58 protein-coding genes (2 of these 58 cut by a window edge) are annotated in these 57,671 nt (G+C 31.3%); 36 read left to right on the top strand and 22 right to left on the bottom strand.

What is annotated here, in order from left to right; genetic code table 11:
* From D1817_04250 to D1817_04265, 4 genes are all read left to right on the top strand, one after another.
* Nucleotides 1-1,139 carry the end of an ABC transporter permease gene (locus D1817_04250; protein AXT19103.1) on the top strand. 1,243 nt of this gene lie to the left of the window's left edge, so only the last 1,139 of its 2,382 coding nucleotides appear in the window; the start codon falls outside the window, past its left edge; it ends in the stop codon at nt 1,137-1,139.
* Between the two features lie 24 nt (nt 1,140-1,163).
* The gene (locus D1817_04255; protein AXT19104.1) at nt 1,164-1,838 is read left to right on the top strand and encodes an ABC transporter ATP-binding protein; all 675 of its coding nucleotides are present in this window, start codon (nt 1,164-1,166) and stop codon (nt 1,836-1,838) included.
* A 52-nt stretch (nt 1,839-1,890) separates the two neighbouring features.
* Nucleotides 1,891-3,273, top strand: coding sequence for a TolC family protein (locus D1817_04260; GenBank protein ID AXT19105.1), 1,383 nt, complete (start codon nt 1,891-1,893; stop codon nt 3,271-3,273).
* A 101-nt stretch (nt 3,274-3,374) separates the two neighbouring features.
* A complete protein-coding gene (locus D1817_04265; protein ID AXT19106.1) occupies nt 3,375-3,854 on the top strand; it encodes a CAP domain-containing protein in 480 nt (159 codons plus the stop codon).
* Nucleotides 3,855-3,908: 54 nt separating this feature from the next.
* Here D1817_04265 and D1817_04270 read toward each other — a convergent pair whose 3' ends face one another.
* Together D1817_04270 and D1817_04275 are read right to left on the bottom strand one after the other, a co-directional pair.
* Complete coding sequence (locus tag D1817_04270; GenBank protein ID AXT19107.1) at nt 3,909-4,439, bottom strand: NADPH-dependent oxidoreductase; 531 nt, start codon at nt 4,437-4,439, stop codon at nt 3,909-3,911.
* Nucleotides 4,440-4,441: 2 nt separating this feature from the next.
* On the bottom strand, nt 4,442-4,861 hold the full coding sequence (locus tag D1817_04275; GenBank protein AXT19108.1) for a MarR family transcriptional regulator: 420 nt from the start codon (nt 4,859-4,861) through the stop codon (nt 4,442-4,444).
* A 210-nt stretch (nt 4,862-5,071) separates the two neighbouring features.
* Here D1817_04275 and D1817_04280 point away from each other — a divergent pair, with 210 nt between their 5' ends.
* From D1817_04280 to D1817_04300, 5 genes are all read left to right on the top strand, one after another.
* Nucleotides 5,072-6,217, top strand: coding sequence for a zeaxanthin epoxidase (locus D1817_04280; protein ID AXT19109.1), 1,146 nt, complete (start codon nt 5,072-5,074; stop codon nt 6,215-6,217).
* A 118-nt stretch (nt 6,218-6,335) separates the two neighbouring features.
* Entirely contained in the window at nt 6,336-6,689 is a 354-nt protein-coding gene (locus D1817_04285; protein AXT19110.1) for a hypothetical protein, read from the top strand.
* Nucleotides 6,690-6,731: 42 nt separating this feature from the next.
* Nucleotides 6,732-7,205 (top strand): hypothetical protein, encoded by a 474-nt coding sequence (locus D1817_04290; GenBank protein ID AXT19111.1) that lies wholly within the window; start codon nt 6,732-6,734, stop codon nt 7,203-7,205.
* Nucleotides 7,206-7,409: 204 nt separating this feature from the next.
* On the top strand, nt 7,410-7,763 hold the full coding sequence (locus D1817_04295) for a hypothetical protein (GenBank protein ID AXT21227.1): 354 nt from the start codon (nt 7,410-7,412) through the stop codon (nt 7,761-7,763).
* A 27-nt stretch (nt 7,764-7,790) separates the two neighbouring features.
* On the top strand, nt 7,791-8,255 hold the full coding sequence (locus D1817_04300; protein ID AXT19112.1) for a hypothetical protein: 465 nt from the start codon (nt 7,791-7,793) through the stop codon (nt 8,253-8,255).
* Between the two features lie 367 nt (nt 8,256-8,622).
* On the opposite strand, the gene D1817_04305 is transcribed toward D1817_04300, so the two are convergent.
* Entirely contained in the window at nt 8,623-9,507 is an 885-nt protein-coding gene (locus D1817_04305; GenBank protein ID AXT19113.1) for a LysR family transcriptional regulator, read from the bottom strand.
* Nucleotides 9,508-9,595: 88 nt separating this feature from the next.
* Between D1817_04305 and hutH the strand changes: the two genes are divergently transcribed.
* From hutH to hutG, 4 genes are read left to right on the top strand one after another with little or no spacing between them, the layout of a single operon-like run.
* The gene (gene hutH, locus D1817_04310) at nt 9,596-11,086 is read left to right on the top strand and encodes a histidine ammonia-lyase (GenBank protein ID AXT19114.1); all 1,491 of its coding nucleotides are present in this window, start codon (nt 9,596-9,598) and stop codon (nt 11,084-11,086) included.
* A gap of 13 nt (nt 11,087-11,099) precedes the next feature.
* Entirely contained in the window at nt 11,100-13,097 is a 1,998-nt protein-coding gene (locus D1817_04315) for a urocanate hydratase (GenBank protein ID AXT19115.1), read from the top strand.
* On the top strand, nt 13,097-14,335 hold the full coding sequence (locus tag D1817_04320) for an imidazolonepropionase (GenBank protein AXT19116.1): 1,239 nt from the start codon (nt 13,097-13,099) through the stop codon (nt 14,333-14,335). Before D1817_04315 ends, D1817_04320 begins: the two co-directional genes overlap by 1 nt.
* Before the next feature lie 11 nt (nt 14,336-14,346).
* Nucleotides 14,347-15,351 carry a formimidoylglutamase gene (gene hutG / locus D1817_04325; protein ID AXT19117.1) on the top strand — a complete coding sequence of 335 codons (1,005 nt, stop codon included), beginning with the start codon at nt 14,347-14,349 and terminating at the stop codon, nt 15,349-15,351.
* Nucleotides 15,352-15,632: 281 nt separating this feature from the next.
* Here hutG and D1817_04330 read toward each other — a convergent pair whose 3' ends face one another.
* From D1817_04330 to D1817_04390, 13 genes are all read right to left on the bottom strand, one after another.
* On the bottom strand, nt 15,633-16,286 hold the full coding sequence (locus D1817_04330) for a two pore domain potassium channel family protein (protein ID AXT19118.1): 654 nt from the start codon (nt 16,284-16,286) through the stop codon (nt 15,633-15,635).
* A gap of 25 nt (nt 16,287-16,311) precedes the next feature.
* Nucleotides 16,312-17,493 carry an NADP-dependent malic enzyme gene (locus tag D1817_04335; GenBank protein ID AXT19119.1) on the bottom strand — a complete coding sequence of 394 codons (1,182 nt, stop codon included), beginning with the start codon at nt 17,491-17,493 and terminating at the stop codon, nt 16,312-16,314.
* Nucleotides 17,494-17,524: 31 nt separating this feature from the next.
* Nucleotides 17,525-18,322: a hypothetical protein gene (locus tag D1817_04340; protein ID AXT19120.1), complete on the bottom strand. Its 798-nt coding sequence runs from the start codon at nt 18,320-18,322 to the stop codon at nt 17,525-17,527.
* Between the two features lie 10 nt (nt 18,323-18,332).
* Nucleotides 18,333-19,364, bottom strand: a complete 1,032-nt coding sequence (locus D1817_04345; GenBank protein AXT19121.1) for a (2Fe-2S)-binding protein — start codon at nt 19,362-19,364, stop codon at nt 18,333-18,335.
* On the bottom strand, nt 19,355-19,777 hold the full coding sequence (locus tag D1817_04350) for a hypothetical protein (protein ID AXT19122.1): 423 nt from the start codon (nt 19,775-19,777) through the stop codon (nt 19,355-19,357). Before D1817_04350 ends, D1817_04345 begins: the two co-directional genes overlap by 10 nt.
* A 2-nt stretch (nt 19,778-19,779) precedes the next feature.
* On the bottom strand, nt 19,780-19,998 hold the full coding sequence (locus tag D1817_04355) for a hypothetical protein (protein AXT19123.1): 219 nt from the start codon (nt 19,996-19,998) through the stop codon (nt 19,780-19,782).
* Nucleotides 19,999-21,948, bottom strand: coding sequence for a thiamine pyrophosphate-binding protein (locus tag D1817_04360; protein ID AXT19124.1), 1,950 nt, complete (start codon nt 21,946-21,948; stop codon nt 19,999-20,001).
* A gap of 7 nt (nt 21,949-21,955) precedes the next feature.
* Entirely contained in the window at nt 21,956-22,342 is a 387-nt protein-coding gene (locus tag D1817_04365; GenBank protein ID AXT19125.1) for a hypothetical protein, read from the bottom strand.
* A 3-nt stretch (nt 22,343-22,345) separates the two neighbouring features.
* Nucleotides 22,346-23,575: a sodium:proton antiporter gene (locus tag D1817_04370; GenBank protein ID AXT19126.1), complete on the bottom strand. Its 1,230-nt coding sequence runs from the start codon at nt 23,573-23,575 to the stop codon at nt 22,346-22,348.
* Complete coding sequence (locus tag D1817_04375; protein ID AXT19127.1) at nt 23,575-24,330, bottom strand: hypothetical protein; 756 nt, start codon at nt 24,328-24,330, stop codon at nt 23,575-23,577. The genes D1817_04370 and D1817_04375 overlap by 1 nt, the downstream gene beginning before the upstream one ends.
* Nucleotides 24,331-24,434: 104 nt before the next feature.
* A complete protein-coding gene (locus tag D1817_04380; GenBank protein AXT19128.1) occupies nt 24,435-26,042 on the bottom strand; it encodes a glutamate synthase in 1,608 nt (535 codons plus the stop codon).
* A gap of 76 nt (nt 26,043-26,118) precedes the next feature.
* Nucleotides 26,119-26,781 (bottom strand): Crp/Fnr family transcriptional regulator, encoded by a 663-nt coding sequence (locus tag D1817_04385; GenBank protein AXT19129.1) that lies wholly within the window; start codon nt 26,779-26,781, stop codon nt 26,119-26,121.
* 107 nt (nt 26,782-26,888) lie between these two features.
* Nucleotides 26,889-27,737 carry a hypothetical protein gene (locus tag D1817_04390; protein AXT19130.1) on the bottom strand — a complete coding sequence of 283 codons (849 nt, stop codon included), beginning with the start codon at nt 27,735-27,737 and terminating at the stop codon, nt 26,889-26,891.
* Between the two features lie 405 nt (nt 27,738-28,142).
* Here D1817_04390 and D1817_04395 point away from each other — a divergent pair, with 405 nt between their 5' ends.
* The 4 genes from D1817_04395 (at nt 28,143) to D1817_04410 (ending at nt 34,019) form a co-directional block, all read left to right on the top strand.
* Entirely contained in the window at nt 28,143-29,021 is an 879-nt protein-coding gene (locus tag D1817_04395) for a GTPase Era (GenBank protein AXT19131.1), read from the top strand.
* A gap of 112 nt (nt 29,022-29,133) precedes the next feature.
* On the top strand, nt 29,134-30,441 hold the full coding sequence (locus D1817_04400) for a ribosome biogenesis GTPase Der (protein AXT19132.1): 1,308 nt from the start codon (nt 29,134-29,136) through the stop codon (nt 30,439-30,441).
* Nucleotides 30,442-30,519: 78 nt separating this feature from the next.
* Nucleotides 30,520-33,078 (top strand): hypothetical protein, encoded by a 2,559-nt coding sequence (locus tag D1817_04405; GenBank protein AXT19133.1) that lies wholly within the window; start codon nt 30,520-30,522, stop codon nt 33,076-33,078.
* Nucleotides 33,079-33,083: 5 nt separating this feature from the next.
* A complete protein-coding gene (locus D1817_04410; protein ID AXT19134.1) occupies nt 33,084-34,019 on the top strand; it encodes a hypothetical protein in 936 nt (311 codons plus the stop codon).
* A 26-nt stretch (nt 34,020-34,045) separates the two neighbouring features.
* On the opposite strand, the gene D1817_04415 is transcribed toward D1817_04410, so the two are convergent.
* The 5 genes from D1817_04415 to D1817_04435 are packed head-to-tail and all read right to left on the bottom strand — an operon-like array spanning nt 34,046 to nt 37,221.
* On the bottom strand, nt 34,046-34,873 hold the full coding sequence (locus D1817_04415; protein ID AXT19135.1) for a TPM domain-containing protein: 828 nt from the start codon (nt 34,871-34,873) through the stop codon (nt 34,046-34,048).
* 3 nt (nt 34,874-34,876) lie between these two features.
* Nucleotides 34,877-35,317 (bottom strand): TPM domain-containing protein, encoded by a 441-nt coding sequence (locus D1817_04420; protein ID AXT19136.1) that lies wholly within the window; start codon nt 35,315-35,317, stop codon nt 34,877-34,879.
* Nucleotides 35,318-35,321: 4 nt separating this feature from the next.
* Nucleotides 35,322-35,909: a LemA family protein gene (locus D1817_04425; protein ID AXT19137.1), complete on the bottom strand. Its 588-nt coding sequence runs from the start codon at nt 35,907-35,909 to the stop codon at nt 35,322-35,324.
* An 11-nt stretch (nt 35,910-35,920) separates the two neighbouring features.
* Nucleotides 35,921-36,250 carry a MerR family transcriptional regulator gene (locus D1817_04430; protein AXT19138.1) on the bottom strand — a complete coding sequence of 110 codons (330 nt, stop codon included), beginning with the start codon at nt 36,248-36,250 and terminating at the stop codon, nt 35,921-35,923.
* On the bottom strand, nt 36,250-37,221 hold the full coding sequence (locus tag D1817_04435; protein ID AXT19139.1) for a M23 family peptidase: 972 nt from the start codon (nt 37,219-37,221) through the stop codon (nt 36,250-36,252). The genes D1817_04430 and D1817_04435 overlap by 1 nt, the downstream gene beginning before the upstream one ends.
* Nucleotides 37,222-37,428: 207 nt before the next feature.
* On the opposite strand from D1817_04435, the gene D1817_04440 reads away from it, so the two are divergent.
* Both D1817_04440 and D1817_04445 read left to right on the top strand, forming a co-directional pair.
* Nucleotides 37,429-40,059, top strand: coding sequence for an alanine--tRNA ligase (locus tag D1817_04440; GenBank protein ID AXT19140.1), 2,631 nt, complete (start codon nt 37,429-37,431; stop codon nt 40,057-40,059).
* Between the two features lie 43 nt (nt 40,060-40,102).
* On the top strand, nt 40,103-41,053 hold the full coding sequence (locus tag D1817_04445; GenBank protein AXT19141.1) for a GSCFA domain-containing protein: 951 nt from the start codon (nt 40,103-40,105) through the stop codon (nt 41,051-41,053).
* 242 nt (nt 41,054-41,295) lie between these two features.
* Here D1817_04445 and D1817_04450 read toward each other — a convergent pair whose 3' ends face one another.
* The gene (locus D1817_04450; GenBank protein AXT19142.1) at nt 41,296-43,041 is read right to left on the bottom strand and encodes an aromatic amino acid hydroxylase; all 1,746 of its coding nucleotides are present in this window, start codon (nt 43,039-43,041) and stop codon (nt 41,296-41,298) included.
* Between the two features lie 78 nt (nt 43,042-43,119).
* On the opposite strand from D1817_04450, the gene D1817_04455 reads away from it, so the two are divergent.
* From D1817_04455 to D1817_04535, 17 genes are all read left to right on the top strand, one after another.
* Nucleotides 43,120-43,689 carry a TetR/AcrR family transcriptional regulator gene (locus tag D1817_04455; GenBank protein AXT19143.1) on the top strand — a complete coding sequence of 190 codons (570 nt, stop codon included), beginning with the start codon at nt 43,120-43,122 and terminating at the stop codon, nt 43,687-43,689.
* A 68-nt stretch (nt 43,690-43,757) separates the two neighbouring features.
* A complete protein-coding gene (gene paaK / locus D1817_04460) occupies nt 43,758-44,828 on the top strand; it encodes a phenylacetate-CoA oxygenase/reductase subunit PaaK (GenBank protein ID AXT19144.1) in 1,071 nt (356 codons plus the stop codon).
* Nucleotides 44,829-44,861: 33 nt separating this feature from the next.
* Nucleotides 44,862-45,818, top strand: a complete 957-nt coding sequence (locus tag D1817_04465) for a 1,2-phenylacetyl-CoA epoxidase subunit A (protein AXT19145.1) — start codon at nt 44,862-44,864, stop codon at nt 45,816-45,818.
* A gap of 13 nt (nt 45,819-45,831) precedes the next feature.
* Nucleotides 45,832-46,116, top strand: a complete 285-nt coding sequence (locus D1817_04470) for a 1,2-phenylacetyl-CoA epoxidase subunit B (protein AXT19146.1) — start codon at nt 45,832-45,834, stop codon at nt 46,114-46,116.
* Between the two features lie 57 nt (nt 46,117-46,173).
* The gene (gene paaI, locus D1817_04475) at nt 46,174-46,929 is read left to right on the top strand and encodes a phenylacetate-CoA oxygenase subunit PaaI (GenBank protein ID AXT19147.1); all 756 of its coding nucleotides are present in this window, start codon (nt 46,174-46,176) and stop codon (nt 46,927-46,929) included.
* 49 nt (nt 46,930-46,978) lie between these two features.
* Nucleotides 46,979-47,479, top strand: coding sequence for a phenylacetate-CoA oxygenase subunit PaaJ (gene paaJ / locus D1817_04480; protein ID AXT19148.1), 501 nt, complete (start codon nt 46,979-46,981; stop codon nt 47,477-47,479).
* Between the two features lie 94 nt (nt 47,480-47,573).
* The gene (locus D1817_04485; GenBank protein ID AXT19149.1) at nt 47,574-48,359 is read left to right on the top strand and encodes a 2-(1,2-epoxy-1,2-dihydrophenyl)acetyl-CoA isomerase; all 786 of its coding nucleotides are present in this window, start codon (nt 47,574-47,576) and stop codon (nt 48,357-48,359) included.
* Nucleotide 48,360: 1 nt separating this feature from the next.
* Nucleotides 48,361-49,296 carry a threonine/serine dehydratase gene (locus tag D1817_04490; GenBank protein AXT19150.1) on the top strand — a complete coding sequence of 312 codons (936 nt, stop codon included), beginning with the start codon at nt 48,361-48,363 and terminating at the stop codon, nt 49,294-49,296.
* 52 nt (nt 49,297-49,348) lie between these two features.
* Complete coding sequence (locus tag D1817_04495; GenBank protein AXT19151.1) at nt 49,349-50,503, top strand: 3-hydroxybutyryl-CoA dehydrogenase; 1,155 nt, start codon at nt 49,349-49,351, stop codon at nt 50,501-50,503.
* Nucleotides 50,503-50,910, top strand: coding sequence for a hotdog fold thioesterase (locus D1817_04500; GenBank protein AXT19152.1), 408 nt, complete (start codon nt 50,503-50,505; stop codon nt 50,908-50,910). Before D1817_04495 ends, D1817_04500 begins: the two co-directional genes overlap by 1 nt.
* Nucleotides 50,898-51,461 (top strand): hypothetical protein, encoded by a 564-nt coding sequence (locus D1817_04505; protein AXT19153.1) that lies wholly within the window; start codon nt 50,898-50,900, stop codon nt 51,459-51,461. Before D1817_04500 ends, D1817_04505 begins: the two co-directional genes overlap by 13 nt.
* 9 nt (nt 51,462-51,470) lie before the next feature.
* Nucleotides 51,471-52,679 (top strand): acetyl-CoA C-acyltransferase, encoded by a 1,209-nt coding sequence (locus tag D1817_04510; protein AXT19154.1) that lies wholly within the window; start codon nt 51,471-51,473, stop codon nt 52,677-52,679.
* A gap of 1 nt (nt 52,680) precedes the next feature.
* Complete coding sequence (locus tag D1817_04515; GenBank protein AXT19155.1) at nt 52,681-53,283, top strand: short chain dehydrogenase; 603 nt, start codon at nt 52,681-52,683, stop codon at nt 53,281-53,283.
* 17 nt (nt 53,284-53,300) lie between these two features.
* Nucleotides 53,301-55,802 (top strand): phenylacetic acid degradation bifunctional protein PaaZ, encoded by a 2,502-nt coding sequence (gene paaZ / locus D1817_04520; protein ID AXT19156.1) that lies wholly within the window; start codon nt 53,301-53,303, stop codon nt 55,800-55,802.
* A gap of 11 nt (nt 55,803-55,813) precedes the next feature.
* Nucleotides 55,814-56,287: a hypothetical protein gene (locus tag D1817_04525; GenBank protein AXT19157.1), complete on the top strand. Its 474-nt coding sequence runs from the start codon at nt 55,814-55,816 to the stop codon at nt 56,285-56,287.
* Between the two features lie 3 nt (nt 56,288-56,290).
* On the top strand, nt 56,291-57,043 hold the full coding sequence (locus tag D1817_04530) for an enoyl-CoA hydratase/isomerase family protein (GenBank protein AXT19158.1): 753 nt from the start codon (nt 56,291-56,293) through the stop codon (nt 57,041-57,043).
* Between the two features lie 80 nt (nt 57,044-57,123).
* On the top strand, nt 57,124-57,671 hold the 5' portion of the coding sequence (locus D1817_04535) for a transferase hexapeptide repeat family protein (protein AXT19159.1). 49 nt of this gene lie beyond the right edge of the window; 548 of the gene's 597 nt are visible here — the first part of the coding sequence; its start codon is at nt 57,124-57,126; the stop codon falls past the right edge of the window.

Below are 57,671 nucleotides of genomic sequence, written 5' to 3' on the forward strand. Positions count from 1 at the left end.
AAAGCGCTGTCGCCATAAGAAAAACACTTATCGTTACTCAATTTGTTATATCAGGTGTACTTATTATAGCAACTTTAACAGTTATGAGTCAAATCAATCATGCTAAAAATAGACCTATCGGATTTAATAAAGATTTACTGGTTAGTATGCCTATTAATACGAGTAAAGTACGTCAAAGCTTTGATCTTATTAAAAGGGAATTTGAAGAATCACCATATATAGATCAAGTTACTGCCTCTGATGTTAGAATAACTAGTACAACTACAACAAATGGTGGTTTTGAATGGAGGGGTAAAGACCCTAAACTTGAAGAAGAATTTTATACTATACGTGCTACTGATGGTTTTGGTAAGATGGTAGAATGGGAAATTATACAAGGTAGAGATTTCTCAGCTCAATTTGCTAGTGACTCCTTAGCATTCATAGTCAATGAAGCTGCTGTAAAATATATGGGTTTTAAAAATCCTATAGGTGAATATGTAAAATGGGGAAAAAATAGAAATTATGAGATCATAGGTGTTGTAAAAGATATGGTAGGATTATCACCTTTTGACCCTATAGTACCTACACTATACATATTGCATCAAGGGGATTTCTTAAATTATTTTAACATTAAAATAGCTTCTGGAGATAATGCTATACAAGGCGCCCTTGCTAAAATGGAATCGGTATTTCAAAAACATAACCCAGAGAATTTGTTCTCATACAGATTCATGGATGATGATTACCAACGAAATTTTGATGCCGAAAAACGTGTTGCAAAACTTATTGGCTTATTTGCATTGGTTGCCATTTTTATAAGTTGTTTGGGTGTTTTAGGCTTATCTACTTATATGGCGATACAACGAAAAAAAGAAATCGGCATTCGAAAAGTATTAGGTGCTTCTGTACAAGCGATATGGCAATTATTATCTAAACAATTTATGGTATTGGTATTGATTTCTTTGATTATTGCTATCCCAATAGGTTATTATATTTCAACTTTATGGTTAGAAGAATATAGCTACCGTATTAGTGTAAATTTTGGCATTATAGCATCATCAGGAGTTATTATATTAGGTATTGCATTGCTTACGGTAAGTGTTCAAATCATTAAAGCAGCTGTAGTAAATCCTGTAAAAAGCTTAAGAACAGAATAGATATAATTTAATAAAAACATATAAATGCAAAACACATTATTAAAATTAAGTCAAGCATCAAGAACTGTTAATTCAGGAAGTAATAAAGTAACATTGCTTAATGAAATTAACTTGGATATAAAAGAAGGCGAATTTATATCACTGATGGGGCCTTCTGGGTCAGGGAAATCTACCTTGTTAAATTGTATAGGGATGTTAGATAATTTTACTGGAGGAGGATATGTTTTTTTGGGTGACCCGGTACATAGTATGAAAGAAAAAAATAGATCCAAACTCTATAAAGAATATATTGGTTTTGTGTTTCAGGCATATCACCTTATTGATGAGTTAACCGTTTATGAGAACATTGAAACACCTCTTTTATATAAGAAAATAAAATCTTCAGAACGAAAAGGAATGGTAGCCGATATGTTAGATCGTTTTAACATTGTCGGAAAAAAGGATTTATTTCCATCACAATTAAGTGGAGGTCAACAACAATTGGTAGGTATCGCACGAGCATTGATTGGAAATCCGAAATTAATTTTAGCAGACGAACCTACAGGAAACCTTAACTCTAAGCAGAGTGTTGAAATTATGGAGTTGTTCTCTCAATTAAATCAGGAAGGAGTAACAATTATTCAGGCTACACACTCGGAGCGTAATGCAGCTTATGGTTCTAGAATTATACACTTACTTGATGGAAAGATAACCTCTTAATAACTAATAAATCATGATACGTACATATATAATATGCATCATCATTAGCTTGATGACCTGGAAAGGGCTTACCCAAAATCAACTAAAAGAAACCTATTCATTAGCAGAATGTATTACAATAGCTTTAGAAAATAATTTAGATATAAAATCAGCAACTATAAGTGCTAATTCTGCAAAAGTGAACCATCAGCAATCTAAAACAGATTTATTGCCTAGTGTAAATGGTAACTTTAATTTAGGAGTCAATACTGGCCGGAGTATAGATCCTTTTACTAATGACTTTATCAACCAAGAATTAACTTTTTCTAATGCTGGGTTAAATATTGATGCTACTGTTTTTAATGGATTTCGATTAATTAATAGGACTAAACAAAATCGTTTAAACCGAAAAGCATCCGAAATAGAAGTAGAAGCCGTCAAACAGGATATCACTTTAAGAGTAACACTAGCATATTTACAAGTGTTAAATAGCGAAGCTGTTTTTCAACTATCAAAAACACGTTTAGAAGCTACCCGGCAGCAACTTAATATTAGAGAAAGTTTTTATAAAAATGAATCAGGAAACCCAGCAGATTATACAGATATACAAGGCCAGATTGCAAATGATGAAACCAGTGTTGTTATCGCAGAAAATAATTGGAATAATGCAAAGTTAAACCTTATTCAGTTGTTGAATTTAGATGATAAGATTGCTATAGAAACAAAAGATTTTATTTTAGATTTTAAAACATACAACTTGTCTGCTGACGAGGTCTATCAAGATGCATTGCAAAATTGGTTAGCTTTTAAAGCAGGTGAGCTACGTGTTGAAGCCGTAAAAAAAGGAGTGAGTATTGCTAAAGCACAGTTTGTTCCAGAAATTTCTGTTTTTGCAGGAGTGAATACCAATTTTTCTAGTGCTGCTCAAACTTTTACATCTACAGGAACAAATATTATAGAAACGGGGGATTTTGTAACCGTAAATGGAGAAAACTTATTGGTAATGAGTGAACAAACTAATTTTGAATCTCAAAATATCGGATTCCGCGACCAATTGGATAATAATTTGAATACAGTAGTAGGGCTTTCAGTAAGAATACCACTTTTTAATGGGTTAAGAGCAAGAAATAATGTAAGACTAGAAAAAAATAGAGTTAAAGAATCTACCATAACTTTAGAGCGTAACTATTTGGATATTAAAAATACTATTGCTCAAGTCCATTTTGATATGATGACAGCTTACCAGCGTTGCGAAAGTTTACAAAAACAAGTAGAAGCTTATAAAGAATCATATCGAGTTAATGAAATAAGGTTTAATAACGGAATCTCTAATTTTTTAAATTATATCACTAGTAAAAATAATTTTGAAAACGCTAAAGTAAATCTAATCAACGCCCAATACGAGTATGTTTTGCAGATAAAAATTTTAGAGTATTATCGTGGTAACTTTAGTTAAACAAAGCTTTTGTTACAGGTTTTTTTATTTCTGAAAATAAATAGTTTCATCTTTTTTAATACTAAAATTGACTTTTTTAAGTTATTAAGAAAAACTTTTTTATGAACAAAAAAATAACCTACTTAATAATCCCATTATTATTATTCATGGCTTCATGTTCGGATGATGAAACTTTCAATTTAGATGATGATGATACTATCTCCATAAGCTCACAATCTATCACTGAAGAAATTTTAGAATTAGTAAACGAACACCGTCAAACTATAGGAATGTCTAGTTTGTCTAGAAATACGGTTGCTGATAGTTTAGCAATTGTACATACTAATTATATGATCTCCGAAAGGAAAATTAGTCATGATAATTTTGATGAAAGATTTGAACAAATGCAATTAAAATTGAATGCGAGAAGCGCTGGTGAAAATGTGGCCTTTGGTTACCCAACTGCAGAAACGGTAATGACAGGCTGGCTTAATAGTACAGGACATAGAGCTAATATCGAAGGTGATTTTACACACATAGGAATTGCAGCAATAAAAAATAGTCAAGGCACATACTATTATACCCAATTGTTTTATCGTTAATTGATTATTATAAAGTTTTCTCTATTGAGATATAAAACTCAATGCACTCTATTTTTAAATTGCTTCTTGTAGCATTTTAATTTTTTGAGCTAAGTCAATATTTAGCTCTTTGTTAACTATTCCTTTTTCTGAGAAATTTTTATGAAAAGAAGGTAAAGAGAAATCGGCTATAATATTTGCTCCTAAATGAGGGAATGATGCTTTTGCTGTTTGAAGTACTGTTGCTCCACCTCTAGCTCCGGGTGAAGTTGCCATTAACAGCATCGGTTTGCCTTTCCATACTTTTTGATTAATTCTAGACATCCAATCAAAAGCATTTTTAAATGCTGTAGAATAAGAACCATTATGTTCTGCTAAAGATATTACTAAACCATCTGCAGATTCTATTAGATTATTTAATCGTGTAGCATTTTCAGGAATTCCATTTTCATTTTCAGCATCAATTCCGTATAATGATAAGTGAAAATCATTTAAATCTGCAACAATAACTTCTGACTTTTTAAGCTGATTAGCTACATATATAGCTAATACTTTATTAATAGAGTTTTTACTATTACTTCCACCAATGGCTACTATTTTTTTCATTTTCAATGTTCTTTTAATTTTTTAATTAATCGTTTTAAAGTCTCTGTTTCTTCTGAATTAAGATTATTCATCATTGGTTTATGAAAATTGTGAACTTTCTTATCCAATTTTTTTAATAATTCAATACCATCTTGAGTAATTATGATATCCATTTTTCTTCTATCTTCATGAGAGAGAGTTCGTTTTACAAGTCTTTTTGTTTCTAGTTTATCAACAATACGAGTTACGTTACTAGAACGTTGTACCATATTTTCTAAAATTGTATTTACAGAAATAGGCTTTCCTTTTGCCCCGCGTAGTATTCTTAATACATTGTATTGAGGCTCGTAAATTCCAAATTCCTTTAATTCTTTAGAGATCGAATCTGTAATCCAATGCCCTGTTCTTATAATTTCAAAAATAGCTTGAAAATAATTATTCATAACAAGTACATTATTTGTATATACAAATATATTTATAAAACTCAAATCTTACAAACTAGATTAATATATTATTTTAAAAACTACTTTAAGTGTGTTTTTTGAGATTTGAAAAATAAAAAATACAATTTTAAGAGACCTTTTTATATGAACTTATATTTATAATGCCATTATATTGCATTATAAACAAACAACAATTAATTAAAAAATAAATTGTATACAATAATTGGAGCAGGAATTGGAGGATTGACCACCGCATTAGCATTTGAGAAATTGGGAATAGAGTATCAATTGTTTGAAAGAGAACCTGAGTTGTTTGATATAGGAGCAGGAATATTATTATCCCCAAATGCATTGCAAGTATTTGAATGGCTCGGAATATTAGACGATGTAAAGAGTAGCGGAAACTATATAGATCGAATTACGTTAAGTAAACCTAATTTATCACCTTTATTCGATAATTCTCAAGATGATGTAAAAACAAAATTTGGATATTATTCTATTGCAATACATAGAGCGAAACTTCAAAAATTATTAATAAAAAATGTCCCTGAGCAAAAAATTCATTTGAATAAATCATTTGAGAGATTCGTAATAAATAGAGATAAAGTAAAAACGATATTTCAAGATGAGACAGAATATGAATCCAATTTTTTAATTGGAGCAGATGGAATTAACTCAAGAGTAAGAAAACAGCTTTTCCCTAAAAGTAAAATAAGATATTCGGGACAAACCTGTTGGAGAGGAATTTCTAATCTCCGTTTAGATAATGCTTACAAACATAGAGGGATGGAAATATGGGGAAACCAAATAAGGTTTGGTTTTACTCAAATAGCTGTTGGTAGAACATATTGGTTTGCAGTTTCATTAAGTAAACCAAATCAAAAAGATAGTAGTAATATTAAAAACGAATTGCTTAAAAGCTATAGAAGTTTTCATCCATTAGTTAATAAACTAATTTCTTCAACAGATAACAACGATATAATTAGAAACGACATAAATGATTTAATTCTATTAAATAAATGGAGTGAGAACAACATTTGTTTAATAGGAGATGCTGCTCATGCTACAACACCAAATATGGGTCAAGGAGGAGCTCAAGCTATTGAAGATGCATATTATTTATCTAATCTTATTAATGAGAACTTAAACCAAAATGTATTTCAGTTATTTCAGAATAAAAGAATGAAAAAAGTAAGCTCGATAGTGAAAAGGTCATGGTTAATAGGAAAGATAGCACACCTCAAATACGCTCAGAACATACGAAATTATTTCTTTAAAAATATTCCACAAAGTAGTATAAAGAAGAAAATAATCGAAGTATTTGACATAGATAAATTTCCAAAATCATCATCTTAACTACTAAAATAGTACAATATTTTGCGTGTTTTTTGTATCAAATAAGGAGTTATTCTCATTGATCTTTGCGGTGTAATTACAAAACAAAATTTGTTTAATCACTAAAAAGATAATAAAGATGAATATCAAAGACCAAGCAACAAAAATGGATGCTATCGTATCACAAGGCGCAATAGTAGATGCCGTAAAGCAATTTTTTGCAGAAGACGCTAACACATCAGACTATGGTGGCGGTGGAACCATAGGGAAACAAGCCATGATCGAAAAGATGGAAGGCTTTGCAGGTGCAATAGCAGCAGTAAATGGCATTACCCACCATCACACTATTGTAGATGGAAATGTATCCGCTTCAGAATTCACATTTGACTTTAACATGAAAGATGACAGTAAGATCTACTGGCATGAGATCATTCGAAGAGTATGGAATGAAAACGGAGAAGTAATACAAGAAGAATACTTTAACGCAGAGTAATAAAACAACAACAAGAAAAATAAATAAGTAAATAAAAAAGAGATGAAGAATTTAATAAAAACAACAATTTTAGGGCTAGCTTTAGTAGTAAGCACAACCGTATTTGCACAAGACAAGAAAGCAAATAATATAGACAATAGTAATATCGCATTACAAGGCTATAGCCCAGTATCGTATTTAGATTTAGGAATAGCACAAAAAGGAAAACAACAATTTAAATCAGAATACAAGAAGATATCATACTACTTTACATCGGTAGATCAGAAGAAAGCATTTGATAAGAACCCGGCAAGATATGTACCACAGTATGGAGGATTCTGTGCATTTGGAACGTATGCAGGAGCGAAGTTCAGACCAGACCCAAATAAATTTATCGTAAAAGATGGTAAATACTTTTTATATCTATACACCTTAGAGTTAGATGCACAACAATTATGGTTAGCAGAGAAGAATCATAACAAGTTGGTATCGGTAGCAGACAAGAACTGGGAGAAGTTGAGTAAGACGTACAATTAAAATCGACATTTCCGTTCGTTGATTTATAAGAGTTATTGAATACACTTTCAATAATTCTTTTTTTATGGTTAAAGCTAATGAGTGAGGCAAAATAAAAAGTACAACTTTTTGCGCTTTTTTTATAGTAACCAAAATGATGTCTAATAAGACCTTTGTACAAACAAAAAAACAGAAATCATGTTTGATATTTTTAAAAAGAAAAAAATAGATATAAGAAAGCAAGCTACTCAAATAGATAATATAGTAGCTAAGGGAGATATAGTAAGTGCCGTACAGTTGTTTTTTGCCGATGATGCAAACACATTAGATTATGGAGGAACTGTTACTACCAATAAAGCACAAATGGTAGAAAAAATGGAAGGCTTTGCAGGAGCAATAGCTAAAGTAAACGGAATTACACATCATCATACCATTGTTGAAGGTAATGTATCTGTTTCAGAGTTTACGTTTGATTTTAAAATGAAAGATAATAGTTCCATTTATTGGCATGAAACTATTCGTCGCATTTGGAATAATAAAGGGGAAGTAATACAAGAAGGATATTTTAACGCAGAATAATAATTAGAAATTTAATATATAATAACAATGAGAAATTTAATTAAAACAACAATTTTAATCGTAGCATTTTCAATAAGTGCAGTAATGTTTGCTCAAGATAAAAAAGCAAATAATATAGATGATAGCAAAATAGGATTACATGGATATAGTCCAGTGTCTTATCTTGATTTAGAGTTGGCACAGAGGGGGTCTAAACAATACAAATCAGTTCATAATGAAATTGCATATTATTTTACTTCAGCTGAGCAAAAAGCAAAGTTTGATCAAAATCCAAGTAAATATATGCCACAATATGGAGGGTTTTGTGCTTTTGGAATTTATGCAGGTGCAAAATTTAGAGTTGACCCTACAAAATTTGTAGTAAGTAAAGGAAAATACTACTTATTCTTGAATGATGTAGAAGTAGATGCAAAACAACTTTGGATAGGGGAAAAAGAATCTAAGTTAGTGAAAAAAGCTAATGAAAATTGGAAAGGATTAAAAACTAAATAATAAAAAGACAATTCAGATTGGTTTTTTTAGTAGTTAGTGATGATAACTCGGGTATGTCTGGTTAATTATATCGATATACCTGAGTTTTTCATTTTTAAAATGAAAAATATTAAGTGTTGATAAGCTTCCTAAAATAGTTAAAACAAAAAAATAAAAGAAGTAATATTTAATTCAATAAGTAAAAACATATGAAAGCAAGATTAGTAAATCAAAAAAATATGGAATCAATTGGAGAGCTTAAATTAATGTTTCTACCTCGTGAAAATGAATGGATCGAGTTTAATAAAAACATATATTCTGTTTATAAAATAATTCATACAGAGAATGAATTGAAAATAAGAGTTGTTGATGCAAGATAAGCTCTTTTTTATTTAACAATATGTTCTAAAAAAAGATTCAAAACAGGATTTCTATTGGTTTTATTCCAAACGACAGATAATGTTGTTTGGTGAGGTGTTTTGTTTAACTCAATAAACTTAATACCTTCTTGATGTTCTGACATCAAAGATTTTGGAACTATTGAAATACCAAATCCATTTTCTACTAATTTATAAATTGAACTGGCGTGAATTGTTTTATGTGTTACTAATGGAGAAAAGCCGCCGTCATCAAAAATTTGCATTATTTTTTCAAAATAAGAAGTACTGTATTTAGGATCAAACAAAATAAACGATTCGTTTTTAAGCTGAGTAATATCCTTAAAATTGTTCTTGTTTATTGAATGATCTTCAGGAAGTACTAAACAAAAAGATTCTTTTAAAATAGGACGTATTGCAATACTTCTAGGCACTCTTTCTAACCTAACAAAACCTACATCCAAGTTGTTAGAAAGTAATTCGTCAATTTGTTTCTGGTTTCCCATTTCATTTAAATTTAAGATAATATTAGAAGATTTAGTTCTAAACTTTAATAACAAATCGGGAATTATATTCTGCATTGCAGAGCCTACATACCCCATTTTTAAACTTCCATTGTCACCCTTATGTATAGATTTAGCATGATTTAAGGTGTGTTGTATATTTTTTAAATTTAAAGTTAATTCATTCTTTAAATAAATGCCAGCATTGGTGAGTTGCACTTTTCGATTATGCCTCTCAAACAATATAATTCCTAAATCATCTTCCATTTGTTTAATTTGTCTACTTAGCCCAGGTTGTGATATGTATAGACGTTCGGCAGCTTTTCTAAAATGTAAATCTTCAGCAACTGCTAAAAAATATTTGAAATGTCTAAATTCTATTTGATAACTCATAGTTATTATTTATTGAATTAAATAGTATTGTTGAGCATCAAAAATATAAATAACTTTGAAAGAAATCAACTTTAAGAAATAATACACGATGTTTAAATACGGAATAGATAACTTAACAATTGATAAAGTCATTAAAATATCTCAAAACAAGTTAAAAGCAACTTTAACAGAAGAAGCTATTTCTAAAGTAAATGATTGTAGACAAAAAGTTGAAACAATTGCTAATTCAAACAAAGCAGTTTATGGTATAAATACTGGTTTTGGCCCTTTGTGTGATGTACAAATATCACCAGAAGAAACAAGTGTATTGCAAGAGAACTTATTAATTACACATGCTGTAGGTGTTGGAAGCCCGATAGATAAAGAGCTGTCCAAAATTATGATGATCTGCAAAGTACATGCTTTATGTCGGGGGTTTTCAGGGATTCGTTTACAAGTCATTGAACGTATTTTATATTGTATCGAAAATGAATTATTACCTGTAGTTCCAGAGCAAGGTTCAGTAGGAGCTTCAGGAGACTTAGCACCGTTGTCACATTTATTTTTACCACTATTAGGAGAAGGCGAGTTTTGGATTGATAATAAAATTGTTTCAGCTACAGAAGTATTGAAAAAACACCAATTGGAAGCAATTCAATTACAAGCAAAAGAAGGTTTAGCTCTAATAAATGGTACACAATTTATTCTTGCACATGCTATTCTAGGGCTTAAAAAAATGGAATACCTGTTAGATTTAGCAGATGTTGCTGGTGCGATGAGTTTAGAAGGCTATCAAGGAAGTGAATCACCTTTTAAAGAAGCTTTACATACTATTAGACCTTTTAAGGGGAATTTAAAAGTAGCAGAACGTATGCGCATGCTTTTTAAAGATTCTCAAAATATAGCATCTCATGAAAATTGTGAGCGCGTACAAGACCCATACTCTATGCGTTGTATTCCACAAGTACACGGAGCATCTAGAAATGCATACTACCATTTGAGAAAACTAACAGAAATCGAAATGAATTCGGTAACAGATAATCCAATTGTACTAAGTAAAACAGAAGCGATTTCCGGAGGTAACTTTCACGGACAACCTCTTGCGATGGCATTAGATTATGCATCTGTTGCAGCTTCAGAATTAGGAAATATATCTGATAGACGCTGTTATTTATTGTTAGAAGGGAAATATGGCTTACCACGGTTACTTACAGAAAGTGGTGGATTAAATTCGGGGTATATGATTCCACAATATACTACGGCAGCTTTAGTCACAGAAAACAAATCTCTATGCTTTCCGCCTTCAGTAGATAGTATTCCAACCTCATTAGGTCAAGAAGATCATGTCTCTATGGGTAGTATTTCTGGGCGTCAATTCAATCAGATTTTAGAAAATATAGAAAAGATATTAGCGATAGAATTAATGTATGGAGCTCAAGCTTTAGAGTTTAGAAGACCAAATAAATTTTCAATTATTATAGAAGAGAATTTTAAACGTATTCGGACTAAAGTGAAAAAACTAGAAAACGATAGAGTTCTTAAACATGATATTGACGCAATGATTAATCTGGTTAAACAAGAAGCATTTATTGTAAATTAGAAGTAATTAAATTATGAAATTTCAAGACAAAATATTGCAAGGAATTCCAAAAGAATTACCATCAAAATATAGTTATCCTGAGGGTGTAAATCGTGCACCTAAAAGAAAAGATATATTATCTGTAGAAGAAAAGCAATTGGCTATTCGAAATGCGCTTCGTTATTTTCCTCAAGAATGGCATAAAACCTTAGCAAAAGAATTTGCTGAAGAATTAAAAGATTTTGGACGTATATACATGTATCGCTTTAAACCGAGTTATAAAATATACGCACGATCAATATCTGAATACCCGGCAAGATCAAAACAAGCAGCTGCAATTATGTTAATGATTCAAAATAATTTGAATCCAGAAGTTGCACAGCATCCAGAAGAACTAATCACCTATGGAGGTAATGGGGCTGTCTTTCAAAATTGGGCACAATATCTCATGACCATGCAATATTTGGCAATAATGACAGACGAACAAACATTGCATATGTATTCGGGACACCCAATGGGATTATTTCCGTCTTCAAAAGAAGCTCCCAGAGTTGTTGTAACTAATGGAATGATGATTCCTAATTATTCACAACCTGATGACTGGGAAAAATTTAACGCCTTAGGGGTAACACAATATGGACAGATGACAGCAGGTTCTTTTATGTATATTGGACCACAAGGTATTGTTCACGGTACCACAATTACAATAATGAATGCGTTTCGTAAAATATTAAAACCAAATGAAACCCCTAAAGGAAAAATATTTCTAACCGCTGGTTTAGGAGGGATGAGTGGAGCGCAACCTAAAGCAGGAAATATTGCTAGTTGTATTACTGTTTGTGCAGAAGTTAACTCTAAAGCTGCAACAAAACGTTATGAACAGGGTTGGGTAGATGTATTAATTGATAATTTAGATGATTTAATAATTCGAGTTAAACAAGCTCAGGATATAGAAGAAGTTGTTTCAATTGCATTTATTGGTAATGTTGTAGAAGTATGGGAACGTTTTTATGAAGAAGAAATATTTATTCACTTAGGCTCAGATCAAACCTCATTACATATTCCGTGGACAGGAGGATATTATCCTGTAGATACTTCATACGATGAAGCTAATCGATTAATTCGTGAAGCTCCTGAACAATTTAAAGAAAAAGTGCAAGCATCATTACGGCGTCACGCAACTGCTATAAATAAACATACAGCAAGAGGAACTTACTTTTTTGATTATGGTAATGCATTTTTGTTAGAAGCATCACGAGCTGGAGCTGAAGTAATGGCAGAAAATAATATCGATTTTAAATATTCATCCTATGTACAAGATATTTTAGGGCCGATGTGTTTTGATTATGGCTTTGGGCCTTTTCGTTGGGTTTGTACATCTGGAAAACCTGAAGATTTGGACAGAACAGATGAGATAGCGATGGCTGTATTACAAAAGATAATGGAAACTGCCCCAGATGAAATTAAACAACAAATGCAAGATAATATTACTTGGATTAAAGATGCTAAAAAGAATAAGATGGTTGTTGGGTCTCAAGCACGAATTTTATATGCTGATGCAGAAGGACGTGCTAAAATAGCTCAAGCATTTAATGATGAGATTGAAAAAAATAATATAAGCCCTGTAGTTTTAGGTAGAGATCATCATGATGTAAGTGGAACAGATTCACCATATAGAGAAACCTCAAATATATATGATGGAAGTAAATTTACTGCAGATATGGCTATCCATAATGTAATTGGTGATAGTTTTAGAGGTGCCACTTGGGTGTCGATCCATAATGGTGGTGGTGTTGGTTGGGGAGAAGTAGTTAATGGTGGTTTTGGAATGTTATTGGATGGAACGAAAGCAGCAGAAATACGTTTAAAAAAAATGTTATTTTATGATGTTAATAATGGAATTGCTAGGCGAAATTGGGCGAGAAATAAAGAAGCTATATTTGCTATAAAGCGAGAAATGGAACGTACACCAAATTTAAAAGTAACGATTCCTAATACGGTAAATGATGATTTATTAAAAAAATTATTTTGATGACTACGCTTTTTAAAAATATAAAAGAACTCATTCAAGTACGAACAGAACCAATTTTATTTGTTGCTGGTACACAAATGAAAAATTTGCCTACCATTAAAAACGCGTATTTATTGATAGATAATGGCCGTATTTCAGGTTTTGGAAATATGGAGGATTGCCCAACTATTAAAGTTGATAAATGTATAGATGCTACAGGGCAAATGATATTACCATCTTGGTGTGATTCTCATACTCATATTGTATATGCTGGAAACCGCGAAGGTGAATTTGTAGATAGAATTAATGGCTTGACTTATGAAGATATTGCGAAAAAAGGAGGTGGAATATTAAACTCAGCAAAAAAACTTCAAGATACCTCAGAAGATGAATTATACCAGCAAAGTAAATTAAGATTAGAAGAAGTTATACAATTAGGAACTGGAGCTATTGAAATTAAATCCGGATATGGGTTAACACTAGAGGCAGAACTAAAAATGCTTCGTGTAATAAAACGTTTGAGTGATAATTATCCTGTAAATATTAAAGCTACATTTTTAGGGGCACATGCGCTTCCAGTTCAATATAAAAATAATAAACAAGAGTATTTAAGAATATTGATTGATGAGATAATGCCTATAATTGCTAGAGAGAATTTAGCAGACTATCTAGATGTTTTTTGTGAAACAGGATATTTTTCTGTGAAGAATACAGAATTAATTTTAAGGGCAGGACAACAATATGGATTAAAATCTAAAATTCACGTTAATCAATTTACAGCTATTGGAGGTGTGCAAATAGGAGTTAAATATAATGCATTATCTGTTGATCACTTAGAAGTAATGAGAGATGAAGATATCCAAGTATTAAAAAACTCACAAACAATGCCAGTAGCACTCCCTGGATGCTCTTATTTTTTAGGAATTCCTTATACCCCGGCGAGAAAAATTATAGATTCGGATTTACCATTGGCTTTAGCTTCTGATTATAATCCAGGATCTACACCATCAGGCAACATGAATTTTGTAGTAGCTACTGCGTGTATTAAAATGAAAATGACTCCTGAAGAAGCAATTAACGCAGCTACTATTAATGGAGCTTATGCAATGGGTTTAGAAAAAGAAGTAGGATCGATTACTGTTGGTAAATTTGCTAATCTAATAATAACAAAACCTATAAATTCGTATGGGTTTATACCTTATGCATTTGGAACATCTCAAGTAGATAAAGTATATTTAAAAGGAAAAGAAATTCGGTAATTATAAATGATTTGAAAAACAATAAACTACAACAATTAAACGTAGAATACATTCCAGGACAAAAAACAAACTGGACGGGGAGATCATCTAACCCAAAATTAGATAATCAATATTGGTATCAATCTATTGTATTAAAAGATATTAATAACTTGAAAATTGATGATAGTATTGATATAGCTATAATAGGTTACGTTTGTGATGAAGGTGTTAGAAGAAATTTAGGAAGAGTAGGTGCAAAAGATGGAGCAAAAATACTTAGAGAGAGACTGGCAAAACTTCCTATTCATTATGAGGCAAAACTTATTGCAGATGTTGGAGATGTAGTTTGTGTAGAAGATGATATGGAAGCTTGCCAAAAAGGATTAGCAAACGGAATTACTAATTTACTTGAAAATAATATTTTTCCGATAGCCATAGGAGGTGGGCACGATATTGCTTATGGGCATTTTATGGGAATCCAAGAATTTGTAAAAAACATATCAAATAAAAAAATCGGAATTATAAACTTTGATGCACATTTTGATTTGCGAACTGTAGACAAGCAAAGTAATTCTGGAACTCCATTTAATCAAATTATTCAGAAATTAAAAGATGTAGATGAAACTTTAGAGTATTTTGTTGTTGGGATACAACAACAATCTAATACCAAAGAACTTTTTGATATAGCCCAACGAGAGAATGTAGATTACACTTTTAATGACGATTGCCAATCTATTTCAGATATTGAAGTTTTAAAAAATAAATTGACTTCATTTGTTTCAAAAGTTGATTATATTTATTTAACTATCGATATGGATTGTTTTTCTTCTGCATTTGCACCAGGTGTAAGTGCGCCATCTCCATTGGGATTAACACCTCAGGTTGTATTTGAAATACTAAACTTTTTACTTCAAACTAAAAAAATAATATCTTGTGATATAGCAGAATTAAATCCAGTAGTAGATTTTAATAATCACACTTCTAATTTAGTAGCAAGATTGGTAGATTTTATAGTAATGAATTATCCTGAAAAATAATTTATTTCTAAAATTAATTTGTTAAAATCATCGATAATTAAAACCTTGTTAGTTTAATTGTCGTAAGTAGAGAAAGAAAAATATAGAATAGTACTATGTTGACAATTTTGATACTTGCAATTTTTATTACCCTATCACTTATAGCACTTTTAATAGCAAACATTAATAGAGTAAAAGAAGCACGAATATATGGTGTGAAATTAGAAAAAAAGAACTTCTATTATTCACTAATTGCTAAAGTTTTTATTAAAGATTTACCTAATTAAAGATAAGTTTTAGTTTTAAGATTTTACATTAATGTATTTTCCAACAAAAACAGCAATGACAATAGCAAGATAAAATTGCCCTATAATATTCATTACTAAAGTAATAGCTTGAGCTTGAGGAGTGAGTGGTGTAATATCACCATATCCTACTGTTGTAACACTAATAAAGCTAAAATAATAAAAGATATACCCGGAATAATCTCCTCTAAAATGAAAAGACCCAGGGTCTATAAAAGCAATACCTTCAAAAAGAATTCCGCCAATAATGCCTAAATAAATAAAACCTAATATAGGGCCTAGTATAAATTGTAAGTTTATCTCCTTTATTTTTTTTAACTGCTGTAATAGCAAAATACAGAAGTATAAGAATAAAAGAAATGAAGAAGAAAGACGCAACGTTTTTATGATATTTGTGTTAGGATTTGAAAACTCTAACCAAATAAAAATTAAGGCAATAACTCCTAATATATAGGTTCTTAATCGAGTTTTTGCGTTAGATGCTATTAATGAACTTGCAAGAATTACTAGGGTATAATTTACAACTACCACTTGAGCAGGATACATACCAGAAAGACTAGTATGAATAGGGGTCAATAGAAAATTAAATACACTAATTAATGCAATTAAATATTTATAAGTACTTAATGTTTCTATTAACTTTTTTTTCATACACTTACTTTATAATATTAAAAACTTAACTTTCATTGTAGGCATTAATAACAGCTTGAGCTACTTTAGCAGCTATTTCATTATTTAAACTTTCAGGAATAATGCGCTCTCTGCTAGGTTGTGTTACACAATCTGCAATTGCAAAAGCTGCGGCAATTTTCATTCTTGGCGTAATACGTTTTGCTCTACAATCCAAAGCACCTCTAAAAATTCCTGGAAAAGCTAATACATTATTCACTTGATTAGGATAATCGCTTCTCCCAGTTGCAATAATTGCAGCACCACCTTCTAAAGCTTCTTCAGGAGTGATTTCTGGATCGGGATTTGCTAAAGCAAAAACTACAGGATCTTTAGCCATTGTTTTTATATCTGCAGCGGTTAAAATATTAGCTACGCTTACACCTATAAATACATCTGCATCTTTAATAGCATCTTTTAAAGTGCCTTCAATATTTTGAGGGTTAGAATAATTTAGTAGTTCTGTTTTTACAGGATTTAAATTTGCTCTGTTTTTATGAATGATACCTTTGCTGTCACAAACTAATATTTGTTTTACAGGAATACAAACATTAGGATCGATACTGATACAACGTAATAATCTAGAGATAGCAATTCCAGCAGCACCAGCACCATTAATTACAATTTTTAAATCAGATATATCTTTGCCCAATACTTTACAACTATTTAAAATACCAGCTAGAGCAACAATAGCAGTACCATGTTGGTCATCATGAAATACAGGGATGCCAATATCCTGTAATGCTGTTTCTATTTCAAAACTACGTGGAGCAGAAATATCTTCAAGGTTTACACCCCCAAAAACTGGAGCTATCCGTTTTACAGTTTCAATAATTTCTGAAGAAACGGTTGTATTTAAGCAAATAGGAAATGCATCAACATTAGCAAATTTTTTAAATAACATTGCTTTACCTTCCATAACAGGGATTGCTGCTTCTGGCCCAATATTACCTAAGCCTAATACTGCAGTACCGTCAGATACTACTGCAATAGTATTACCTTTAATTGTTAAATCGTAAGCTTTTTCAATATTCTCGGATATTTCTAAACAAGGTGCAGCAACTCCTGGAGAGTATACTCTTGAAAGATCATCTGAAGTATTTACATCTATTTTTGAAATTACTTCAATTTTTCCTTTATGCTCTGCATGAAGCTTCAGAGACTCTTTATAAAAGTCGTGTTTAGACATTCGTTATTTTTTTTATTATAAAAAATAGTAATTAATATATTTTTGAAGGCTGATTTAAATCTTGAATAGAATTAACATCAATTTGTAATTGATACCAATCTTCTACTCTAACAACTTTTCCATTAATTAAAGAAGGTTTTCCTATATAAGGAAGAATATCTTTATGAATTGGATTTCCTTTTTTATCAGTAATTAAATAATATTCAGAAATATTATTTTCATCATTAGTTGCTAAAACTGGGGGAATACCACCAGCAATACAAAGTGCAGCACAACTTCTGTGAATTTTCCCTTTCCCAGGTTTCATCACTCCAAAATAACATTTAGGATCGATGACCTCTCCCTTAAATTCCATATTATTAGCTACTTGTTCTACTTTTGGTAATCTATTAGGATTCGTTTTTTCAACTAATGAAATTTTTTCATCATTGGTAATCTGCAATAATGTTTTCCCATTGTAGTAGATAAGATTTCCTTCTATACTTAAGATGCTTCCAGATAGCTTAGGAGTTTTACTTCTTATTTTTTCTAGAAAAGGATTAGCGCTCGATTTACCAAAACCTAAAAGTAAAATATTTTTATAAGTATTTTCAGCTGTTTTAACTTTAAGCATTGGATAAGGCATTTCATGATATACCCCAGTAATTTTAGTACTTGTAGTTAACTCAAAAGTGCTATTTTTAAATGTGTTTTGTGTTAATGCAAAAATAGAAGCTATAGCAATCAATCCTAATAAACTAAAAACGACAAATAGCCTTGTTGTTTTCTTTGTTTTAGTAGACGTATTATCGAGATAGCCTACATAAAAATCATCTTCTTCATTTTTCATAAATTATATATTAAATAATTACAGGGTTAACTTCAGTTCCTTCAGCCATTGCTTCTGGATGTACATATATTTTATTGTTCTCAGTTTTTAAATTATAAGTAGCAATTTTTTCAGTAAAAGGAGGAGGAGATTGCCCATTATGAGGAAGGTATTGATAACCATGCCAAGGACAAGTTACACATCCATCGATCACTTTCCCTTCTCCTAATGGTCCACCTTGATGCTTACATACATTTGAAATTGCAGATAATTTATTATCATATTTAAAAACTGCTATTCGCTCGTTATTAACTATAAATATTTTTGCTCTATCTTCTGGAATTTCATCAATATCACAAACATATTCCCATCCATCTACAATATCTTCAGTCTTAGTTTTATCGGTTTTAGATTCTATTAAACTAGTTCTTATATGCAATCCTGCGATAATTATAAAACCTAAGCTTAACATAGAGATTGACCATAATGAAGGCTGTTGTTGTAAAGCTCCTAAAAACACATGTAAAATAACTAAGGTGTACGCTAAATATACCATCATATGTAAACGCTTCCACAATTTAGGCGATAGGTTCTTTAACCAAAAATCATGACTGGTAGATGCCATAATAAATAAGATGATTAATGCAAAAAAACCTAATACTTGAAATGGAAAATTGGTAAGCGAACCATAATCCATATTAGATGTAAATAAAGCATAGATTGGATTTACGTTTCCAAGAGAATGAAATTGGAAAATAGAAAACCCACCATGGATTAATGCAGCGAGAAACATACTTACTCCTAGATGTCTACGATTGTATAATAATGGTGAAAATCTAGAATTTAATCTAACCAAAGGACCAATTACTAATATTACGTGTAATAAAGCGATGGCTAACGTTCCAAATGCTCTTATAATTAATGTCTCAATACTAGTCTCAGGATTAGTAATTAAAGTAATGCCTATAAAGCATAATAGATAGATAAGCATCCCTAAAATAATCCATTTATCATAGATTTTTTTATTTCGGTTCCAAAGAACGGTTTGATAATTTACTCCCATTGTAATTTTAGATTAGAAATATCAATTTTTTTTATATCATCATAAATACGTAATCCCTTTATTGATCTATCAATATCAAAAGTGTAAATGCCTTTCTTATCTATAACTCCCAAGTAAATTTCTTTTCCAGAATCTGATGAAGTGCCATACACAATAGATGAAGCACTTTTTAAAGGTTTTTTAACCACAATGTTTAACATATTTAAAGATGTGTTTTTCCCTTGAACACTTATATGAAAACTATCATTATCTAAAATTGTATTTTGTACATTGTTTTTAGAAACAATTTTTAAATCACTATCTGTAAATAATGGTTCTTTGATACTTTTTATAGAAAAAACAATTAATACAGGTATAGCAATAATTAATATTATCCATATAATTTTATGTACTTTTCTTAAATCTGAAGTCATAATTATGTTTTTAGTTTACGAATTCGAATTATCTTGATAAGAAGAACAGGCCATAAACCAATAGCTCCTGGAGTTAAAAGTAAACGTACAGTCCATTTGCTTTCTGCTATTAATTCGTCTAACAAAAAAGAACCTTTTACAAAAAAATAAATGCCGAATAAAACTCCAATTCCAAAATATAAGCCTAAAAGTGTTACTACAATTTGAATAACTGTTTCCATTTATATAAGATTTACATCTGTAATTATTTCTAACAATGCAGGTCCGTTATGTGCTTTTAATTGCTCCATTGCCGGAATCAATTCATCAAGCTTTTCAACACGTATCCCTAAAGCACCACAATTTTCTGCAAAAGCAGCAAAACTTGGATTTTTAAGAGATGTTTGCCAAACATCAACTTCTGCTGCACGTTGTTCTTTAGAAATTTTTCCTAATTCAGAATTATTAAGAACAATATGTTTAATATTCATATTATACTTTACTAAAGTCGTAATTTCTGCTAAATACTGCCCTAAACCTCCATCTCCAGAAACAGACCATATAGGACGCTCATGACCTTGAGCTGCCCATGCTCCAATAGCTGCAGGTAAGGCAAAACCTATAGAGCCCAAATATCCAGACATTAAAACAGATTGATTTTTTGGCTCAAAATACCTTCCAAACGAATACGTGTTATTTCCAACATCTACCGCTATTACAGCATTTTCAGGAGTGATTTTATTCATAGCATCAAATACTGCAATAGAACTTAAAGCATTACCACAATCTTTTAATCTGCTTTCTTTTTCTTCTTTCCAGTAACTCCATCGTTCGACAATTTCATCACGTTGATTTATAGCATTTGTTTTTCCTTGTGTTTGTTCTTTAATAAGTTTAAGCGTTTCCGAAATTTCACCCCAAAGTGCTACATCTACTTTGTGAAACTTACTTAATGCCATTGCATCAAAATCAACTTGAATTATAGGTTTCTTTGGTGTAATCCCTGTATGGTTAGAGAAAGATGCTCCAAATACAAGTAATACATCAGATTCGTTCATAAACCAAGACGCTATTGGTGTTCCGCTTCGCCCTAAAACACCGCAACCTAAAGGATGATTATCAGGAATAAGCCCTTTTCCTTTAAAAGTTGTAATTACTGGGCAATTAAGACTTTCAGCATAAGCAATAATAGATTCCATTTGAAAACGTGCTCCATGCCCAACAATAATTACAGGCCTTTTTGCCTCTTTAAGCAAAGCAACTGCCTTTTCAGTCATCTCTTTGGGAGGTGTAATATTAAATGGAGTAATTCTATTTTCTGGTGTTTGTGGTTTTTCGTGTTCAGGCTTTTTTGTGAAGGCGACTTCGTCCGGAAACGTTAAATGAGTAACATCTCTTTTTATAAGTGCATTTTTAATAGCTAAAGACATTAGCTCACTATGATTTGAATTTAAATGCACGGCGTGATTAAATTCTGCAACACTTTCAAAAGCTTTGACTAAATCAACTTCTTGAAAAGCACCAGTACCAACTACTTGTGTATTTATTTGACCAGATAGCGCCAAAAGTGGTACGCGATCTACTTTTGCATCCCACATTCCTGTAAACATATTCGTAGCACCTGGGCCTGCAATACCAAAACAAGCAGCAGGTTTCCCTGTAAGTTTTGCATATCCAGAAGCAGCAAAAGCAGCAGCGCCTTCATGTCTGATTCCAAAATATTTAAGTTTCCCTTGTTTTTCTTGTCTGCGCATTGCATCAGCGACACCAAGGTTTGAGTGCCCTACCATTCCAAAAACAGTATTCACGCCCCAATTTACCATCGTCTCTACCATAACATCAGAAATAGTTTCTTCATGAGGTACTTCTTCTTCAATACCAACAAAAACTGACCCCTCTTCTTCTTTTACAGGGAATGTATCGATACCATCATCATATCCACCTGGTGGTAAACCAGTACAAGGGTCGAAATCCCAACCGTGCCAAGGGCAGCGTAATAATCCATTTTCTATAGATCCTTCTCCTAAAGGCCCTCCTTGATGCGGACATTTATTATCTAATGCAGAAAATTTACCTTTATAATGTGTTAAGCAAATCCCCTTATGATCTGCTGTTACTGTTTTTACTCTACCTTCAGGTAATTCACTTTTGTTTAATAATACTTTGTGCCAAACTAGTTTTTTAGTACTCATATGTTATTTAGTATGTTGATTCGTTAAATTGATCTTGCCTTATTTTTACGGCTCTTACAGAATATTTAATAAGGTAAGATATAGAAATAAATGTAGATAAGACTCCTACAAGCATTAATGCAATGCCAATGTTTTGTGAAATATCATAGAAATTCTGAATTCCAAAAAGTATGCCTGCTGCAACTAGAGTTGCAGCACCTACATATAAACCTACCAAACCTTTATTTAATAGATGTAATTGCTTTAATTTTCTAGTTGTTATAGAGTCATTACATTTTTTAAGTTGTATCCGTTCTGCAATTTCATTACTTAACGCAATTAAAAGATTAGATGTAGATAAGATTAACAGACCAATTCCTGGTAAAATTGTAATGGGAACATACCAATTTTCCATAATTTAATTTAATAATTTTTTTATAACTTTTTCTACACTTAAACCCTGTGCTATAATTGAAAATACAACTATTACATAAGTAGCATATAAAATAATATCTTTTATATCTCCTTCAGGTAATGTTAATGCTAATGCAATTGAAATACCTCCCCTTAACCCAGCCCAGGTTAATATAATCCGCTCTTTATTGTTTGCTTTATGTGATTTTTTAAGTAAAAAATTAGATAAAAGAATTGCGATGTACCTTGAAAAAAGCACAATGAAAATTGAAATTATCCCTAATATTAGATGATTAAAATTAAAATCAAGTGCAATAATTTCTATTCCTATAAGAACAAAAAGCACAGCATTAAAAATTTCATCCAAGACTTTCCAAAAGATATTCATATGAGTTTTAAGATCATCTGGAATTTCTTTTGAATGAAGACTGTGGCCAATAATAAGCCCCGCAACAACCATGGCTATAGCACCAGAAACACCAATAAAATCAGATAGCCAATAACCACCTAATACAATGGCTAAAGAAATATGAACAGCTATTATTGGTTGATCAATTATTCCTCGTATACAACGTTTTCCTATAAACCCTAAAACAAACCCCATTAGCAATCCTCCGCCTGCTTCTAAAGCAAACTCTTTTGCTATATGAGTAATTTCGAATTCGTGGGCCATTGTTGCTAAAGAGAATAGAGATAAAAATACGACAATACCTACACCGTCATTAAACAATGATTCTCCTACAATTTTTATTTCCATATGTTTTGGGGCACCAGCTTTTTTTAATAAAGCTAGTACTGCTACAGGGTCTGTTGGTGAAATTAAAGAACCAAAAACTAAACAATACAAATAATCTATAGGTAAACCTATAGCATTTGTAGTATAAAAGAATATGCTGCCAATTAAAAATGTGGATACAAGTACACCAAAAGTAGCATAGATAATTACAGAGCCTTTTTCTTTAAGCAAACCATGTAAATTAACATGAATAGATCCTGCAAAAAGAAGGATGCCTAATAAAAAATCGAATAAAATAGTTTTAAAATCTATTTGTCTAACCGTGTGTGTGAGTTCTGTAAAATAGCTTTCATCAATAAAATAAACCGAGGCAAATAGTAATGATGCTGCAATAGATAGAATCATTATGCCAATAGTTTCAGGAAGCTTTAAAAATTTATAATTGAGATAACTTAACAGCCCCGCAAGTGCGGTAATACCTATAAATATGTCGAACATTATAATGATGGTTTTGTGTAATTATTAATTGCATTTTCGTAAAAGTTAATAGCTATTTCTTTATTGATTCCAGTAATTGGTAGTGCAATACCTTTCCATTCGTTATTATAATAACGACCGTATTTAATTTCCTTTGTGTTAGATAACTCTATATTATCATGACCTTTATAACCACTAACATATAAATAAAAATCATTTATCATATTGTCAGGGATAGCCATGCCAACACCGATACCAATACCATTAGAATCAACAAAGAAAGAGCCAGTATCAAAATGATGAGGCCAAATTCTAATATCTGTTATAAGATTATAGTTTTTTAAGGTAAATTCTATCGCTTGCTGAGCAAGAGTTCTGTAACTAATTAAAACATCCAGCTCATTACGGTTTTTTAATTCAAATACGTAATCATCAGTTATTGCTTTGTATGGCAAATCATAATGCAACTTATATGCATATGGGATTGTAATTCCATGTTCTTCACTAGTTTTACTAATCCATTCTACAATATTTTTATGAGTTTTTTTGTGTAACGAAAAATGATTAGTCACAGTATTATTTACTAACCATTCTAAAGAAAAAGAATTATAGTTTAGCGATAAAACATCTCCAGTACTGTTTAATGGATGTGTTTGCAGAGAAGCTAAATTACTTACCCACCCCAAATTAGTATGACTGTCGTCATCTCTCTTTTCTATAAAACTAATTCCAGCAGTAGCTAGATATTGAGCTGCTAAATGCATTTGTATTTTCATTAGTTGAGTAAGTTTTAGTTTCTTTTTAACAATACTTCTTTTTTAATTCAAATTTCTATTAGGTTTATTTAATAAAAATAAGACTAGCAATTTAAGTTTACGATCTAAATACCTGCATAATTTATTCCTGTTAATTTATGCATATCTGTATTAAAAGTTGATAAGTCATTATGATTAAATTTTGAAATATCATCATATCCACAAGCTCTTGCTACAACTTTTATGAGGTTATTTGTAGCGTCAAAATAATTGTGTAATTGCTTTGCGGATTCGTTAATAATAATACGACTACGTAATGATTCTTTTTGTGTAGCTATACCAACAGGGCAATTATTAGATCCGCATGCCCGCATACCTAAACAACCAATAGCTTGCAAAGCAGAATTAGAAACAGCAATAGCATCAGCACCAAGCATCATAGCTTTGGCAAAATCTTCTGCAACGCGTAAACCTCCTGTAATTACTAAAGTAACATCTGTAGCGCCAACTTTATCCATATATTTTCTTGCTCTTGCCAAAGCCGGAATTGTTGGTACATTAATATGATCTCTTAAAATGGTTGGAGCAGAACCTGTTCCGCCACCACGGCCATCAAGGATAATATAATCGACACCAACATCTAAGGCAAATTGAATATCTTTTTCAATATGACTCGCTGCTATTTTAAAACCAATAGGTATTCCTCCTGTACGTTCTCTTACTTTATCTGCAAAGTCCTTAAAATCTTGAACAGTATGAAAATTTGGGTTTGCTGCTGGAGAAATAGCTGTTTCACCTTCTTTAAGCCCACGAACTTGAGCAATTTCTGCACTTACTTTTGATCCTGGTAAATGACCTCCAGTTCCAGTTTTAGCACCTTGACCAGCTTTAAAATGAAACGCTTGTACATTATCAAGTTTATCCCATGTAAATCCAAATTGCGCAGAAGCTAGTTCGTAAAAATATTTTGAATTGTTAGATTGTTCTTCAGGAAGCATACCACCTTCACCAGAACAAATTCCTGTTCCTGCTAGCTCAGCACCTTTTGATAAAGCAATTTTTGCTTCACGAGATAAGGCTCCAAAACTCATGTCACTTACAAAAAGTGGAATATCTAACTCTAATGGCTTCTTAGCATTAGGACCAATGATCACTTTAGTAACAACATCTTCTTCATCTAATAAGGGTCTTGAAGCTAATTGTGCTGGTAAAAACTGAATATCATTCCAATTTGGAAGTGTATTTCTGTCGACCCCCATAGATGCTGAAAACCCATGATGACCAATGTTTTTTAATCCATTTTGAGCTAACTCTTTTATATAATTAGTATAGGGTTCAGTATCTTCAGGATGAGTATCGGCATAAGCACCTAAATATTGATCACGATTAAATGGCTGTGGATGGTTTTCTAAATAGGCATCAATTTCAAATTCATCTACAAAAAGATCATTTCCTTCTATTTTAGTAGAAAACTTATGGAGTACTTCTTTATTATTATATTCTGAAACTCCAGAATCTACACGATAATCCCAACCGTGAACACCACAAATAAGATTATGTCCATCTATATACCCATCAGACATTAAAGCTCCTCTGTGAAGGCATCTCCCATATAAAACAGAAATATCCTCATCAAATTTTACAACAACAAGATCAAGTCCGTTAACTAGAGCATGTACAGGCTTTTTGTTTTCTAATTCTGAGATTTTTACAATGGCTATTGGTTTTTTCATAATGGATATTTCTGATTTTTAAAGTTTTTATATGTTGTTTTGCACTATTAGAATTGTGTTCTATCTAATAGTGTTTTTAATTTTTAGTTGCTATAATATGCTTTACATCATATTTAATTAGTTCGTTTTTACGCATGGTACTTAACACGTTACTTACTGTCTGCCTTGAAGTATTTGTGAGATTTGCGATATCCTTATGAGTTAATAAATTTTTTGCGACTAATACTCCATTTTCATTTTCTTCACCAAACTCGTTTAGATAATCGATTATAAATTCTTTAATGCGTGTATTACTATCTTTATATAATAAATCGTGAAGCCTTCGTTCTAATTTTTTTATTCGTGTTCCATAGATTTTGAGAACACCATTTTTTAAAGATTTATGTTTTTCCATAATCCGTTCCATACGATCAGACTCTATAAAACAAACAATACAATCTTCTAAAGCAATGGCTTGCTCTTGAGCAGCAGCTTCTTTATCATAAAGTGAGAGTTCTCCAAAAATATGTCCTTTTTTTACAATATATTTTACATTTTGGCTTACAGTATCAACAATTTTAACAGAACCTTTTTTAAGAAAGAAAATGCTTTTTTCATCTTTATTGAGCAGGTGTATTGTTTTACCTTTTTCAATATTATCCATTTCTAAAATTTCGCACATACGCATCATAGTTAACCTTCCTAATTTATTAAAAAGATTGAAACCTTCTAAAAACCAATACTTCGTGAATGTGTTCAAAATATAAATTGTATTAAAGGGTTACTCAAAAATATAGAATTCGGATGATAAAAAATATTGAAAAAAAGCCAATACTTACTCTACACGACAATATGATGTATATAAACCTATATTTTTAAACGAATTCCAGTTTTTAAAAACAAACTAGATTCGTTATTTATAGTAAAAAGATTATCTCTATTATTTGTCCTTAATCTTATATTATTAGTAAATGTATATGCAGCTTGCGCAAAAAATTCAAGATGATTTATGATATGATACTCATACTGAAGCCCACCTAAAATAGTAGAAACATTAAGTATTCTTGCTATATCGTTTTGTCCGTCAATAGAAATGCCGTTTTGCAAATTTGCCGTAAACCCATCTAATTCTGTCGAGAGTTTAAATCGATGTTTTGAAGATAAATGGTATTGTAAATTGGTTTTTGGAATCCCTAAATTATAAGACCACTTTTTATGAAACTTTTTGTAATAACTTATAAATGGTAAAGGGAAAAAGTAACCTCTATTTTGTGAGTAAGTAACTCCTAAAATTAATCGATCTTTTTTATCGTTTTCAAATTCACGTTCTCTTATAAATACAACATCAGCAGAAATCACTAGATCTTCAAAAGACAAATTATTAGCGGTTAAATTTGTACTAAAACCTGGTTTAACTCTAACACCAAGTCTCCAATTATTTTTTAAAGGTTTTGTATAGCCTAAAGTAAGATCTAATGATTGAAAATCGTTAATTAATTCTTTGTCAAAAGAAGGATTCTCACGATTTATAATTAATTGAACATTACTATAATCTAAGCCTAATAAAAGATATTCTCCTTCTTTTTTTAATTTAATAGGAACATTAAATAAACCTCTTGATTTTGTATATTCTACTTTGGAGTTGTTTTCTGGGATAATAGTGAAATCTAATCGAGCTAAATCACTTAATTGTGCATTACTAGTAGTAAAAAGCATTAAAAACAAAAGTGTTACTGTAACCTTGTTCAATATAAACGAGAATTTAATGCCTTGATGATTTTTTAAAGTTTTCAGATATATGTGTTTTATAAAGTTTCTAAATTTAGAAATATTATTCATAATATGTTTTCATTTAACATTTAAAAAGCAATTCCTAAGAGAAAATTAAAATAACTTCTTATGTTCTCTTCAAATATTATAGTAATATAAACTATAGAAAAAGCACTTGTTGCTGCTTAAATCATTTTAAATTAGTTGATTAGATCGCCTGAAACACTATTTTTAATCATGTTTACTATAATTAAACTTAATTATAATCATAAAATAATTTCCAAAGTAATACGAAAAACAGTGTAATAACATCATGAACAAAAGAGTATCTTTGTCGCCAAATAAGATAAAATGCATAAAGCAGGCTTTGTAAATATTATAGGAAACCCTAATGTAGGGAAATCTACATTAATGAATGCGTTTATTGGTGAAAAATTATCAATAATTACATCTAAAGCGCAGACGACGCGCCATCGTATCTTAGGAATTGTTAATGGGGATGATTTTCAAGTTATTTTATCTGATACTCCAGGAATTATTAAACCAGCTTATGAATTACAAGAATCGATGATGGATTTTGTAAAATCTGCTTTTGATGATGCTGATGTATTGGTCTATATGGTTGAGATTGGAGAAAAAGAATTAAAAGATGAAGCTTTTTTTAATAAAATTAAAAATGCTAAAATCCCAGTCTTATTATTGTTAAATAAAATTGATAATTCTAATCAAGAGCAGTTAGAAGAACAATCACAATTATGGCAAGAAAAAGTTCCTAACGCAGAATTTTTTCCAATATCTGCTTTAGAAGGATTTCAGATAAAAGAAGTGTTTAATCGTATTATAGAGCTATTACCAGAATCACCACCTTTTTATCCTAAAGATCAACTTACTGATAAACCGGAACGTTTTTTTGTTAACGAAACTATTAGAGAAAAAATACTGTTGTATTACAAAAAAGAAATTCCTTATGCTGTTGAAATTGATACGGAAGAATTTTTTGAAGAAGAAGATATTATTCGAATGCGTTCAGTAATTATGGTTGAGAGAGAAACTCAAAAAGGAATTATAATTGGACATAAAGGAAGTGCCTTAAAACGTGTTGGTATTGAAGCTAGAAAAGATTTAGAGAAATTCTTTGGAAAGCAAGTGCATTTAGAGTTATATGTAAAAGTTAATAAAAACTGGCGATCAAATTCTAAACAGCTAAAACGTTTTGGATATAATCAATAACTTCTTTAGAGCACAAAACTAACAAACCGATATACAATAACTATAAACTAAATACTTAATAGTATCTTTGCAGCCGCTTACAGGATATGTAATGCAAATTAAATCTTAAGATATGAGTAATATAGTTGCCATTGTAGGACGCCCAAATGTTGGTAAGTCTACTTTTTTTAATCGCCTTATACAACGTAGAGAAGCTATAGTTGATGCTGTAAGTGGTGTTACTAGAGATCGTCATTATGGTAAAAGTGATTGGAATGGTAGAGAATTTTCTCTTATTGATACTGGAGGTTATGTGGTTGGTAGTGATGATATTTTTGAAGCTGAAATCGATAAACAAGTTGAATTGGCTATTGATGAGGCAGATGCCATTATTTTTATGGTTAATGTTGAGGATGGAGTTACAGGGATGGATGAAGATGTAGCTAATTTACTTCGAAAAGTAAATAAACCTGTTTTTTTAGTTGTAAATAAAGTAGATAACGGACAACGAGCTCAAGATGCTGTAGAGTTTTACGCCCTGGGATTAGGTGAATATTATACAATTGCGAGTATAAATGGTAGTGGTACTGGTGATTTATTAGATGCTATTGTAGAAGCACTACCAGAAAAAGAAGAAGTAGTTCAAGAAGAATTGCCTCGTTTTGCTGTAGTTGGTCGTCCTAATGCAGGAAAATCATCATTTATAAATGCGTTAATAGGAGAGGACAGATATATTGTTACAGATATTGCTGGTACTACAAGAGATTCGATTGATACAAAATATAATCGTTTTGGGTTTGAATTTAATTTGGTAGATACAGCAGGAATACGACGAAAAGCTAAAGTAAAAGAAGATTTAGAATTTTATTCTGTAATGCGCAGTGTTCGTGCTATTGAACATAGTGATGTGTGTTTATTAGTGGTAGATGCAACGAGAGGGTTTGATGGTCAAGTACAAAATATTTTTTGGTTAGCAGAACGTAATCGAAAAGGTGTTGTGATCTTAGTTAATAAATGGGATTTAGTAGAGAATAAAGGAAACAACACGATGAAAGAATTCGAAAAATATATCCGAAAACAGATAGAACCTTTTACAGATGTTCCTATTGTATTCATTTCTACTTTAACAAAACAGCGTATATTTAAAGCTATTGAAACAGCTGTAGATGTTTATAAAAACAGAACAAAACGTATTAAAACAAGTGTGTTAAATGATGTTTTATTACCAATAATAGAGAATTATCCTCCACCAGCAAATAAAGGTAAATTTGTTAAAATTAAATATATAATGCAATTACCAACACCACAACCGCAATTTGCATTTTTCTGTAATTTACCTCAATATGTAAAAGAACCTTATAAACGTTTTTTAGAAAATAAATTACGTGATCATTTTAATTTTAACGGAGTGCCTGTAAGTGTGTATATGCGTAAGAAGTAATTTATAAATTATTTTTAAAACTTTCTTTTAAGGGTTTTTTTTGTTTTTGGTGTCAATCTACTAAAGATTGCCTATATGATGAATAAAAACTATTTAAAAAAACGTTTAAAATATATTTTGTTGTATATATTTTGTTCAATTTTTTTCTTTGTTTCTTCACAAGATGATAATTTGAAAATAGATCAATTTGTAAATAGTTTTCATGAACTTTCAAACAGAAAAACCCCTAATCAAATATACCTTCAAACTAGTAAAGATATTTATGAAACAGGGGAGGATATGTGGTTTAAAGCCTATGTGTTAGACTCAAGATATTTTACCCCTTCAAACCTAGATAAAATATTATATACGCAATTATTAGAAGAAGATACCAATAAAATTGTTTGGCAAGAAAAATATGAAATAGAAAATGGGTTTACAAATGGCCATATTTATGTTAACGATTCTCTAACTTCTGGAAATTATTTGTTATCAGTATACACATCCCATTCATTCTATAAAAACACTAAAAAGTTTTATGATACACGTAGAATTATTATTAAGCGGAATATTGATTCTAAAATTATAGTAAAGAATAGTTTTAATAAAAAGAATTATAAAAAAGGAGATACACTTCAATTAAGTTTAGAAATATTATCAAAACAAGAAGATAATCTTTATAGAGCTAAAATAGATGCTGAATTATGGTCAAACGGAGAAGAAGTTAATCATGTAATAGAAAGATCAAATAAGAGAGGGAAAGCATTAGTTAATTTTATTCTAAAAAAAGAAATTGTCAACTCTAAGATCAAACTAAAAGTTGTACATAAAGATAAAGAAGAATATATAAATTTATTAATTCCATATAATGAAGATGAGAATATCCAGTTTGATGTTTTTCCTGAAGGAGGTAATTTAATTTCAGGACTAGAAAATAATTTAGCATTTAAAGCAGTTAATGAAAAAGGTTTGCCAATAGATGTTAAAGGGATACTCTATGAAAACAATAAACCGTTATTAGAACTAAATAGTGAACATTATGGAATGGGAGTATTTAATTTTACACCTAAGGTAGGACATTCTTATCATATTCAATTAAAAAACTATTCAAAAGATACGATTTATTCTCTACCTGATATAAAAGAAAAAGGTATACAAATACAATTAAAAGAAAGGAATAAAGATTATTTAATATTTGATATTTCTAATAATTTAGAAAAACCAATACAAAAAATATATACTCGAGTTCAAGTAAGAGGAGTCGTATATAATATTTCACCTATGCTGCTTAAAGAAAAATTAAGAGCTAAAATACCATTAAAAGATTTACCTCAAGGTATAGCTGAAGTTACCATATTTAATGAGAATCTCTTGCCAATTGCTGAAAGGTTGGTTTACGTAAATCAAGATAAAAAATTGAATATAGAAGTAACACCAAGAGAAGGGTTGTATGAAAAAAGAGAGAAAATTATTTTAAAGATAAAAGTGAAAGATGATAATGATAATCCTATTCAAGGAAATTTTGGATTAAGTGTTTTTGATAAAATTTATGAAGATGAGAATAATAAAATAAACATATTAACTTACAGTTATTTAAGAACTCAATTAAAAGGTAAAATATATAATCCATCTTTTTATTTTGATGAAAAAAATAAGAATAGAGAAAAGATGTTAGATTTATTAATGTTAACTCAAGGGTGGCGTGCTTATGTGTGGAGTGAAAGTCAATTAGAAGGATTAGATGATAGTATTGATGAGTACAAAAAAGTTGTTTTTAATAAATTAAAAGGAAAGATTATTATTAAAGGAAAAGAATATCAAGAAGAGCAATTTTCACTTTTAATTTATGATCCTGTAAATGAGAGTACATCTGATTTCATTTTTTTAAATGATAAAAATGAATTTCGATTAGAGAATCAACAACTAAAGGATGCTAAAGGAGGTTATGTTTACATAAAGCCGTTAAGCTCTAAAGCAGGATCGAATGATTACAATAAAAAATTTAAATATAAAGTGAAACTAGAATACCCTTTCCAAAATATTAATAAGAATATTAGTAATGCAGAAATATTATACCCGATATTGCAAATAAAAACAGATAAAAAAATAAAACTAAAGCCATTTAAAATAACATCAAATACATTAGTTAACGAAGAGGTTTTGCTAAAAGGAGATAATGAAATTTATAGGAATAAATATCTCGGAAAATTAGATAGTCTAGCTTCTGTTTCAACAGATTACGTCTGCAGATATAATATATTCAATTGTGTAAATCATCCTAAAGGAACGCGTGGAACTAGAAAAGCTGAAATAGGTGAAACATATCACCTTAATAACGGAGGGTTGGTGAAATATTCAGGGTCAAAATCAAAATTTACAGAAGAAGATCTTTTGAGAAAATTTAACCTTACTCAAGTAAAAGGATATTATAAAACTAGGGAATTTTATCAACCTAATTATGATAAAGAAAGCGATCCTTTTCCAGATTCTAGAAATACATTATTATGGAAGCCAGATATTATTACTGATGAGAAAGGTGAAGCTGTCGTTAGTTTTTTCTGTTCAGATGTTAATGCTAAATTTATTGGAAATATAGAGGGGATAGATAATAATGGATTATTAGGGTCTAAAAGCTTTGAATTTGTTGTAAAAAAATAGTGGATATGAAAAGTCAAGCTATGAAGTGTTTTACTGTAATTGTATTTTTATTTTCCCAAGCTTTTATCTTTTCTCAGGATTGTGAAATTCCTTTTGAAGAAGATGGGTGGATTATTTTAGAGGTTACTGTAAACGATAGCTCAGAAAAGTTGAGATTTGTTTTCGATACAGGATTTGGTTCACCTGCAATTGATAAATCTATAGCAGATAAGTTAGGAATTAAACCTAAATATATAATGCCCAACATGGGTGTAAGTGGAGCTGCAGTTTTTGGTGTAGCAAGCAAACAAAAAATTAATTTTGAAGATTTTTCTTTAAAACGTTTAGATTTTACAATTGCTGATTTATCTCATATAAAATTATCGCCAGATGATGAGCCTATTCAAGGTATATTAGGTTATAGCCTTATTTCTAAATTTGTAACACAAATAGATTTTAAATCAAGAAGTATAAAACTATATGAAAAAATTAAAGATATTAATGATTTAAATACCTATACTAAACATCATATAGGCTTTGATAGAACTTCACCTGTAATACCTGTGAAGTTTACTTTAGAAAGAGGTAAAGAGATTAGCGGAAATTTTATATTCGACACAGGGAATATAGGTACTTTAGATTTATCTAGCCCTTTTGTTGATAAACATAATTTGGTCGAAGAAATAAAAGAGATAAGGGTTGGCTCAAGTCTAGGATTTACAGGACATGAGTCTAAAATCTTAAGAGGTAAAGTAAAATCGATTAATTTTAATAATATTGTATTTGATGATGTTACTATTACCTTGTCTAGAGCTAAAAAAGGAGTATTATCTCAAAATATCACTGATGGTCTTTTAGGAGTTGATATCCTTTATAAATTTCATATAATTTTAGATTATAAAAATAATGCGATTTACTTAAAACCTAAAGCTTCTATAAACCAACCAGTCAAATTGAATTAAAATAAATGTTTTATATGAAAAAAGCATTACCAACCACCAGAAGCACCACCGCCGCCAAAACTACCGCCACCAAATCCTCCTCCAAAACCGCCTCCAGAGAACCCTCCTCCTGAACTTCCTCCAAAACCGCCAAACCCTCCAGAGCTGCGTCTGTAACCTCCACGACCAGAATTACTGAGAATAATAGTGTCTATAATATCAACTACTGTGTCTCGTTTTCGGCTACCTCCATTTCTGCCGCCTCCACCTCTGCGATTTTTTGAAATAGCAATAAGAAATACAATAAAAACAACAAATAGAAATATAATAACACCAAAAGGAAATTCATCAGAATTACTTTTTCTAGTACCTTGATACTCACCTGTCATAACTTCAAAAATAGCATCCACACCTCGATTTAAACCACCATAATAATCGTTTTGTTTAAAAAAAGGAATGATGTCACGCTCTATAATACGCCTAGACATTGCATCTGTAACCAAATGTTCAATACCTTTTCCAGTATTTATAGCAATTCTTCTGTCATTTCTAGCTAATAATATTAAAATACCATTATCTTCTTTTTCTTGACCAATCCCCCATTTTTCACCCCAAGTAGCTCCTAAATAAGTTATGTTTTCTCCTTCAGTAGAATTAATAATAGCGATTACAATTTGTGTAGAAGTAGTGTCAGAATATTTTATGAGCTTTTGTTCTAAAGTGTTTTTTTCTGAGATAGAAAGCAATTTAATATAATCATAAACACTAGTTTGGAGTTTTGGTTGTTCAGGAATCTCAAATTGTGCATAAGTTTGGGTAAAACTTAAGCTTATAAATAACGTAATAAGACCGATTATGTATTTATGTTTCAGCATTATTTAGTTGAAAGAGATCTCGTTGGGTAATTCATCTTCATTTATGCCTGTAACTGGAAAGTATTTTTTTAATTGTATACCAGCAGTTTCTATACCTGTAACTAAACCTTGTTTGAAGTTTTTATTTTTAAAGTGATCTTCTATACTTTTTTTAGTGGTATTCCAGAAATCTGAAGAAACAACATCATTAATCCCTTTATCACCATAAATTACAAACGCTTTTTCTTCTACAGCAACGTAAATTAATACACCATTACGAAGTTTAGTATTGTGCATTTTTAAGATAGAGAATACTTCCAAAGCACGTTTATTTAAAGTATTGTTAGAAGTTTTTTCGATATGTACACGAATTTCTCCCGACGTGTTTTTTTCAGCCAAACGTATAGCCTCAATCACTTCTTGTTCTTCAGAAGCTGTTAAAAAATCTTCTACAGTAGTAGGCATAATCTTATTTGAAGTCAAATTCTACATCTGGCGCTTTCTCACTACCTTCTTCTGCTTTAAAGTACTCCATTCCATCAAATCCTAAAAGACCAGTAATAAGCTTATTAGGTATTTTTTTTACATACTTGTTATAAGGTTCTACAGCTTCATTAAAGCGATCTCTGGCAATATTAATACGATTCTCTGTACCTTCTAATTGCGATTGTAATTCCAAAAAATTTGTATTGGATTTTAAATCTGGATAACGCTCGACAGTTACTAATAAACGTGATAGAGCACTGCTTAAACCACTTTGGGCTTGGTTAAATTGTGCTAATTGTTCTGGAGTAATGTTAGAAGGGTCAATATTTACAGCAGTTGCTTTGGCTCTTGCACTAATAACTGACTCTAATGTACTTTTTTCAAAATCTGCAGATCCTTGAACCGTTTTTACTAAATTACCTATAAGGTCGTTCCTACGTTGATAACTACTTTCGACATCTCCCCATGTTTTTGTTGCGCTCTCTTTTAAATCTAAAGCAGAGTTGTTTACTCTTGTTCCCCATAATGCAATGAGTATTACAATTACTATAGGTACAATCCATTTTTTCATAATAGCTGGTTTTATAGGTTGGTTTTTAATTGTATAAGCTGATTTTTTACACCTTCTAGCTTGCTAATAATTTCAAAATTATGAAGTGATTTTTTCTTTTCTTCCTTTAAATGAATTTTTGCACCTTCAAGTGTAAAACCACGTTCTTTAACTAGATGATAAATAAATTTTAAGTTCTTAATATCTTCAGGTGTAAATTTTCGATTACCCTTAGCATTCTTTTTGGGTTTTAAAATATCAAATTCTTTTTCCCAAAATCGCAGTAAAGATGTATTGACGTTAAAAGCCTTGGCAACTTCGCCAATACTGTAATATAACTTTTCTGGGAGATTAATATGCATTAGTCTAAAGATTGATTTTCTAATGAAGCTTTCTCTAATAATTTTGCAAATTCATCTGCTGATAGGTTTCCATAATAAAAATTAATAGGATTAATCCTGACTTTATCTTTAAAAATCTCGTAGTGAAGATGTGGCGCTTGCGAACGCCCAGTACTACCTACAAAACCTATAACATCTCCTCGCTTAACCTTCTGATTTCTTTTAACATTATACTTGTATAAATGTGCATATAGACTTACGTAACCATAACCGTGATCAATCCTGATATGCTTTCCATAACCAGTAGCACCAGCATCTGCTCTTTTAACAATACCATCTCCAGTAGCATAAACAGGAGTGCCTCTTGGTGCTGTAAAATCCATTCCGTGATGAAATTTCCTAACTTTAGTAAATGGATCGGATCGATAACCATAACCAGATGCGATTCGAGTTAACTCTTCGTTAGTAACAGGTTGGATTGCGGGAATAGTTTCTAGAAACTTCTCTTTATCTTCTGCTAATACAGCAATTTCGTCAAGAGATTTAGATTGTACAACAATTTGCTTTTGAATAATATCTAAACGTTTGTTAGACTCTATAATTAATTGGGAGTTATCGTATCCTTCAAATTTTTTATAGCGATTAATACCTCCAAAACCAGCACGCCTTTGTTCTTTCGGAATTGGATTGGCTTCAAAATATAATCTGTAAATTGTATTGTCCCTTTCCTCAATATTAGCCAAAACAATTTCGGTCTCGTCTAATTTTTTATTGAGTAACTCAAACTGGAGTTTTACATTTTGCAATTCCCTTGTTAAAGCTTTTTCTTTTGGAGATTCAAAATATTGTCCAGCAATAAAAATAAATAAAAACCCAAATAAAGCAGATCCTAATAAAAACATAGAAATATACTTGAAAGTAGTTCGTTTTTTACGAACAACTCTTCGGTATGATAAAGTTTCAGAATCGTAATAATATTTTACCTTAGACATAAGTTAAAAAATTCTATTTTTGCGAATAAATTCTACTCAAAACGAACTAGAATTAATCGACGATAATTAACAAATATAGAAATTGTTTCATATTTAAAACAATTTAAAAAAATAAGCTTATAAAAAGCGTACAAATATAACGAGTAAATAAGATAGTTATTTGTTGTTTTTGTGGTGTTTAAGTAAGTTTTAAATCAAATTTAACAAATGAAGTCTCAGGAAATACGAACTAAGTTTTTAGAATTTTTTGAAAACAAAAAACACAGTATTGTGCCTTCTGCACCAATGGTTCTTAAAGATGATCCAACTTTAATGTTTGTGAATTCTGGGATGGCTCCATTTAAAGAATTTTTTCTTGGTAATGCAGTACCAAAAAATAAAAGATTAACAGATTCTCAAAAATGCTTACGTGTTTCAGGTAAACATAACGATTTAGAAGAAGTAGGGTATGATACTTACCATCATACACTTTTTGAAATGCTGGGAAATTGGAGTTTTGGAGATTATTTTAAAAAAGAAGCAATTTCTTGGGCTTGGGAACTTTTAACTGAAGTTTACGGAATAGATAAAGACAGACTTTATATCACTATTTTTGAAGGAAGTGATGATGCAGATAATTTACCAATAGATCAAGAAGCTTTAGATTTTTGGAAAGAAATAATTCCTGAAGACCGTATTTTATTAGGTGATAAAAAAGATAATTTTTGGGAGATGGGAGAACAAGGACCTTGTGGACCTTGTAGTGAAATTCATGTAGATATTCGTAGTGACGAAGAACGAACAAAAGTTTCTGGTGCAGATTTAGTAAACCAAGATCACCCTCATGTGGTAGAAATCTGGAATTTAGTTTTTATGCAATACAATCGTAAGGCAGATAAATCTTTAGAAAATCTACCGGATAAGCATATAGATACTGGCATGGGGTTTGAACGTTTATGTATGGTATTACAAGGTGTACAATCTAATTACGATACAGATGTATTTACTCCTCTTATTAGAGAAATAGAGACGATTACTAAAATGAAGTATGGTAAGCTTGAAGGTATTGATGTTGCAATACGTGTTATTGCAGATCATGTTCGAGCTGTTGCATTTTCTATTGCAGATGGTCAATTGCCAAGTAATACAGGTGCAGGATATGTGATTCGAAGAATTTTAAGGCGTGCCGTACGTTACGGGTTTACATTTTTAGGTAAAAAAGAACCATTTATTTATAGATTAGTAGACGTGCTTTCTAAAAAAATGGGAGCAGCATTTCCTGAACTTAAAACTCAAAAACAACTTATAGAAAATGTGATTAAAGAGGAAGAAACATCTTTTTTAAGAACTTTAGATCAAGGATTGTTGTTATTAGATAGAATAATAGAAACTACTAAGGATAAAGAAGTTTCAGGAAGAAAAGCTTTTGAACTATATGATACTTATGGATTTCCAATAGATTTAACAGCTTTAATTTTAAATGAAAAAGGTTTAACTCTAGATAAAGAAGGGTTTAAAGCCGAACTACAAAAACAAAAAGATCGTTCTAGAGCAGCTAGTGAAATGTCTACAGATGATTGGACAGTTTTAGTAGAAGATTCTGAAGAAGAGTTTGTTGGATACGATTCGTTAGAAGCAAATGTAAAACTAACTCGATATAGAAAAGTTGTTTCTAAAAAAGATGGAGAGTTATATCAGTTAGTTTTTAATGTGACACCTTTTTATGCTGAAGGAGGAGGACAAGTTGGAGATAAAGGGTATTTAGAAGTGCCAAATGGAGATGTGGTTTATATTTTAGATACTAAAAAAGAGAATAATGTGATTATTCATTTTTCTAAAAATTTACCAAAACACATTAACGAAACGTTTAAAGCTGTTGTAGATTCGAATCAGCGATTTAGAACTGAATGTAATCATACAGCAACACATTTATTACATCAGGCTTTACGAGAAATATTAGGGACACATGTAGAACAAAAAGGATCTGCAGTACATTCTAAATATTTACGTTTTGATTTCTCACATTTCTCTAAAGTAACTACAGAACAGTTAAGAGATGTAGAGAATTTTGTTAACTCCCGTATAGCAGGAAAACTACCGTTACAAGAACACAGAAATGTACCAGTAGAAAAAGCTTTAAAAGATGGAGCAATGGCATTGTTTGGAGAAAAATATGGAGATTCAGTTCGTACTATTCGTTTTGGACAATCAATAGAACTTTGTGGAGGAACACATGTGCAAAACACATCAGATATATGGCATTTTAAAATTAAATCAGAAAGCGCTGTTGCATCAGGAATACGACGTATTGAAGCTATTACTAACGATGCTGTTAAAGATTTTTATTTTGAAAATAATCGTTCGTTATTTGAAATTAAAGATCTATTAAATAATGCTAAAGACCCAGTTAAAGCAGTGTCTGACTTACAAGAAGAAAATACAGTATTAAGAAAGCAAATTGAAACGCTATTAAAAGATAAAGCTAAAGGTTTAAAAGGAAGCCTAATAAATGAATTGAAAAATGTTAACGGAATAAAATTCTTAGCTAAGCAAATAGATTTAGATGCTACAGGAATTAAAGATGTAGCTTTCGAAATAGGAAATCAGCATAACAATGTGTTTTTATTATTTGGAGCAGAACAAGATGGAAAAGCATTATTGTCTTGTTATATTTCGAAAGAACTAGTAGTCGAGAAAAACCTTAATGCTGGACAAATAGTAAGAGAATTAGGGAAGTATATTCAAGGTGGCGGTGGTGGTCAACCGTTTTTTGCTACTGCTGGAGGTAAAAACCCTAATGGGATCCAAGACGCTTTAGATAATGTAAAGCAATATATTCTACCAGAATGGAAATGGTGAAATTTTAATAAATGGTGAATTAAAAAATAATATCTAATAAATTTTGAACCTTCAAACACAAATCCCTTTAAAACCTGAGACCTATAATCCAATCGATTATAAATCTAAATTATTTTTATTGGGATCTTGTTTTGTTGAAAATATAGGAAATAAACTAAGTTATTTTAAGTTTCAAAACACTTTAAATCCTATTGGGATACTATTTCATCCAAAATCTATTGAAGCGTTAATTACTAATGCTATTAATGAAAAAGAATATACAGAAGAAGATGTTTTTTTTCAAAATGAGCAATGGCATTGTTTTGATGCACATTCAAAACTAAGTAGTTCTTCAAAAGAAGATTTGTTAGATAGTTTAAATGCACAAATCAGGTTGACCAATCAACAGGTTAATGAATCTACCCATATCATAATCACATTAGGTACAGCTTGGATTTATCGTTTTATTGAAACGGATACTTATGTTGCAAACTGTCATAAAGTACCTCAAAAAAAGTTTTTAAAAGAGCTGTTATCTGTTGACGAAATTGAAACTTCATTACAAGCAATTATCAGTTTAATAAAAAGTATTAATTCTAAAGCTACTATTGTATTTACAGTATCCCCTATACGTCATATTAAAGATGGTTTTTTAGAGAACACACAGAGTAAAGCACATTTAATTTCTGCAATACATAAAATTGTTGAACCTCGAGAATTTTTACACTATTTTCCATCTTACGAAATCATGATGGACGAGTTAAGGGACTATCGTTTTTATGCTGAAGATATGTTACATCCAAATACAACAGCGATTAACTACATTTGGAATAAATTTAAATGTGCATGGATTACTCCAGAAATTTATAATACGATGGATGAAGTAGAAACAATTCAAAAAGGCTTATCTCACAAACCATTTAATCCAAATGCACCAGCACATCAACAATTTCTGCAGAATTTAGAAAATAAAAAGAAATCGCTACAATCTAAACATGGTATTATATTTTATTAGATTAAATAATTTAAAAAAATGTAGTTCATCTTGAAAACGTAACATTTAATCTTTAATAATTGTAGTTTGTCGATGAATATAAATTATCAATTTTAAGGAGGCTACATTTTACCATTTTTAATGACCTTTTGTCGAAAAGAAATTGAGTTAAAAATTATATCTCGTATATTCGAGATGCTATTAATCAATTATTATGAAAGCATCAAGGTTTAAAATTTACTAAAACTTGATGCTTTTTTTTGTTATTTTAAAAGTGCTATTCCACTATCAATTAAATGAGAAATCTCAGGACGATTAGATTTTAAATTTTCTAAATGTTTAGAAACTTCAGTTTTTAAGCCTTCAAAATTTGTGACTTGAATTAATTCAAAAATTTCTGTCACGAGTAACCAATCTTCTGAATGATTTTTTAATAAACTATTAAAAATAGTTTTGATCTCACTTTCTTCAATGTTTTTAGAATTTCTGATATTTCTAACAGTTTGATACAAATTTTCTAAAGCCAAAGTTTCAGCATCTTTTTCAATTTTTATCGTTTTAGATTTTGAAACGTGATATAAATTATCAAAAGACCTATAGTCGGCACTACCAGCGTAAGCAGATACAATGTTGCAACCTACAGCTAAATCAAAAGTACCATCTTCAGGGCTAAATAAAACATCTCCTCTATAAGTTACTGTACAATCTTCAAACTGAATAAGAATTAATTTTCCATTAATATTTCTGATCCCTGTGATGTTTAACCCTTCAATAGTAATCCCGCTTTCATATTCAAAGGCAATACGCTTATTGTCATAAAAATTATAAGCCTTTAAATCGCGAGGCCCCATATCTTCAATTGCTAGATTAATACCTTTTAATTTTCCAATAGGTGAACTAAACCCACTAGGATGAACTTCTGTACCATGACCAATAAGCTCTTTTTCGCGATTAGCCAAAGCTGTCGGGCCTTCAGTTTTAAAAAAGACAACATTGTTATCTTCGTCTTTAATCATTTTAGTAAAGACTCCAGAAATTTGTAAGCCGGTATTGAGTTCAATAGTTCCTATTTTTTTTGAATCTATGAGCTTTTGTAACCCTCTAAAACCACCTTTCCTAAGTGCCATAGAACCTGTAAATTCTTCTAAAACTTCCATTAAATAAGAGAAATCTGGAGTAACATATAATTGTGGTTGAGGTTTTGTAATATCAAACTCTTTATGGGCAGCATCTATAGAATAAGGTATTTTTTTTACTTTGTCAGACATACACCAAGTGCTCTCTCCTATGGAAGATAATAAGCCAGCACCATAAATTTTTGGATCTTTAACAGAACCAATCATTCCATATTCTACTGTCCACCAATGCAAATTTCTAATTTGCGCCATTTCAGAAAATGGCACTTTCTTATTTTGTAATTCGTTTACCAAAGCATCAGCTTCATCAATTTCTGTTTGAGTAGAATTAGGTGCTTCTTTAAGAATAGATAATTTACGAACAGCTTCGTACATATCGTTATCATGAGACGATAAAATGGCTTTGGCTCCAATTTCTCCAAAACGACGTAAATATTCTGCATAATCAGGGTTTGCAATAATAGGGGCGTGACCAGCGGCTTCATGAATAATGTCAGGAGCTGGAGTGTATTCTATATTCTCTAATTGACGAATGTCACTAGCAATAACTAATACTTTATAAGCTTGGAACTCCATAAATGCATTTGGAGGTATAAACCCATCTACAGCAACAGCAGCCCAACCAATGTCTTTTAAAATGCGATTCATTCCATACATACTAGGAATAGAATCAATAGAAATACCTGTTTTTTGCAAGCCATCAGAATATGAATAATGTGCAACTTGAGATAAATAATCAATGCTTTTACGCATTACATAACGCCATACTGCTTGATTTATGGGAGTGTAATCTTCGTATTGTTGAGGTTTTATAAATTGTTTTAAATGAGGTGGTAATCTATCAATTAATGGATTGCTCTCTATTTGCTTCATAATCTTATTTTCGTCAAGACAAAACTACTAAATATAGAGATACTTGTATCATTAATATTTATATTATCTTCGTCAGCTATGAAGCTAGAAACACGTAAAGACGAAATTATTAAAACTTCTGCAATCCTCTTTAAGGAAAAAGGATATAGTGCAGTAACAATGCGTGATATAGCTAAAACTATGGGCATTAAGGCATCTAGTTTATATAATCACATTAGTTCTAAACAAGAAATTTTAAAAGAGATTATTATTTCATTAGCAGAGCAATTTACTCAAGGTATGAGTGAGATACTAAATTCTAAAGAAACTAGCATCGAAAAATTAAAACATATAATAACTCTTCATGTTGCTATTGCTAGTAACAATACAGATGGGATGGCATCTTTAAATAATGATTGGATGCATTTAGAAGGGCAATTGGATTATTATTTAAAATTACGTCATAATTATGAAGATAATTTTAGACGTATTATTATTGAAGGAATAGATAATAACGAAATTGTTAATTCGAAACCAGATGTTATTCTTTTTTCAGTACTCTCTACACTACGTTCACTTTATCTTTGGATTCCTAAAAAAGAAGATTTGAACTCCGATGAACTTGCAGATAATTTAAGTAGAGTTCTTATAAATGGAATTAACAAATAATTAGTAAATAATTTTGTAAATTTGTTGACCAAACTAACAACTGTTAGTCTAAAAAATATAAAATAAAAATGGCAGATTTTTATCCTATAAAAGTTGCAGATATATATAAAGAGACAAAGGATTGCTCTGTAATTTCTTTTGATATCCCTGAAAACCTTCAGAGTGAGTTTACGTTTAAACAAGGTCAATACTTAACACTACGTAAGCAGATTAACGATGAAGATGTACGTCGCTCTTATTCACTATGCTCAAGTCCATTAGATAAACAATGGAAAGTAGCAGTAAAACAAATTCAAGGAGGTGTATTTTCAACATATGTAAATACAGAGTTAAAACGTGGAGATATTTTGCAAATAATGCAACCTGAAGGTAATTTCTTTGTAGATATAAATGCTAAAGCTTCAAAAAATTATATAGCATTTGCAGCTGGTAGTGGTATTACACCAATGTTGTCTATTATAAAAACACACTTACTGGCAGAACCAGAAAGTACATTCAAATTATTTTATTTAAACCGTACTGTAAAATCAATTATCTTTAAAGAAGAAATAGAAATGCTTAAAAATCAGTTTTTTGGGCGTTTTCAAGTGTTTTATTTTCTAACTAAAGAGCAGCGCGATATACCATTTTTAAATGGTCGTTTTGATAAAGAAAAGCTAGAAGTGTTAACCAAAACATTTATAGATATCGAAGATACCGATCACTGTTTTATTTGTGGTCCACAAGAAATGATTTTCTTAATTCGTGATCATTTAGAAGAAACGGGTTTAGATAAAGATAAAATACATTATGAATTGTTCTTCTCAGGGAGTGATGCTTCTGATGCTCAAATTGCAGAAGTGTTAGAGCAAAAAGTAGAAGGTACAGAAGTGACAATTATTGATGGCGGAAAAGAGTTTCACTTTACTATGGATGATGACTTTGATAATGTTTTAGATGGAGCTCTGGCTGCAGGTGCAGATTTACCTTATGCTTGTAAAGGTGGTGTATGTAGTACATGCAAATGTAAAATTGTAGAAGGCTCAGTAGAAATGAAAGTGAATTATGCTCTTGAAGAAAATGAAGTAAAACAGAATTTGGTATTAAGTTGTCAGGCTGTACCAACATCAGATAAAATTATTGTTGATTTCGATGTCTAAAGATTTATGTCTTTTGACCAAAACTTATAGATTATGAGTGAAGAACAAATAAAAAACTTAGAACAACAATTTGAAGGGCGTATTGAACGTGATGAAAAAATTGAACCTAAGGATTGGATGCCAGAAAAATATCGTAAAACACATATTAGGCAAATCTCTCAACACGCTCATTCCGAAATTATTGGAATGCTGCCTGAAGGAAATTGGATAACTCGTGCACCTTCTTTACGTCGTAAAGTAGCGTTGCTAGCTAAAGTACAAGATGAAGCAGGTCATGGATTATATTTATATAGTGCGTGTGAAACTTTAGGAATCTCTCGCGATGAGTTATACGAGCAGTTACATACTGGTAAAGCAAAATATTCAAGTATTTTTAATTATCCAACTGTGACATGGGCAGACATGGGAGCAATAGGTTGGTTAGTAGATGGTGCTGCCATTATTAATCAAGTACCATTATGCAGCACTTCTTATGGGCCTTATGCAAGGGCTATGATTCGTGTGTGTAAAGAAGAAAGTTTTCATCAGCGTCAAGGCTATGAAATTATGATAAAACTGGCTAACGGAACACCAGAACAAAAAGAGATGGCTCAAGATGCATTAAACCGTTGGTGGTGGCCTTCATTAATGATGCTTGGCCCTACAGATGCAGAATCTGTACACACAGAGCAATCAATGAAATGGAAATTAAAGCGTAAAACAAATGATGAGTTACGTCAGCAATTTATAGATCAAACAGTACCTCAAGCTGATTTGATTGGACTTACAATTCCAGATCCAGATTTAAAATGGAATGAAGAACGTCAGAGCTACGATTTTGGAGAGATTGACTGGGATGAATTCTGGCAAGTTGTAAAAGGTCATGGACCTTGTAATAAAGAACGTATGGACGCCAGAGTTAATGCTTGGAATAATGGCGAATGGGTAAGGGATGCTGCAATAGCTTATGCAGAAAAACAAGTAGATAAAAAACAAAAACAAGCAGTTTAAAGGAATTGGAAATATGAAAAAAAATTGGCCACTTTGGGAAGTATTCGTTAGAAGTAAAAACGGATTAGAACATCGTCATTTTGGAAGCCTTCATGCGGCAGATGAAGAAATGGCTCTAGAAAATGCTAGAGATGTTTACACAAGAAGAAATGAAGGAGTAAGTATTTGGGTAGTTGAATCTAAACATATTACAGCATCAAATCCTGAAAATAATGGAGAATTATTTGAACCTGCTCAAGATAAGGTATATCGTCACCCAACATTTTATGATTTACCAGATGAAGTAAAACATATGTAACTAATCTTTGATGTGTTATTCTAAACTTAATTTAGAGTTTCATCAAATGAATTTTTAATTATGAAAAGAAACTTATACAGATACATATTAGGAATCGCTGATAACAGTTTAATTCTTGGTCAGCGAATGGGGGAGCTAACAGGTCATGGTCCTAATCTCGAAACAGACATTGCTTGTACAAATATATCACTCGATTTATTTGGACAGGTGAGGAGTTACTATCAATATGCAGCAAAAATTGCAGGAGATGAAAGAACGGAAGATGATATTGCTATGTTGCGTAAAGAACGCGAGTACTTTAATGTACTTTTAGTAGAACAACCTAATAAAGATTTTGCTTATACGATTGCGCGTCAATTTTTATTTGATGTTTATCATTTATTGTTTTTGCAAGAATTACAAAAAAGCCACGATGTGACACTATCAGCAATTGCTGATAAATCAATAAAAGAAGTAAGTTATCACCAGCGATTTTCATCAGATTGGATTAAACGTTTAGGAGATGGTACAGAAGTAAGTCATAATAAAATTCAAGAAGCAATTAATAACTTATGGACGTATACAGATGAATTATTTCATCTAACTGAAGCAGATAAAATAATGGTAAAAGAAGGTGTGGGAGTAGATGTGACTTTATTGAAAAATCAATATTATGATAGAGTAAACACAATTCTCGAAGTAGCTACTTTAGAAATACCAGAATCAAAATGGTTTCAAAAAGGAGGTAAAGAAGGGATTCATACAGAACATTTAGGATATTTATTAAGTGATTTGCAATATATGCAACGTACGTATCCTAATATGGAGTGGTAACAACTTGTTGTCATTCCCTTGAAGACGGGAATCTCATCAATTATAAACTATGACAGTAACTGAACAACATATAGATCAATCATTGGTAGAGATACTGGAAAAAGTTTCAGATCCCGAAATACCAGTACTATCAATTATGGATATGGGAGTTGTACGTTCTGCAATTATTAAAGATGATGTCGTAAAAGTTCAAATAACACCGACTTATAGTGGATGCCCTGCAATGGATGTTATTGGAGATGACATTAAAAGTGCATTAAAAGAAGCAGGATTTAATGCAGAAATAGAATTGATTTTATCTCCTGCGTGGACTACAGATTGGATTACTCCAAGAGGTAGAAAAGCACTAGAAGATTATGGTATAGCAGCACCTTTAGATGCAGAAGCAGATAAAGAAGTACTGTTAAATGGAAAACGAATAGTGAAGTGCACCAATTGCAGTTCAACAAATACGAGATTAGTAAGTCAGTTTGGTTCGACAGCTTGTAAAGCACAGTTTCAATGTGATGACTGTCAAGAACCATTTGATTATTTTAAATGTTTGAAATGACAACTTGTTGTCATCTTGAACTTGTTTCAAGATCTCATCAAGAAAAATATAAGTTTAATTAATAAGATTCCTGTTTTTGCAGGAGTAAAAAGGTATGAGTAACAATTCAATTGAATTAAAAATTGAAAATAATATAGCGTACATTTCACTTAATAGACCAGAAGTATTCAATAGCTTCAATAGAGAAATGGCACTTCTTCTTCAAGAAACGTTGGACGCTTGTGAGGTGAATTCAGAAGTAAGAGTTATTGTATTAACTGGAAATGGAAAAGCATTTTGTGCTGGTCAAGACTTAAAAGAAGTTACTTCACCAGAATTAAACCCTGGGTTTAAGAAAATATTAGAAGAACATTATAATCCAATTATTACACGTATCCGCAATGTCGAAAAACCCATCATAGGAGCTGTTAATGGTGTTGCAGCAGGAGCAGGAGCAAATATTGCTTTAGCCTGTGATATTGTAGTGGCTAACGAGAACGCTAGCTTTATTCAAGCATTTAGTTTAATAGGTTTAATTCCTGATAGTGCAGGTACTTTTTTTTTACCACGATTAATAGGGTTTCAAAAAGCATCAGCTCTAGCAATGTTAGGCGATAAAGTAAGTGCAGAAGAAGCCGAACGAATCGGGATGATTTATAAATATGTGCCTTCTGAAGATTTTCAAGAAACAATAAATAAGCTTGCAAATAAAATGGCAAAAATGCCAACAAAAGCACTAGTTTTAATTAAAAAAGCATTTAATCAATCCTTATCGAATACTTTAGAAGAGCAATTAAATTTAGAATCTAAATATCAGATAGAAGCAGCAGGAAGCGAAGATTATTCAGAGGGTGTTAATGCTTTTATAGAAAAACGTAAACCTAATTTCAAAGGTCAATAAAATGAATAAAGATATTCTCTTACAAGTTCACGAACGAATACAACCTTATATCCATCGTACACCAGTGTTATCTTCAGAGCAGATTAATGAAATTACTGGAGCAAAAGTGTATTTTAAGTGTGAAAATTTCCAGAAAATGGGAGCTTTTAAAATGCGAGGAGCGGCTAATGCAATTTTAAACTTATCACAAGAACAAAGAGATAAAGGTGTAGTAACACATTCGTCAGGAAACTTTGCACAAGCAGTATCTTTAGCAGCAAAAAAATTAGGAGTAAAAGCATATATTGTAATGCCTGAAAATGCGCCACAAGTTAAAAAAGATGCAGTAAAAGGATATGATGGAGAAATTAGAGAGTGCCCATCTAACATTCAAGATAGAGAAGATTTAGCAACTTATATTCGTGATGAAGATGGAGCTACATTTTTGCATCCTTCTAATGATGATGATGTAATTCATGGTCAGGGAACTGCTGCAATGGAACTTCTAGAAGATTATCCAGATTTAAATTATATTTTCACTCCAGTTGGTGGCGGCGGATTAGTTGCAGGTACAGCTTTAGCTGCCAAATATTTTTCAAATGACTGTAAAGTGATTGCAGGAGAGCCTATGAATGCTGATGATGCCTATCGCTCATTACAAAGTGGTGAAATTGAAACTAACGAAACTTTTGATACAATAGCTGATGGATTGAGAACTAATCTTGGAGATAGAAATTTTCCTATCATAAAAAGAGAAGTCGAAAAGATTATTAGAGTAGAAGAAGACGAAATTAAAGCAGCTATGCAATTAATCTGGGAACGAATGAAGATTGTTGTAGAGCCTTCGAGTGCAGTGCCATTTGCAGCATTACTAAAAAACAAAGAAGATTATAAAGGTAAAGATGTCGGGATTATAATTTCTGGCGGAAATGTAGATTTAAAAAACTTACCATTTTAAAATAATGTATAATCCTGAATTTAATTTCAGGATCTAAAAAAGTGAATAATAAATGAACGTAGGAATTATAGGTTCAGGAACAATGGGAAGTGGTATTGCACAAGTAGCAGCAACTTCTGGTTGTAAAGTAAAACTATATGATACTAATCAAGATGCTCTTGATAAAAGTAAAGCAGCATTAGAAAAAGTATTAACACGATTAGTTGAAAAAAGGAGAATAGATACAGATGAAAAATTAAGGATTCAAGATAATATATCGTATGTAGATAGATTAAAAGACTTAGCTGATTCTAACTTAACAATCGAGGCAATTATAGAAAATTTAGATATTAAGAAAAAAGTATTTTCAGAGCTTGAAACATATGTAGCAGACGATTGCATCATCGCATCAAATACATCAAGCTTATCTATTGCTTCAATAGCTTCATCATTACAAAAACCTGAACGTTGTATTGGAATTCATTTTTTTAATCCAGCACCCTTAATGAAACTGGTTGAGGTTATTCCTGCAATTCAAACCTCTAATAACGTATTAGAACAATCGGTTCAAACTATTTCAGATTGGAAAAAAACGGTTGCAGTAGCTAAAGATACTCCAGGGTTTATTGTAAATCGTGTAGCTCGTCCATTTTATGGAGAATCTTTGCGAATTTATGAAGAAGGGATAGCCGATTTTGCAACGATAGACTGGAGTTTAAAAACATTAGGAGGATTTCGTATGGGGCCATTTGAGTTGATGGATTTTATAGGAAATGATGTTAATTATACGGTAACAGAAACTGTATTTACAGCCTTTTATTTTGACCCAAGATATAAACCAGCATTTACACAAAAACGTTTTTCTGAAGCAGGTTATTTAGGACGCAAATCTGGAAGAGGATATTATGATTATTCTGAAGGAGCATCAAAACCAGAACCAAAAGAAGATAAATTATTAGCTGAACAAATATTTGATCGTGTTTTAGTAATGTTAATTAATGAAGCAGCAGATGCCTTATTTTTAAATATTGCATCGGCAGATGATATAGATAATGGAATGACCAAAGGAGTTAACTATCCAAAGGGATTGTTAGCTTGGGCAGATGAAAAAGGAATAGATTGGTGCGTTTTTAAATTAGATGGGTTATATACAGAATATCACGAAGATAGATACCGTTGTAGTCCACTATTAAGAAAAATGGCTAGAGAAAATAAAACATTTTTTTAATGAAAGGAGAAGCAATTCCATATAAAATGTTAAGTCAAGATGCTTATAGTACTTGGCTAGGTATTGAAATTTTAGGGTGTGAAATAGGAAGATGCAGAGTAGGAATGACAATTAGAAGGAAAATGCTCAATAGCATGGGAAAAGCACATGGAGGAATAAGTTATGCATTAGCAGATACAGCATTTGGATTTGCAGCAAATACACATGGTAAATATGCTGTATCCATTGAAACAAGCATTAATCATATAGAAGCATTAAATGAAGGAGATTACTTAATTGCTGAATCAGTAATTGAAAAAGTAAATAATAAATTAGGATTTAATATAGTAGAAGTAAAGCGAGGTGACGAATTAGTAGCATTATTTAAAGGTGTTGTATATAGAACACAAAAAGATTGGGAAGAATAAATAAGCTTAAGATGAAGATTAAAACAGATAGATTATTTGCAATATTAGCTTTCGTAGTTAGTGTGAGTACATTATATGTTTTTTTTTATCAAACATCTCTAATGAAAAAACAGCAATATACGAGTGTATTACCTTTTTTATCTTTAGGGAATACACAAGTTAATGAAAACTATAGTTTTGTTTTAACCAATAATGGTATCGGACCTGCTTTTATTGAAAAAATAAATATTCATTATCAAGATACCATATTTTATAATTCAGATATAAATGAATTTTTTAATAAAGTAATTAAACAAGAAGATACAATATTCAATTCTATGGGGATAACGCATTCTACTTTAAGAAAAGGAATGCTTATTCCTGAAAAGGAAACAAGATATATGCTTACATTAAATCATGAAGTAGATGATTTTAAAAATAAGCAAATTAGATTAAGAGAATGGTTAAATAATCAAATTAAAGTCGAAATCGAATATTCTTCAATATATAAAGAGAAATGGCGTATTATATATCCAAATCCAGATAATGATGCACCAATAAAAATTAAATAATAAAGAGTTTTGAAAGAAGCATATATAATAGATGGTGTTCGTACACCAATAGGGAATTACAAAGGTACTTTATCTGCTGTTCGTACAGACGATTTAGGGGCCATTGTTATAGAAGAAATTGTAAAACGAAATCCAAATATTCCAAAAGAAGCATATGATGATGTTATTTTAGGATGTGCTAATCAAGCAGGAGAAGATAATCGTAATGTAGCACGAATGTGTTCTCTTTTAGGAGGCTTGCCTTTCACAGTTCCAGGAGAAACTGTTAACCGCTTATGTAGCTCAGGTTTATCGGCAATCATTCATGCCAATCGAGCGATTAAATCAGGTGATGGAGATGTGTTTATTGCTGGAGGTGTAGAGAACATGACACGAGGGCCTTATGTAATTGCAAAACCTTCAACAGGGTTTGGAGGAGATTCAAAAATGTACGATTCTACTTTTGGATGGCGTTTTATCAATCCTAAAATGCAAAAGCTATATGGAACGGATGGAATGGGAAATACTGCTGAAAATTTAGTAGAAAAATATAACATTTCTAGAGAAGATCAAGATGCATTTGCTTATTGGAGTCAGATGAAAGCAGCTAAATCTCAGGAAAATGGGCGTTTAGCAAAAGAAATTGTAACAGTGGAGATTTCACAACGTAAAAAAGATCCAATTCAATTTTCAAAAGACGAGTTTGTAAAGCCAGCAACCTCATTAGAAGTTTTAGGAAAATTAAGAGCAGCATTTAAAAAAGAAGGCGGGAGTGTTACCGCAGGAAATTCTTCAGGATTGAATGATGGTGCTGCTGCGACGATAATTGCTTCAGAAGACGCTGTTAAAAAATATAATTTAAATCCAATTGCAAAAATTGTGAGCTCGGCAGTAGTAGGTGTAGAGCCAAGAATAATGGGAATAGGACCGGTACAAGCTTCTAATAAAGCATTGGAAAAAGCAGGATTGACTATGGATGATATTGATGTGATTGAACTTAATGAAGCATTTGCAGCTCAAGCTTTAGCATGTACACGTACTTGGGGGCTAGCAGATAACGACCCAAGATTAAACCCTAATGGAGGATCTATTGCTATTGGTCATCCACTTGGTGTAACAGGAGCTAGAATAGCTTACTCGGCGGCATTGGAATTACAAGAGCAAAATAAAAAATATGCTTTGATAACAATGTGTGTAGGAGTAGGACAAGGTTATGCGGCAGTAATAGAACGCGTATAATATGAAAATATTAATCATAGGAGGAAATGGGACTATTGGTAAGAAAGTAACTAAACGACTTTCTGAAAAACATGAAGTTTTAATTGCTGGTCGAAACTCTGGTGATGTAACTGTAGATTTTTCAGATTCAAATTCAATACGGTTAATGTTTGAAACTATTGGTAAAGTTGATGCTATTGTAGCAATTGCAGGAGATGCTAAATGGGATAAATTTAATAAGCTATCTGAAGACGATTTTTACATAGGGATTAAAAGTAAATTAATGGGACAAGTTAATGTGGTTCGAATAGGAAAAGAGTATTTAAGCAGTAATGGTTCAATAACATTGTCAACTGGAATTTTAGCAGATGATCCAGTAGATATGACAACAAGTGCAGCAATGGTAAATGGTGGTATTCATAGTTTTGTAAAAGCTGTCGCTTTAGAACTAGAAAATGGAATTCGAATTAATGCGGTTTGTTCAGATTTAGTAGAGGATGCTTATGAAAAATATAAAGATTATTTCCCTGGAAATACACCAGTACCAATGCATAAAATTGTTGATGGTTATATAAAATCTATTGAAGGAAAGACTACAGGAAGAATTATTAGAATAATGGCTTAATTATTATCTATTTAGATATGAAAAAAATACAACATTACGTTACAGGTGAATGGACAGAAGGAAAAGATGAAGGTACACCTGTTTTAGATGCAATTACTGGCGATGTGATTGCAAATACAGCTATTGAGGGGTTAGATATTCCAGAAATTTTAAATTACGGAAGAACTAAAGGAGGAGAAGTACTTCGTAAAATGACTTTTCAAGAACGAGGTAATATGCTTAAAAGCCTTGCTTTATACCTTAATAAACGCAAAGAAGCATTTTATGAGATTAGTTATCGTACAGGAGCTACTCGTATAGATAGTTGGATAGATATAGAAGGAGGCTTTGGTAACTTATTTGCTAATGCATCTTTAAGAAAGTTATTTCCTAATCAGCCATATCATGTAGAAGGAGACCCTATCGATTTATCACGTGGAGGACGCTTTATGGCACATCATATTATGGTACCTAAAAAAGGAGTGGCAGTACATATTAATGCGTTTAATTTCCCGGTTTGGGGAATGCTAGAAAAATGTGCAGTAAATTGGATGGCAGGAATGCCAGCTGTAGTCTTACCAGCACCATCTTCATCATATTTAGCAGAAGCTGTAGCCAGAGAAATTATAGCTTCAGGAATTTTACCAGAAGGCGCATTACAAATTATTAACGGAACTGTTCGCAACATATTAGATACTGTTGAATCTCAAGATGTAGTTACGTTTACAGGCTCAGCTTCTACTGGACGTATTTTAAAAGCACATCCAAGAATTATTCAAGAAGCAGTACCATTTACTATGGAAGCAGATTCCTTAAATGCTTCTATCTTAGGAGAAGATGCTGTTCCAGGAACTCCAGAATTCGATATATTTATTAAAGAAGTTCGTAAAGAAATGACCGTTAAGGCTGGTCAAAAATGTACAGCTATTCGTCGTATTATTGTTCCTGAAACTTTGGTAGAAGATGTACAAATTGCTTTAGGAAAAGCATTAGATAAAGTAACTATTGGTGATCCAAGACTTAAAGAAGTTAGAATGGGATCTTTAGTTAGTAAACAACAAGTTGAAGCCGTAAAAAATAGTGTTCAAGATCTGGCTAAAGAAGCACAAATTGTTTATGGTAATTTAGATAAAATTGATGCTATTGGAGCAGATGCTAAAAAAGGCGCATTTATAAGCCCTATTTTATTACGTGCAGATAATCCGTTAAATAATAGAGCAGTTCACGAACGTGAGGCATTTGGTCCAGTAAGTACTATTATGCCTTATAAAACAATTGATGAAGCAATTACTTTATCTCAAATGGGTAAAGGGTCTTTAGTATCTTCAATTACTACAAATAATGATACAATCGCAAAAGATTATGTAGTTAATGCTGCAAGTCATCACGGACGTATTTTAGTGCTAAATCGAGAGAGTGCAAAAGAAAGTACAGGGCACGGTTCACCATTACCGTATTTAACTCACGGAGGCCCAGGTCGTGCAGGAGGAGGAGAAGAAATGGGCGGAATGCGAGGTATAAAACATTATTTACAACGTACAGCTATTCAGGGATCACCGACAACCTTAACAGAAATCACAGGTATTTATCAAGCGAATAGTGCATATAAAGAAATAGATAAGCATCCGTTTGCATACCACTGGGAAGATATCCAGCCAGGGATGTCATTAAAAACGCATAAACGAACCATTACAGATGGAGATATTGTGAATTTTGCTAATTTAACATGGGATCATTTTTATGCACACACAGATATTACATCTTTAGATGGAAGTATTTTTGAAAAACGAACAGCACACGGATATTTTATTCTAGCAGCAGCAGCAGGATTATTTGTATATCCTAATAAAGGACCTGTAGCGGCAAATTATGGATTAGAGGAATGTCGTTTTTTACGCCCTATTTATCATAACGATACGGTTTACGTGAGATTAACATGTAAACAAAAAATAGATAGAGATGTTGCTAGTGCAGAACACCCTAGCGGAATTGTAAAGTGGTTTGTTGAAGTGTTTGATGTTGAAGATGAATTAGTTGCTGTGGCAACTATTTTAACTATGGTAGAGAAAAAGCAAACAGTATTTGTTGAAATGACGGATGCAAAAATTCAAGAATGCTTAAGTAAATTAACTGAAGATGTAAAACCAAAATGGGGAGTATTAACACCTCAGCATATGATTGAGCATTTAGAATTTACTTATAGAATTGCGTCAGGCGAAAATCAAGATTTTGAAATTGCAACTCCAGAAAAGATTTTAGAGAAAGTTAAAAACAGTTTGTATAACTATAACCCTTTCCCTCTGGAAAGTGAATTTCCATTACTTAAAAAAGGAGAGTTAGATAATTTGAAACACTCAAATTTAGCTACTGCAATTGAAAAACTTAATGAAGCTAGAGAAGCATATAAAGCATATTTTAAAGAACACCCAGAAGCTATTTTAAAAAATATTGTTTTTGGAGAATTAAATAAATATGAATGGTATCTGTTAGAAAGGAAACATTTAAATCATCATTTTGAACAGTTTAACCTGTTGGATTAGAAATAAAGCTGATGTTAAAGAATACCTCTGATAAAATATTAGATAGTACAGATAAAGTTCTTAATCAATTAAAAGAAGGGCTTTCTAAAATTGGTGATTTAGGGAAAGCTACCAAAGATAAGTTTACCAATTATGTAAAGGAAGTATTTGATATTTTACCCATATTAGAAGAGGCAGGCTTTGTAACTAATAGCTTAATAGTTGGAATTTCGATACCTCCATCAATAGAAATACATTTTAGTAAGTTCAAGGAGGTAGATGAAGATACTATTAAAAAGTTAAATAAAGAGTATAAGGATAAAAAGATGTTTAAATTGATTCTCAAATCACTTTTAATGTCTAATAATTTTCAATCTAAAATAGCTTCAGATAATTATGTTCCTAATGGAATATGCATTGAAATTTCAATACCACCAAAAGTGAGTATTAGATATTTAAATAAGAATCTTAAAAACGTAAATTTTATACATACAGAATTTGATTAAAATATGAGTGATCCATACGTAAAACAAACTATAGAAAATGAAGTAGGAACTATCGAGTTTTTTCACCCTGCTCATAACTCTTTACCAGGGAATATATTATCGAAATTAGCAGAAACAATTACTGAAGCTGGGAAAAATGATGCAATTAAAGTCATTGTTTTAAAGAGTGGAGGTGAGCGTACCTTTTGCGCAGGAGCAAGCTTTAAAGAACTAATTAGTATTGATGATGCAGAGACAGGGCGTGTGTTCTTTTCTGGATTTGCCAATGTAATTAATGCCATGCGTAAATGTCCAAAATTTATTATTGGACGAATCCAAGGAAAAACAGTTGGAGGAGGAGTTGGTTTAGCATCTGCAACAGATTATTGTATGGCAACCAAATTTGCTGCGATAAAATTAAGTGAATTAAATATTGGTATTGGCCCTTTTGTAGTTGGTCCGGCAGTAGAACGCAAATTAGGGTTAAGCGGAATGTCTCAAATTGCGATTGATGCAAACAGCTTTTATCCAGCAGAGTGGGCAAAACAAAAAGGATTGTTCACACAAGTATTTGATACTACTGAAGAATTAGATGAAGCAGTTAAAGCGTTTTCTGAAAATTTGTGTACATACAATACAGAAGCGATGAAAGAAATGAAAACCATTTTTTGGAATGGAACAGAACATTGGGATTCATTATTAATGGAGCGTGCAGAAATAAGTGGACGCTTAGTATTAAGTGACTTTACAAAAGAAAAATTAAAAGGATTTAAATAATAACATCATTCCGAACGGAGTGAAGGAATCTGTTTAATGAAATTGCCACGCTTTGCTCGCAATGACAAATTTATAAGAAAATGATTTACCAATTTAAAGGATATACACCAGTAGTTCACGAAACTAGTTTCGTACACCCTTTAGCGGCAGTAACAGGAAATGTTATTATTGGTGAAAATTGTTATATCGGCCCGGGAGCAGCTATTCGAGGTGACTGGGGGCAAATTATTTTAGAAGATGGAGTAAATGTACAAGAGAATTGTACAGTACATATGTTTCCAGGAAAATCTATAACTTTAAAAGAAAGTGCACATATAGGTCACGGAGCTATTATCCATGGAGCTAATATTGGTAAAAATGTATTAGTAGGAATGAACACGGTTATTATGGATGATGCAGAAATAGGAGATGAAAGTATTATAGGAGCTATGGCATTTGTAAAAGCAGAAACTAAAATTCCTAACCGAAGTTTAGTAGTTGGTAATCCAGCAAAAATAATTAAACAAGTTAGTGATGAGATGATCGGTTGGAAAACAAAAGGAACAGAACTGTATCAGCAATTACCGGCAGATTGTCATGAAAGTTTAAAAGCAGTTGAGCCATTACGAGAAGTACCAGAGCATATGAA

The sequence above is a fragment of the Flavobacteriaceae bacterium genome, from assembly GCA_003443635.1.
Lineage (GTDB): Bacteria > Bacteroidota > Bacteroidia > Flavobacteriales > Flavobacteriaceae > AU392.

What these genes read in the sequence shown, in the direction of transcription:
- D1817_04340 (AXT19120.1), bottom strand. Translation starts at nt 18,322, where the DNA reads ATGAAAAATGAAGAAGATGATTTTTATGTAGGCTATCTCGATAATACG.
- D1817_04465 (AXT19145.1), top strand. Translation starts at nt 44,862, where the DNA reads ATGAGTGAAGAACAAATAAAAAACTTAGAACAACAATTTGAAGGGCGT.
- D1817_04255 (AXT19104.1), top strand. Translation starts at nt 1,164, where the DNA reads ATGCAAAACACATTATTAAAATTAAGTCAAGCATCAAGAACTGTTAAT.
- D1817_04350 (AXT19122.1), bottom strand. Translation starts at nt 19,777, where the DNA reads ATGACTTCAGATTTAAGAAAAGTACATAAAATTATATGGATAATATTA.
- D1817_04470 (AXT19146.1), top strand. Translation starts at nt 45,832, where the DNA reads ATGAAAAAAAATTGGCCACTTTGGGAAGTATTCGTTAGAAGTAAAAAC.
- D1817_04500 (AXT19152.1), top strand. Translation starts at nt 50,503, where the DNA reads ATGAAAGGAGAAGCAATTCCATATAAAATGTTAAGTCAAGATGCTTAT.
- D1817_04495 (AXT19151.1), top strand. Translation starts at nt 49,349, where the DNA reads ATGAACGTAGGAATTATAGGTTCAGGAACAATGGGAAGTGGTATTGCA.
- D1817_04290 (AXT19111.1), top strand. Translation starts at nt 6,732, where the DNA reads ATGAAGAATTTAATAAAAACAACAATTTTAGGGCTAGCTTTAGTAGTA.
- hutH (AXT19114.1), top strand. Translation starts at nt 9,596, where the DNA reads ATGTTTAAATACGGAATAGATAACTTAACAATTGATAAAGTCATTAAA.
- D1817_04395 (AXT19131.1), top strand. Translation starts at nt 28,143, where the DNA reads ATGCATAAAGCAGGCTTTGTAAATATTATAGGAAACCCTAATGTAGGG.
- D1817_04305 (AXT19113.1), bottom strand. Translation starts at nt 9,507, where the DNA reads ATGAGTTATCAAATAGAATTTAGACATTTCAAATATTTTTTAGCAGTT.
- D1817_04345 (AXT19121.1), bottom strand. Translation starts at nt 19,364, where the DNA reads ATGGGAGTAAATTATCAAACCGTTCTTTGGAACCGAAATAAAAAAATC.
- D1817_04335 (AXT19119.1), bottom strand. Translation starts at nt 17,493, where the DNA reads ATGTCTAAACACGACTTTTATAAAGAGTCTCTGAAGCTTCATGCAGAG.
- D1817_04410 (AXT19134.1), top strand. Translation starts at nt 33,084, where the DNA reads ATGAAAAGTCAAGCTATGAAGTGTTTTACTGTAATTGTATTTTTATTT.
- D1817_04515 (AXT19155.1), top strand. Translation starts at nt 52,681, where the DNA reads ATGAAAATATTAATCATAGGAGGAAATGGGACTATTGGTAAGAAAGTA.
- D1817_04355 (AXT19123.1), bottom strand. Translation starts at nt 19,998, where the DNA reads ATGGAAACAGTTATTCAAATTGTAGTAACACTTTTAGGCTTATATTTT.
- D1817_04375 (AXT19127.1), bottom strand. Translation starts at nt 24,330, where the DNA reads ATGAAAATACAAATGCATTTAGCAGCTCAATATCTAGCTACTGCTGGA.
- D1817_04450 (AXT19142.1), bottom strand. Translation starts at nt 43,041, where the DNA reads ATGAAGCAAATAGAGAGCAATCCATTAATTGATAGATTACCACCTCAT.
- D1817_04435 (AXT19139.1), bottom strand. Translation starts at nt 37,221, where the DNA reads ATGTCTAAGGTAAAATATTATTACGATTCTGAAACTTTATCATACCGA.
- D1817_04275 (AXT19108.1), bottom strand. Translation starts at nt 4,861, where the DNA reads ATGAATAATTATTTTCAAGCTATTTTTGAAATTATAAGAACAGGGCAT.
- D1817_04365 (AXT19125.1), bottom strand. Translation starts at nt 22,342, where the DNA reads ATGGAAAATTGGTATGTTCCCATTACAATTTTACCAGGAATTGGTCTG.
- D1817_04490 (AXT19150.1), top strand. Translation starts at nt 48,361, where the DNA reads ATGAATAAAGATATTCTCTTACAAGTTCACGAACGAATACAACCTTAT.
- D1817_04320 (AXT19116.1), top strand. Translation starts at nt 13,097, where the DNA reads ATGACTACGCTTTTTAAAAATATAAAAGAACTCATTCAAGTACGAACA.
- D1817_04415 (AXT19135.1), bottom strand. Translation starts at nt 34,873, where the DNA reads ATGCTGAAACATAAATACATAATCGGTCTTATTACGTTATTTATAAGC.
- D1817_04425 (AXT19137.1), bottom strand. Translation starts at nt 35,909, where the DNA reads ATGAAAAAATGGATTGTACCTATAGTAATTGTAATACTCATTGCATTA.
- D1817_04530 (AXT19158.1), top strand. Translation starts at nt 56,291, where the DNA reads ATGAGTGATCCATACGTAAAACAAACTATAGAAAATGAAGTAGGAACT.
- D1817_04525 (AXT19157.1), top strand. Translation starts at nt 55,814, where the DNA reads ATGTTAAAGAATACCTCTGATAAAATATTAGATAGTACAGATAAAGTT.
- D1817_04440 (AXT19140.1), top strand. Translation starts at nt 37,429, where the DNA reads ATGAAGTCTCAGGAAATACGAACTAAGTTTTTAGAATTTTTTGAAAAC.
- D1817_04380 (AXT19128.1), bottom strand. Translation starts at nt 26,042, where the DNA reads ATGAAAAAACCAATAGCCATTGTAAAAATCTCAGAATTAGAAAACAAA.
- D1817_04265 (AXT19106.1), top strand. Translation starts at nt 3,375, where the DNA reads ATGAACAAAAAAATAACCTACTTAATAATCCCATTATTATTATTCATG.
- D1817_04330 (AXT19118.1), bottom strand. Translation starts at nt 16,286, where the DNA reads ATGAAAAAAAAGTTAATAGAAACATTAAGTACTTATAAATATTTAATT.
- D1817_04485 (AXT19149.1), top strand. Translation starts at nt 47,574, where the DNA reads ATGAGTAACAATTCAATTGAATTAAAAATTGAAAATAATATAGCGTAC.
- D1817_04370 (AXT19126.1), bottom strand. Translation starts at nt 23,575, where the DNA reads ATGTTCGACATATTTATAGGTATTACCGCACTTGCGGGGCTGTTAAGT.
- paaJ (AXT19148.1), top strand. Translation starts at nt 46,979, where the DNA reads ATGACAGTAACTGAACAACATATAGATCAATCATTGGTAGAGATACTG.
- D1817_04455 (AXT19143.1), top strand. Translation starts at nt 43,120, where the DNA reads ATGAAGCTAGAAACACGTAAAGACGAAATTATTAAAACTTCTGCAATC.
- D1817_04405 (AXT19133.1), top strand. Translation starts at nt 30,520, where the DNA reads ATGAATAAAAACTATTTAAAAAAACGTTTAAAATATATTTTGTTGTAT.
- D1817_04390 (AXT19130.1), bottom strand. Translation starts at nt 27,737, where the DNA reads ATGCTTTTTACTACTAGTAATGCACAATTAAGTGATTTAGCTCGATTA.
- D1817_04315 (AXT19115.1), top strand. Translation starts at nt 11,100, where the DNA reads ATGAAATTTCAAGACAAAATATTGCAAGGAATTCCAAAAGAATTACCA.
- D1817_04285 (AXT19110.1), top strand. Translation starts at nt 6,336, where the DNA reads ATGAATATCAAAGACCAAGCAACAAAAATGGATGCTATCGTATCACAA.
- D1817_04360 (AXT19124.1), bottom strand. Translation starts at nt 21,948, where the DNA reads ATGAGTACTAAAAAACTAGTTTGGCACAAAGTATTATTAAACAAAAGT.
- D1817_04400 (AXT19132.1), top strand. Translation starts at nt 29,134, where the DNA reads ATGAGTAATATAGTTGCCATTGTAGGACGCCCAAATGTTGGTAAGTCT.
- paaK (AXT19144.1), top strand. Translation starts at nt 43,758, where the DNA reads ATGGCAGATTTTTATCCTATAAAAGTTGCAGATATATATAAAGAGACA.
- D1817_04430 (AXT19138.1), bottom strand. Translation starts at nt 36,250, where the DNA reads ATGCATATTAATCTCCCAGAAAAGTTATATTACAGTATTGGCGAAGTT.
- D1817_04260 (AXT19105.1), top strand. Translation starts at nt 1,891, where the DNA reads ATGACCTGGAAAGGGCTTACCCAAAATCAACTAAAAGAAACCTATTCA.
- D1817_04420 (AXT19136.1), bottom strand. Translation starts at nt 35,317, where the DNA reads ATGCCTACTACTGTAGAAGATTTTTTAACAGCTTCTGAAGAACAAGAA.
- D1817_04300 (AXT19112.1), top strand. Translation starts at nt 7,791, where the DNA reads ATGAGAAATTTAATTAAAACAACAATTTTAATCGTAGCATTTTCAATA.
- D1817_04270 (AXT19107.1), bottom strand. Translation starts at nt 4,439, where the DNA reads ATGAAAAAAATAGTAGCCATTGGTGGAAGTAATAGTAAAAACTCTATT.
- paaZ (AXT19156.1), top strand. Translation starts at nt 53,301, where the DNA reads ATGAAAAAAATACAACATTACGTTACAGGTGAATGGACAGAAGGAAAA.